Source organism: Flavobacterium cupriresistens (genome assembly GCF_020911925.1).
GTDB classification, from domain to species: Bacteria; Bacteroidota; Bacteroidia; order Flavobacteriales; family Flavobacteriaceae; genus Flavobacterium; species Flavobacterium cupriresistens.
The window spans coordinates 3,343,792-3,401,462 of record NZ_CP087134.1 but is presented as its reverse complement, the minus strand read 5'-3'; the positions used below and the strand labels follow the sequence as shown (position 1 = coordinate 3,401,462).

At 34.5% G+C, this 57,671-nt stretch carries 54 protein-coding genes (2 of these 54 only partly in view); 18 read left to right on the top strand and 36 right to left on the bottom strand.

The features are described from left to right. Positions 1–1,340, top strand: partial view of a choice-of-anchor I family protein gene (locus tag LNP23_RS14490; RefSeq protein WP_230001733.1) — the 3' portion only. 184 nt of this gene lie to the left of the window's left edge; the window shows 1,340 of its 1,524 coding nt (coding positions 185–1,524); the start codon falls outside the window, past its left edge; it ends in the stop codon at positions 1,338–1,340. A 72-nt stretch (positions 1,341–1,412) separates the two neighbouring features. On the opposite strand, the gene LNP23_RS14485 is transcribed toward LNP23_RS14490, so the two are convergent. The 4 genes from LNP23_RS14485 to clpB all read right to left on the bottom strand — a co-directional run bounded on the left by LNP23_RS14485 (position 1,413) and on the right by clpB (position 7,339). Continuing rightward, entirely contained in the window at positions 1,413–2,300 is an 888-nt protein-coding gene (locus tag LNP23_RS14485) for a carbon-nitrogen hydrolase (protein ID WP_230001732.1), read from the bottom strand. A gap of 529 nt (positions 2,301–2,829) precedes the next feature. Further along, a complete protein-coding gene (locus LNP23_RS14480; RefSeq protein ID WP_230001731.1) occupies positions 2,830–3,255 on the bottom strand; it encodes a glycosyltransferase family protein in 426 nt (141 codons plus the stop codon). 193 nt (positions 3,256–3,448) lie between these two features. Next, positions 3,449–4,324 (bottom strand): DUF808 domain-containing protein, encoded by an 876-nt coding sequence (locus LNP23_RS14475; protein ID WP_047776389.1) that lies wholly within the window; start codon positions 4,322–4,324, stop codon positions 3,449–3,451. A 411-nt stretch (positions 4,325–4,735) separates the two neighbouring features. Next, positions 4,736–7,339 (bottom strand): ATP-dependent chaperone ClpB, encoded by a 2,604-nt coding sequence (gene clpB / locus LNP23_RS14470; RefSeq protein WP_230001730.1) that lies wholly within the window; start codon positions 7,337–7,339, stop codon positions 4,736–4,738. A gap of 155 nt (positions 7,340–7,494) precedes the next feature. On the opposite strand from clpB, the gene ytxJ reads away from it, so the two are divergent. Next, the gene (gene ytxJ / locus LNP23_RS14465; RefSeq protein ID WP_047776578.1) at positions 7,495–7,884 is read left to right on the top strand and encodes a bacillithiol system redox-active protein YtxJ; all 390 of its coding nucleotides are present in this window, start codon (positions 7,495–7,497) and stop codon (positions 7,882–7,884) included. A gap of 274 nt (positions 7,885–8,158) precedes the next feature. Here the strand turns inward: ytxJ and LNP23_RS14460 are convergent, their stop codons facing one another. The 15 genes from LNP23_RS14460 to LNP23_RS14390 all read right to left on the bottom strand — a co-directional run bounded on the left by LNP23_RS14460 (position 8,159) and on the right by LNP23_RS14390 (position 25,996). Next, positions 8,159–9,328: a hypothetical protein gene (locus tag LNP23_RS14460; protein ID WP_230001729.1), complete on the bottom strand. Its 1,170-nt coding sequence runs from the start codon at positions 9,326–9,328 to the stop codon at positions 8,159–8,161. Then, complete coding sequence (locus tag LNP23_RS14455; protein ID WP_230001728.1) at positions 9,325–10,320, bottom strand: DUF2157 domain-containing protein; 996 nt, start codon at positions 10,318–10,320, stop codon at positions 9,325–9,327. Before LNP23_RS14455 ends, LNP23_RS14460 begins: the two co-directional genes overlap by 4 nt. 131 nt (positions 10,321–10,451) lie before the next feature. Beyond that, on the bottom strand, positions 10,452–11,021 hold the full coding sequence (locus tag LNP23_RS14450; protein WP_230001727.1) for a hypothetical protein: 570 nt from the start codon (positions 11,019–11,021) through the stop codon (positions 10,452–10,454). Positions 11,022–11,460: 439 nt separating this feature from the next. Next, positions 11,461–12,741 (bottom strand): argininosuccinate lyase, encoded by a 1,281-nt coding sequence (gene argH / locus LNP23_RS14445; RefSeq protein ID WP_230001726.1) that lies wholly within the window; start codon positions 12,739–12,741, stop codon positions 11,461–11,463. Between the two features lie 60 nt (positions 12,742–12,801). After that, positions 12,802–13,800, bottom strand: a complete 999-nt coding sequence (locus LNP23_RS14440; RefSeq protein ID WP_047776379.1) for a virulence RhuM family protein — start codon at positions 13,798–13,800, stop codon at positions 12,802–12,804. Between the two features lie 112 nt (positions 13,801–13,912). After that, positions 13,913–14,983 carry a M20 family metallo-hydrolase gene (locus tag LNP23_RS14435; protein WP_230001725.1) on the bottom strand — a complete coding sequence of 357 codons (1,071 nt, stop codon included), beginning with the start codon at positions 14,981–14,983 and terminating at the stop codon, positions 13,913–13,915. An 84-nt stretch (positions 14,984–15,067) separates the two neighbouring features. Continuing rightward, entirely contained in the window at positions 15,068–15,844 is a 777-nt protein-coding gene (gene argB, locus LNP23_RS14430) for an acetylglutamate kinase (RefSeq protein ID WP_230001724.1), read from the bottom strand. An 80-nt stretch (positions 15,845–15,924) separates the two neighbouring features. Further along, positions 15,925–16,872 carry an N-acetylornithine carbamoyltransferase gene (locus tag LNP23_RS14425; protein WP_230001723.1) on the bottom strand — a complete coding sequence of 316 codons (948 nt, stop codon included), beginning with the start codon at positions 16,870–16,872 and terminating at the stop codon, positions 15,925–15,927. Positions 16,873–17,018: 146 nt separating this feature from the next. Next, on the bottom strand, positions 17,019–17,780 hold the full coding sequence (gene proB, locus LNP23_RS14420; RefSeq protein WP_230001722.1) for a glutamate 5-kinase: 762 nt from the start codon (positions 17,778–17,780) through the stop codon (positions 17,019–17,021). Positions 17,781–17,948: 168 nt separating this feature from the next. Beyond that, a complete protein-coding gene (locus LNP23_RS14415; protein WP_230001721.1) occupies positions 17,949–19,145 on the bottom strand; it encodes a glutamate-5-semialdehyde dehydrogenase in 1,197 nt (398 codons plus the stop codon). A gap of 99 nt (positions 19,146–19,244) precedes the next feature. Beyond that, the gene (locus tag LNP23_RS14410; protein ID WP_230001720.1) at positions 19,245–20,384 is read right to left on the bottom strand and encodes an aspartate aminotransferase family protein; all 1,140 of its coding nucleotides are present in this window, start codon (positions 20,382–20,384) and stop codon (positions 19,245–19,247) included. A gap of 88 nt (positions 20,385–20,472) precedes the next feature. Beyond that, positions 20,473–21,450 carry an N-acetyl-gamma-glutamyl-phosphate reductase gene (gene argC, locus LNP23_RS14405; RefSeq protein ID WP_230001719.1) on the bottom strand — a complete coding sequence of 326 codons (978 nt, stop codon included), beginning with the start codon at positions 21,448–21,450 and terminating at the stop codon, positions 20,473–20,475. Further along, positions 21,443–22,636 carry an argininosuccinate synthase gene (locus tag LNP23_RS14400; RefSeq protein ID WP_047776362.1) on the bottom strand — a complete coding sequence of 398 codons (1,194 nt, stop codon included), beginning with the start codon at positions 22,634–22,636 and terminating at the stop codon, positions 21,443–21,445. The genes argC and LNP23_RS14400 overlap by 8 nt, the downstream gene beginning before the upstream one ends. A gap of 4 nt (positions 22,637–22,640) precedes the next feature. Next, positions 22,641–23,258, bottom strand: coding sequence for a GNAT family N-acetyltransferase (locus tag LNP23_RS14395; protein WP_230001718.1), 618 nt, complete (start codon positions 23,256–23,258; stop codon positions 22,641–22,643). 467 nt (positions 23,259–23,725) lie between these two features. After that, positions 23,726–25,996, bottom strand: coding sequence for a M1 family metallopeptidase (locus LNP23_RS14390; protein WP_230001717.1), 2,271 nt, complete (start codon positions 25,994–25,996; stop codon positions 23,726–23,728). Between the two features lie 185 nt (positions 25,997–26,181). On the opposite strand from LNP23_RS14390, the gene LNP23_RS14385 reads away from it, so the two are divergent. From LNP23_RS14385 to LNP23_RS14375, 3 genes are all read left to right on the top strand, one after another. After that, complete coding sequence (locus tag LNP23_RS14385) at positions 26,182–27,033, top strand: aldose 1-epimerase family protein (protein ID WP_230001716.1); 852 nt, start codon at positions 26,182–26,184, stop codon at positions 27,031–27,033. Positions 27,034–27,043: 10 nt separating this feature from the next. Further along, on the top strand, positions 27,044–27,592 hold the full coding sequence (locus LNP23_RS14380) for a GNAT family N-acetyltransferase (protein WP_047776354.1): 549 nt from the start codon (positions 27,044–27,046) through the stop codon (positions 27,590–27,592). Between the two features lie 135 nt (positions 27,593–27,727). Further along, positions 27,728–28,285 (top strand): DUF3575 domain-containing protein, encoded by a 558-nt coding sequence (locus LNP23_RS14375; RefSeq protein WP_047776352.1) that lies wholly within the window; start codon positions 27,728–27,730, stop codon positions 28,283–28,285. Here LNP23_RS14375 and LNP23_RS14370 read toward each other — a convergent pair. Then, a complete protein-coding gene (locus tag LNP23_RS14370) occupies positions 28,282–28,512 on the bottom strand; it encodes a VF530 family protein (RefSeq protein ID WP_230001715.1) in 231 nt (76 codons plus the stop codon). The two genes, LNP23_RS14375 and LNP23_RS14370, sit on opposite strands and share 4 nt — an antisense overlap. A gap of 762 nt (positions 28,513–29,274) precedes the next feature. Here LNP23_RS14370 and smpB point away from each other — a divergent pair. The 3 genes from smpB to LNP23_RS14355 all read left to right on the top strand — a co-directional run bounded on the left by smpB (position 29,275) and on the right by LNP23_RS14355 (position 31,555). Next, entirely contained in the window at positions 29,275–29,730 is a 456-nt protein-coding gene (gene smpB, locus LNP23_RS14365; protein WP_047776350.1) for an SsrA-binding protein SmpB, read from the top strand. A 78-nt stretch (positions 29,731–29,808) separates the two neighbouring features. After that, positions 29,809–30,447, top strand: coding sequence for a DUF4136 domain-containing protein (locus LNP23_RS14360; RefSeq protein ID WP_047776345.1), 639 nt, complete (start codon positions 29,809–29,811; stop codon positions 30,445–30,447). Between the two features lie 100 nt (positions 30,448–30,547). Further along, entirely contained in the window at positions 30,548–31,555 is a 1,008-nt protein-coding gene (locus LNP23_RS14355; protein ID WP_230001714.1) for a helix-turn-helix domain-containing protein, read from the top strand. 25 nt (positions 31,556–31,580) lie between these two features. On the opposite strand, the gene LNP23_RS14350 is transcribed toward LNP23_RS14355, so the two are convergent. Next, positions 31,581–32,222, bottom strand: a complete 642-nt coding sequence (locus LNP23_RS14350) for a protein-L-isoaspartate(D-aspartate) O-methyltransferase (RefSeq protein WP_047776342.1) — start codon at positions 32,220–32,222, stop codon at positions 31,581–31,583. A gap of 825 nt (positions 32,223–33,047) precedes the next feature. On the opposite strand from LNP23_RS14350, the gene LNP23_RS14345 reads away from it, so the two are divergent. From LNP23_RS14345 to LNP23_RS14315, 7 genes are all read left to right on the top strand, one after another. Beyond that, entirely contained in the window at positions 33,048–34,013 is a 966-nt protein-coding gene (locus LNP23_RS14345) for a Gfo/Idh/MocA family protein (RefSeq protein ID WP_047776338.1), read from the top strand. 93 nt (positions 34,014–34,106) lie between these two features. Beyond that, positions 34,107–34,994: a 3-hydroxyacyl-CoA dehydrogenase family protein gene (locus tag LNP23_RS14340; protein WP_047776336.1), complete on the top strand. Its 888-nt coding sequence runs from the start codon at positions 34,107–34,109 to the stop codon at positions 34,992–34,994. A gap of 31 nt (positions 34,995–35,025) precedes the next feature. Then, positions 35,026–35,733 carry a YggS family pyridoxal phosphate-dependent enzyme gene (locus LNP23_RS14335; RefSeq protein WP_230001713.1) on the top strand — a complete coding sequence of 236 codons (708 nt, stop codon included), beginning with the start codon at positions 35,026–35,028 and terminating at the stop codon, positions 35,731–35,733. Positions 35,734–35,776: 43 nt separating this feature from the next. Then, complete coding sequence (locus tag LNP23_RS14330) at positions 35,777–37,138, top strand: exonuclease domain-containing protein (RefSeq protein WP_230001712.1); 1,362 nt, start codon at positions 35,777–35,779, stop codon at positions 37,136–37,138. Positions 37,139–37,168: 30 nt separating this feature from the next. Continuing rightward, positions 37,169–38,008 carry an ion transporter gene (locus tag LNP23_RS14325; RefSeq protein WP_230001711.1) on the top strand — a complete coding sequence of 280 codons (840 nt, stop codon included), beginning with the start codon at positions 37,169–37,171 and terminating at the stop codon, positions 38,006–38,008. A 136-nt stretch (positions 38,009–38,144) separates the two neighbouring features. Continuing rightward, positions 38,145–39,062 carry a tRNA (adenosine(37)-N6)-dimethylallyltransferase MiaA gene (gene miaA, locus LNP23_RS14320; protein WP_230001710.1) on the top strand — a complete coding sequence of 306 codons (918 nt, stop codon included), beginning with the start codon at positions 38,145–38,147 and terminating at the stop codon, positions 39,060–39,062. A 23-nt stretch (positions 39,063–39,085) separates the two neighbouring features. After that, entirely contained in the window at positions 39,086–39,826 is a 741-nt protein-coding gene (locus tag LNP23_RS14315) for an acyl-[acyl-carrier-protein] thioesterase (RefSeq protein WP_230001709.1), read from the top strand. 420 nt (positions 39,827–40,246) lie between these two features. Here LNP23_RS14315 and LNP23_RS14310 read toward each other — a convergent pair whose 3' ends face one another. The 13 genes from LNP23_RS14310 to LNP23_RS14250 form a co-directional block, all read right to left on the bottom strand. Beyond that, positions 40,247–40,963, bottom strand: a complete 717-nt coding sequence (locus LNP23_RS14310; protein WP_047779290.1) for a response regulator transcription factor — start codon at positions 40,961–40,963, stop codon at positions 40,247–40,249. A gap of 3 nt (positions 40,964–40,966) precedes the next feature. Next, complete coding sequence (locus tag LNP23_RS14305; RefSeq protein ID WP_047779289.1) at positions 40,967–42,550, bottom strand: sensor histidine kinase; 1,584 nt, start codon at positions 42,548–42,550, stop codon at positions 40,967–40,969. A gap of 59 nt (positions 42,551–42,609) precedes the next feature. After that, on the bottom strand, positions 42,610–43,206 hold the full coding sequence (gene coaE, locus LNP23_RS14300) for a dephospho-CoA kinase (RefSeq protein ID WP_230001708.1): 597 nt from the start codon (positions 43,204–43,206) through the stop codon (positions 42,610–42,612). Between the two features lies 1 nt (position 43,207). Beyond that, the gene (locus LNP23_RS14295; RefSeq protein ID WP_230001707.1) at positions 43,208–44,206 is read right to left on the bottom strand and encodes a glycosyltransferase family 2 protein; all 999 of its coding nucleotides are present in this window, start codon (positions 44,204–44,206) and stop codon (positions 43,208–43,210) included. Between the two features lie 122 nt (positions 44,207–44,328). Further along, positions 44,329–45,519, bottom strand: coding sequence for an enoyl-ACP reductase FabV (gene fabV, locus LNP23_RS14290; protein WP_230001706.1), 1,191 nt, complete (start codon positions 45,517–45,519; stop codon positions 44,329–44,331). Between the two features lie 61 nt (positions 45,520–45,580). Then, complete coding sequence (locus tag LNP23_RS14285; RefSeq protein WP_047779285.1) at positions 45,581–46,279, bottom strand: hypothetical protein; 699 nt, start codon at positions 46,277–46,279, stop codon at positions 45,581–45,583. A 41-nt stretch (positions 46,280–46,320) separates the two neighbouring features. Continuing rightward, a complete protein-coding gene (gene recN, locus LNP23_RS14280; RefSeq protein ID WP_230001705.1) occupies positions 46,321–47,973 on the bottom strand; it encodes a DNA repair protein RecN in 1,653 nt (550 codons plus the stop codon). Positions 47,974–48,031: 58 nt separating this feature from the next. Next, positions 48,032–48,919, bottom strand: a complete 888-nt coding sequence (gene porD, locus LNP23_RS14275; RefSeq protein ID WP_047779283.1) for a type IX secretion system protein PorD — start codon at positions 48,917–48,919, stop codon at positions 48,032–48,034. Between the two features lie 81 nt (positions 48,920–49,000). Continuing rightward, entirely contained in the window at positions 49,001–50,209 is a 1,209-nt protein-coding gene (coaBC, locus tag LNP23_RS14270; protein WP_047779282.1) for a bifunctional phosphopantothenoylcysteine decarboxylase/phosphopantothenate--cysteine ligase CoaBC, read from the bottom strand. A gap of 7 nt (positions 50,210–50,216) precedes the next feature. Then, positions 50,217–50,534: a DNA-directed RNA polymerase subunit omega gene (locus LNP23_RS14265; RefSeq protein ID WP_047779281.1), complete on the bottom strand. Its 318-nt coding sequence runs from the start codon at positions 50,532–50,534 to the stop codon at positions 50,217–50,219. Between the two features lie 9 nt (positions 50,535–50,543). Beyond that, positions 50,544–51,338 carry an outer membrane protein assembly factor BamD gene (locus LNP23_RS14260; RefSeq protein WP_047779280.1) on the bottom strand — a complete coding sequence of 265 codons (795 nt, stop codon included), beginning with the start codon at positions 51,336–51,338 and terminating at the stop codon, positions 50,544–50,546. A 125-nt stretch (positions 51,339–51,463) separates the two neighbouring features. After that, complete coding sequence (gene dapA, locus LNP23_RS14255; protein WP_230001704.1) at positions 51,464–52,357, bottom strand: 4-hydroxy-tetrahydrodipicolinate synthase; 894 nt, start codon at positions 52,355–52,357, stop codon at positions 51,464–51,466. A 15-nt stretch (positions 52,358–52,372) separates the two neighbouring features. Further along, complete coding sequence (locus LNP23_RS14250; protein WP_230001703.1) at positions 52,373–52,885, bottom strand: DUF6913 domain-containing protein; 513 nt, start codon at positions 52,883–52,885, stop codon at positions 52,373–52,375. A gap of 47 nt (positions 52,886–52,932) precedes the next feature. On the opposite strand from LNP23_RS14250, the gene LNP23_RS14245 reads away from it, so the two are divergent. Genes LNP23_RS14245 through LNP23_RS14235 form a run of 3 tightly spaced genes read left to right on the top strand, consistent with a single transcriptional unit; the run spans position 52,933 to position 55,618 of the window. Further along, positions 52,933–53,709, top strand: coding sequence for a 5'-nucleotidase C-terminal domain-containing protein (locus LNP23_RS14245; protein WP_230001702.1), 777 nt, complete (start codon positions 52,933–52,935; stop codon positions 53,707–53,709). Between the two features lie 49 nt (positions 53,710–53,758). Further along, complete coding sequence (locus LNP23_RS14240) at positions 53,759–54,670, top strand: bifunctional metallophosphatase/5'-nucleotidase (RefSeq protein ID WP_047779276.1); 912 nt, start codon at positions 53,759–53,761, stop codon at positions 54,668–54,670. 39 nt (positions 54,671–54,709) lie between these two features. After that, positions 54,710–55,618 carry a hypothetical protein gene (locus LNP23_RS14235; protein WP_230001701.1) on the top strand — a complete coding sequence of 303 codons (909 nt, stop codon included), beginning with the start codon at positions 54,710–54,712 and terminating at the stop codon, positions 55,616–55,618. Between the two features lie 31 nt (positions 55,619–55,649). Here LNP23_RS14235 and LNP23_RS14230 read toward each other — a convergent pair whose 3' ends face one another. Both LNP23_RS14230 and ligA read right to left on the bottom strand, forming a co-directional pair. Next, entirely contained in the window at positions 55,650–56,336 is a 687-nt protein-coding gene (locus tag LNP23_RS14230) for a lysoplasmalogenase family protein (protein WP_047779274.1), read from the bottom strand. After that, positions 56,323–57,671, bottom strand: partial view of an NAD-dependent DNA ligase LigA gene (ligA, locus tag LNP23_RS14225; RefSeq protein ID WP_230001700.1) — the 3' portion only. 658 nt of this gene lie beyond the right edge of the window; the window shows 1,349 of its 2,007 coding nt (coding positions 659–2,007); its start codon lies beyond the right edge, outside the window — the gene reads right to left on this strand; the stop codon is at positions 56,323–56,325. Before ligA ends, LNP23_RS14230 begins: the two co-directional genes overlap by 14 nt.

The window sequence follows — 57,671 nt, the reverse complement described above, 5'->3', positions numbered from 1 at the left end:
AAACAAAAAGACTTTTTACAGTTAACAATAGCGGAACGAATCAAATTGATGTAATTGACATATCAGACCCTACAAAACCAACCAAAATTGGCAAAATTGACTTAACTCCTTATCAAGGTGCCTCCAACAGTGTTGCTGTTTTTGACGGAAAATTAGCTGTTGCTTTAGAATCTACAATCAACAAACAAGGAAATGGAAAAGTGGTTATCTTTAATACAGCCGACTACAGCCTGATTAAACAAATTACCGTTGGTGCTTTACCGGATATGATTACGTTTTCTCCTGATGGGAAATATATAATGACTGCTAATGAAGGGGAACCGAATACAGATTATTCTCAAGATCCAAACGGAACGATTTCGATTATCGAAGTAACAAACAATTATGCGGTTACTACTTTAGATTTCAGTTCGTTTAGCAGTCAGGCCGCAGCCTTGAAAAAAGACGGTTTCAGAATTTCAACCTTCGCTAAATCTTTTGCACAAGATATCGAACCTGAATATGTAACCATTTCTGATGATTCTAAAACGGCTTGGGTAACGCTTCAAGAAAACAACGGTGTTGCAAAAGTGGATTTAGTCTCTAAAACCATTACTGCTATTTATCCTTTAGGTTTGAAAAATTACAATACGGCCGAAAATGCAATTGACGTAAGTGATAAAGATGATAAAATTGCTTTTAACCCATGGAAAGTAAAGGGAATGTTTATGCCGGATGCTATTAGCCATTTCTCTTCAAACAATGTACCTTATTTTGTTACTGCTAATGAAGGTGATGCCAGAGAATATACTGCGTACAGCGATATCAAAAGAATGAAAGACATGAAACTGGACGCAACCGTTTTTCCAGATGCTGCTACTTTAAAACTGGAAACCAATTTAGGAAGACTAAATCTTGTAGCCGATATGGGCGATACGGACGGTGATGGTGACTTGGACGAAATGGTTAGTTTTGGTGCGCGTTCTTTCTCGATCTGGAACGGAAATACCGGAAAAATTGTTTACGACAGCAAAAATGATGTGGACAAAAAGACCAACGAACTAGGTACTTATGATGACAAACGTAGTGATGATAAAGGTTCTGAACCGGAAGCAGTGGTAGTGGCTAAAATAGGTACTCAAAACATACTTTTTGTAGGATTAGAAAGATCAGATGCTTTTATGACTTATGATGTAACAAATCCTGCTTCACCACAATATTTACAGACTGTAAAAACGGGTGATGCTCCTGAAGGAATTCTTTTTATTCCGGCGTCAAAAAGTCCGACAAAAAGAAGTTTAGTTGTAGTAAGCAGTGAAGGTGACGGAACTATTAAAATTTTCCAGCCAAGTTTGAAGTAAACACAATAATTCAATAAAAAAGAAAGCCGTTTCAAGTATTTGAAACGGCTTCTTTTTATCTAAAAAATTGAATTAATCAATTGCTCTTTTTGTAATATCTCCAAAAGCATCAATTCTTCTGTCTCTGAAAAATGGCCAGTTCTGACGTACATTTTCCTGTAAATCCAAATCAACTTCGGCGATAAGAATTTCTTCTTGATCGTGTGATGCCTGTGCCAAAATTTCTCCCTGAGGTCCCGCTATAAAAGAAGCTCCCCAAAATTGGATTCCGTCAGTACCATCGATATATTGTTCTAAACCAATTCTGTTTGCGGCAGCAACGAAAACGCCGTTTGCAACAGCATGACCTTTCATTACGTTCATCCACGCCCCATATTGATTCTCTCCGTATTGCTCTTTTTCTTTTGGATGCCAACCGATTGCTGTTGGGTAAAACAATACTTCTGCACCTTTCAAAGCTGTAATACGAGCTGCTTCCGGATACCATTGATCCCAACAAATCAGTGTTCCAACTTTTCCTTTTTTAGTTTGAATAGCTTGAAAACCTAAATCTCCCGGAGTAAAATAGAATTTCTCATAAAAATGAGGATCGTCCGGAATGTGCATTTTACGATACAAACCAGCTTCTGTTCCATCAGTATCAATAATATAAGCACTGTTATGATAGATTCCTGCCATTCTTTTTTCGAAGAAAGGAACAATAATAACAACTCCCAATTCTTTCGCTAATGCGCTAAAAGCAATAAATGAAGTGCTATAAAGCGGTTCTGCTAATGCAAAATTATCAACATCTTCGCTTTGGCAAAAATAATGACTGCTATATAATTCAGGCAGTAATATAACTTCAGCACCTTTAGTAGCTGCGTCTTTTACCCAGCTGATGCATTTTTTAAGATTATTCTCGGCAACATCGTTCAGGTTTAACTGAATAACGGCTATTTTATATTTTCTTTTCGGCATGACATAAAATTTAGAGTGCAAAAATAGTAATTTTTGAAGGAATGGCAAACAGATCTCAATTAGTAACTATTACAAAAAAAGAACTCTTATGAGTTCTTTTTACAATTGTTTACTTGGATTTTGTTTTGTTGAAAAAATTTTGACAATATAAACAATCCCCTCCACTTCTTTATAGAGAATCTTATAGTCGCGAACTATAATCCTCCTAAATTCAGGCTGAATTTCATCTGATTGAAATTGATCTGTAAAATGAAAATTTCGACGAAATAGAAATCTCTGTTTGTTGAGCTCGTTTTTACGGAGTTTCTTGCGGAGATTTCTCCTTCGTCGAAAGGACAAACGTGGCGTATATTTTTTTTTAACAGACTAAATTTTCGCATCTAATTTTCTACTATTCTACAAATTTTGGATTTGATTCTCTTTTACGTACCTCATTACTTCTAAAACAAAAAAAACACCAATCCTAAGATTGATGTTTAAATGAATGAAATTTAAGGGCAAGCTATTTTTACTAATTACCAAAAGCGTATTAATCAATTACCACTTCATGTACAATAAATTCAGTTTCTGATTTTTTGAATTTAATTTTAAAAGTTCCTTTTGTAGCAGATTTAAATTTATAGACTGCCTTCTTAGCATCCGGAACTATTTGTACACATACAGGAGATGCATATTTTACTTCAACCTGTAACCCTTTATCGGCACCAATTGTAGCTTCTGTAAATTTATTAAATTCTCCACAAGCAGTCTCTGGCATAAATGTTACATCATAGCTAAGTTCTGCATTCACTTTTCCAGTTGCCGGACCTTCCAATTTAGTTGCAAAAGCATTTTTAGTTACAACAACTACCGGATCTGGTGTTGCTTCTTTCTTATCATCATCACTACTACATGAAGACAATCCAATTAACAAGAACAAAGCTACTAAACCTGATTTAAATCTAAAATTTTTCATATAAAATATTTATTTGTTATTTTAATATGAAGAGGGCGAATAAATAATAAGGTTGCTTAGATTAAATGTTAAAATATTAAAACAAAACACCAAACACCTATAAACAAAGGGATTAACTTCAAAATAAAAACATAAAAAAAACACCAGCTTTGCAACTGATGTTCTATTTATTTGAAAAAATACAATGTTTCTATTAATGCGCTTTCTTTCCAAAAAGTTTTTTCAGAAGATTCACAATCGCTAAAACTATAAATCCAACTACAAGTCCTACGATAAACTCTTTCAAAATCGAAGGAAATTGAGGTAGTAAATGATGGAAAAACTCAATATTGTGAACGAATAAACCTCCAGCTACCAGAATCAAAGCAATTGTTCCGATCACAGTTAAAGCCTTAATCACTTTTGGAAGTGCCTGAACCAATAAATTACCGATCGTTTTTAATATACTTTTTTCTTTTTTACTGTGTTGGATCATTTTAAAACCTACTTCATCCATTCTGACAATTATAGCAACGATACCATAAACACCAATAGTCGCAATCAATGCAATTATTGAAACTACTGCAATCTGTGATGAAATCGGCTGACCAATTACAGTTCCCAATGCAATGATTACAATCTCTACCGAAAGAATAAAATCGGTTACAATAGCGGACTTTATTTTGTCTTTTTCAAGTGCTAAAATTTCCTCTTCTGTAAAGGTTTCTTCTGTGATTCCTTCCGAAGCGTGTTGGTGAGGAAAAAAGAACTCATATATTTTCTCAGCACCTTCATAAGCAAGGAAAAGTCCTCCAAGTACTAAAATCACAATAATGGCAATAGGAAAAAAGGCGCTCAACAAGAATGCGATTGGCAAAATAATAATTTTATTAAGTAGTGATCCTTTACTGATTGCCCATAAAACAGGAAGTTCTCTTGAAGAGGCAAACCCTGAAGCTTTTTCAGCATTAACTGCTAAATCATCCCCCAAAATACCTGCTGTTTTTTTTGCTGCAACCTTGCTCATTACTGCAACATCATCCATGATTGCTGCGATATCATCTAATAGTACGAAAAAACCTGATGCCATTTATTAATTTATTTATTTTAAGAATTACGTAATTCATTGGTTTACAAAACCTCATATAAGCTACGTTATTTGTTTTTTTACCTCTGCGAATCTACTACTTTTTTATCGAATCTTTTGCTAAAAAATTAACTGCACTGTCCCAAAAGCAACCATAGAATGATGAAAATAAATACCGTGCTAAAACACCCGCATCCTAATTTTTTAGCTCCATAACCCGCAATTAACCCTCTGAATATATTGTTCATGATCTTATTGTTTTATGTTCTTAGTAAATTTCAGAAATTAAACAATACATACTGTTATACTACCCTGCAATAAAGTTTCATTATTTACGGTTTCTCCAATTTATTTAAACAAAAAAACACCAGTCTTGCGACTGGTGTCTTCCCAATTAATAATTAACTAAAAGAATTAATCGACTTTATGCGTTTGATTTCTAAAAACCAATTTTCCATCGAAAGCATCAATCAAAATGATACTATCGGTTGTTATATTGTTTGCCAGAATTTCTTTCGACAATTGATTTAACACTTCTCTCTGAATAACTCGTTTTACCGGTCTTGCTCCAAATTGTGTATCATACCCTTTGTCTGACAGATAAGCAATCGCTTCCGGCGTAGCATCCATAGTGATACCTTGTAACGCCAGCATTTTGGTAACACTTTTAAGTTGCAAGCTTACAATTCTCGAAATATTTTCGATAGTTAAAGGCGTAAACAACACGATTTCATCAATACGATTTATAAATTCAGGACGAACGGTTTGTTTCAATAAAGCCAAAACTTCCACTTTTGCAGCTTCAGTTGCAGCTTCAATACCGCCTTTCAGATTATCAAATTTCTCCTGAATAATCTGACTTCCCATATTGGAGGTCATGATGATAATTGTATTTTTAAAATCAGCCAGACGACCTTTATTATCCGTCAAACGGCCTTCATCTAAAACCTGCAATAAAATATTAAACGTATCCGGATGGGCTTTTTCGATCTCATCCAGTAGAATTACAGAATAAGGTTTTCTTCGAACAGCTTCTGTTAATTGCCCTCCTTCATCGTAACCAACATAGCCAGGAGGCGCACCAACCAATCGACTCACGCTGTGACGTTCCTGATATTCACTCATATCAATACGGGTCATGGCATTTTCATCATCAAAAAGGTATTCTGCCAAAGCTTTTGCCAACTCCGTCTTACCAACACCCGTTGTCCCTAACAACAGGAATGTACCAACCGGTTTTTTCATATCCTGCAATCCTGCACGGCTTCTGCGAACAGCATCACTTACTGCTTCAATCGCTTCTTCCTGACCTACAACGCGTTTGTGCAATTCATCCTCCAAATGCAAAAGTTTTTCTCTTTCTGTCTGAAGCATTTTCATTACCGGAATTCCTGTCCATTTTGCTACAACTTCAGCAATATCTTCACGGGTAACCTCTTCTTTTATCAATGAATTACCGGATTGGTATTCCTGCAATTGTTTCAATAAAACATCCAGACGTTCCTGGGCTTCTTTGATTTTTCCGTAACGAATTTCAGCTACTTTTCCATAATCCCCTTCACGTTCTGCACGTTCCGCTTCATGTTTAAAATCTTCTATTTCTAATTTCACAGCCTGAACACCGTCAACGACATCTTTTTCAGACTTCCATTTGGTATAGATTTCATTTCGCTCTTCTTTTAGGTTCGCCAGATCCATTCCTAAAATTTTGAGCTTACTTTCTTCTTTTTCACGCTTAATGGCTTCGATTTCAATTTCCAGTTGCATGATTTTGCGATCCAAAACATCTAATTCTTCTGGTTTTGAATTGATTTCCATACGCAATTTCGACGCAGCCTCATCCATTAAATCAATGGCTTTGTCCGGTAAAAATCGATTTGTGATATAACGTTGTGATAGTTCTACCGCTGCAATAATAGCTTCATCTTTAATCTGAACTTTATGATGCGTTTCGTATTTTTCTTTAATTCCACGCAAAATCGAAATAGCACTTTCTGTATCCGGTTCGTCAATTAAGATCTTTTGAAAACGACGTTCCAATGCTTTATCTTTTTCAAAATATTTCTGATATTCATCTAAAGTTGTGGCTCCGATCGCTCTTAACTCTCCACGGGCCAAAGCCGGTTTTAAGATATTAGCCGCATCCATAGCCCCTTCACCTCCACCTGCGCCAACAAGTGTGTGAATTTCATCGATAAATAAAACGATATCACCTTCTGCCGCTGTCACTTCTTTTACTACCGATTTTAGTCTTTCCTCAAATTCACCTTTGTACTTGGCTCCGGCGATCAATGCTCCCATATCTAAAGAGAAAACAACTTTATCTTTTAGATTTTCAGGTACATCACCATCCACAATTCGGTGCGCTAAACCTTCAGCAATAGCCGTTTTACCAACACCCGGCTCTCCCACCAACATAGGGTTATTTTTAGTTCTGCGGGTTAAAATCTGTAACACACGTCGGATTTCTTCGTCACGCCCGATAACAGGGTCCAACTTTCCGGTACGCGCTAACTCATTCAGGTTTTTAGCGTATTTATTTAATGAATTATAGGTCTCTTCAGCAGAAGCCGAAGTTACTCTTTCTCCTTTTCTAAGCTCCGCTATTGTAGCTTTCAAAGCTTTTCCGGTAACACCCTGATCTTTTAAAATCTGTGCTACTTTGCTTTTTGAATCAAAAATTGCCAAAATTAAATGCTCGATTGAAACATACTCATCGTCCATTTTTTGTGCAATAATTTCTGCTTCATTCAATGCTTTATTTGCGTCTCGCGAAAGCATAATATCGCCTCCCGAAACTTTTGGAAAGCTTTGTAATGTTGAATCTAAAATTTGTAAAAACAAAGGCACATTTACATTGAGTTTTTTCAATATAAAAGGCGCCACATTTTCATCCACTTCAAAAATCGCCTTAAAGATGTGTTCGTTTTCTATTTGTTGTTGACCATATCTTTGAGCCAGCTGCTGCGACAACTGAATGGCTTCCTGAGATTTAGTCGTAAACTTATTTATGTTCATATTTGTATGATTTATGATTGATTTATATTTGTAATAAGTAACTTTGCAATTCAATATTCAAATTATATTCCACAATAAAAACACCGACAAAAAGTCATTAAAAATCAAGGTTTTACTTGAACTAAATGTCAAAAAGTCATAAAAACAGTCAAAACATGGGTTTTTTAAATTCTATCTTCGGAAATTCTGACCATTCGGATTCACAAAAAAGCAATATAAACTGGATTCCTCTTACAAATTTAACACAGTTGGATGATATTGCTAACATTTCAAATGTTAAGCCTATCGTAATTTTTAAGCACAGTACGAGATGCAGTATTAGTAGAATGGCTTTAAAACAATTTGAAAAAGAATACGATTTAAACGAAACGGTTGATGCCTTTTTCCTAGATTTAATCGAACATCGTGACGTATCTAACGAAATTGCCAACAAATTTAACGTACACCATGAATCTCCTCAATTGCTATTGATTAAAAACGGAAAAGCGGTTTACAATGTTTCTCACAGCGATATTGATGCTGAGGCTTTGAAAACGAAAGTATAAGGACCTCTTTTGTAAAATGTGAAATGTTTTCTTGTAAAATGTGAAACGCTAAAAAGATCTTATGAATTGTCATTTCGAGCGAAGTCGAGAAATCACATCCAATATTCCGCAAACTGTGCGTGAATTTCTAGTGTGATTTCTCATTCTTCGAAATGACAAAAACAAAACCCTGAATTCCTCTAATTCAGGGTTTTGTTTTTTATATCATCTATTGAAAAACATTTCATCTTTCATGTTTCATGTTTCATGTTTCACGTTTCATGTTTCACCCAAATCAAAAACTCCCCTCAGATCCCCCGCCACTAAAGCCACCTCCTCCAAATTCCATTGGAGAATCAGCTGGTTTTACTTCCGGTTTCATTCCGAATGTTGAAGCAATTATCAAGGCTTCTGCATTTAAAAAGTCGTTTGAGTTGGAGATTCTATCCGGTTTAAAAGTCAAACCTGTTTCTTTAGTTTTTAATTTCTTTATGGAGAAAAATGCTATTGCGAATAAAAGCAATCCTCCAAGTGTCAGCGCTACCTCTACTGGTAAAACCGAGTGATAAAATCGAAAGCTGTAAAAAGAAAAAGCAATGGCGATAAAACTGATCCACAGCATAATTCTGTCTTTATTCTTTAAAGCGAAAAACAAATAAAGGACAGGAACGGCGAATGTAAAAATCCAAAAGAAAAATGCTAACGGTATTTCGGGGCTTACATCATAATAAATTCCTGAGAGTGTTCCAGATAGCTCCCTTACCACCATATAATTTCCGGAAAGGTAAAAAAGAATCAAACTGATACTCTTTATTAAAACAATTCCTGAGTAATAAAAGGGTTCACTTAAATCTTTAAGCAATTTTCTACAAAAATAATACGTTCCTGCACCATACAATAGCATAAAAAAAGGTAAAATAGCCTGTCCGAATTCCAGAAATTCAAATATTGCATATCCCAATGTTACTGTTAATGCCAAGTAAAAAACCAATGCCGACAATAGATGTAAATAACGTAAATACAGTATAAATGAAACTACAGTAACAGCAATCATAATCGATAGTACATTTTCCCCTTCACTTAAAACCCCAATTGCGAGACCTGTATTTAAAAGAGTTCCTAAAATAAAGGCATCATCGAGTCCGTGATTATGATAGCCTTGTTTGGCTAAAAGTTCCGATCCTACAAAACCTATTGCAGCAAAAACAAACGGAAGAACTTTCCAATAGCTGTCTATACCAGAAAGTCCAAAAAGCGAAACTGCTCCGCATAACGACGCATATAAAAACGATCCCAATAAAAAGAAACCAATACGTACCAGAATATTTTTGTGACTGTTAAGTACAAGAAGTTCCTTTTTAATAAAATTGAACTGTTCTTTACCAATAAAACCTGCATTTTTTAATGCCTCTGCCTCTTCTGTTAAAGCCGAATTGTCTAATTTATTTTTGTCCAGTACAATCATAACGCAATTTCTTTATTGAAGTTTTTAATTAATTTAATGAACAAGACTATTGAACCAATGAAATAGGCCGGGATAGCTAAAACAAATATTTCCCAAATCTCCGAAAAATCAATATGTTCTAAAAAGCGGAACAATACTATATTGATTCCGATATAAGCATAGATAATCGTAAAAACAAACAATGAAATCGCTTTAACCTCATGACTTACTTTATAAAAATAAAAACAAGATGCGCCAAGTACAAAGGCAAATACGAACCAAATCCAATCAAAAACATCCAATAGATTACTGATTAAAGCGATACTAATCATATGCAAAGCAAAAGTTAGATAGATCAAATTAAAATGTGTTTTTAATTGAATTCTGGAGCTATAAATCGTCCATAAAATCAATAAACCTCCTAATACGATGGCAGAATAACTTAATCCTTGGTGGGAATAAAAATCGCTTGTAAGCAAATCCTGCGGCGTTACAGAAAACCCTACATAAGCTGCCAAACCTGTAATGGCAATAGTCAGAACACTTCTATTATCAAAATAATAAGCACAAAAGAAACTTACAATTGTGGGAACCAGGGTCGCCAAACCATAAGAGGTACCGAAAGGTTTGTATTGAAATTGTAAATAACCAATAAAAATACACGTCAGTATATTGGCTGCGAGCACCAAATATTCTAAAACAGGGTTTTCAAAACTTGTTTCGGATTTTTGGAATCCTTTTGAATTTTTAAAACAAAAATAGAAACAAACACCAATGGCAATCAACAATAGTGTCAAAATCGCAATATGGCCAATAGTATCAATATTTTTATAAATCAGGATTCCGATTCCAGATGTAAAAAGCAAAACTGATATGTATAAAAATACTTTTAATTCAGCATGTAACGAAAAAACACCCAAACTTCGGTACTCTTTTATCTGGTTGTGTTGTTCTTCCGTAATAAAGTTTTTCTCGAAAAGTTGCTGAGTTGCTTGTTCTTCTAATTGCGTCATACGTATAATTTAAAATAACTGATTACCAAATGTATGTATTTATGACGAACTTTCTGTCGCAGACAAAAGGTTTTACAAAAAAAGCGCTATTAAACCATAGTGCTTTTCTTCAATTTAGTTTTTACACTAAATTATTTTTGGATTTTAATATCCGTAACAATTCTAGGGTTAGAACCAACTCTGTGAACTGATTTCACATAGATAACTCCTTTTTTACCTGCTGCATTTTTAAATAAAACAACAAGAGGCAGTTTGCTGTCTGGAAATGAATTACCATCATTAGTAATAGTTAAACCATTTAAGTCTTCTCCTTTTTCTAATTTATTAAATTTATCAATTGTGAATTGATCTTTTATATCATTAATAAAATCAGTAGTAGTTCCTTTAGCAATACCATATTCTGCATCGTTAGGAGTTGTAAAGAAATTTAAAGAAAAACTTCCTCCGTAAAAAGCAATATCAATTTTCGGTAACGTAGCCGCATCAATCTGTGCTTTTTTGTATGATTTCCCTGTTTCAGTTGAAAAGAAACGTCCTGCATCAAAACCTTCTTCAGCATCTAAAGAAAAAGTTACATCCTTAAACGTTTTTAATGTAGCAGTATCAACAACTACATTTTCGTTTTCTTTCTCGTCACTTGAGCATCCGGTGAAAACAGCTCCGGAAATAAATAATAGTACAAAAGCAATCTTTTTGGTCATGTTTAACATTGTAATAATTTTTAAAATTTTGCACGAATATACAGGTAAAACAAGCCAATTATAAAGTTATTTTAACAAAATCTTTTTTACTTTTTTAACCATCAACTCAACTAGTAGAAAACGAGTATTTTACATTTATAAAATATAAAAAAATAAATTATTAACATTTCCTCTATAGAAATGATAGATTTATTTGTAAAAATAGCAATTTTAAATTCTAACACTTTATCTCATTTTCGTAAGATGTTTGCACAACGTGATTAAATTCAAAATTGCATAATCCAAACCTATATTTATCCTGTAAAACCTGTTTTTCTACATCATTATTTAATTAATTCATCTTCCATTATTTCATTAATCCAGACAAAACCAATAAAAAAAGGCTATCGAAATAAATCAATAGCCTTTCCTATTTTCTGAACAGTATCAAACCGGGACTTTAATAAGCGGCTTTCATTTTCGCTTTTATAGCGTCTAAGCACAAATTATTGATACTTCCTTCGTGTGTGTGTTTAGTCTCTTTTGGAGATTTGTAGGTTCCGGCCTCCAATTGTTCTGCAACAGCTTTGTAAGCATCTCTGAAAGGCATTCCGGCTACAACCATTTCGTTTAAAGTATCAACCGTAAACAAATAATCGTATTTTTTATCTTCTAAAATATGGTCTTTTACGGTAATATCTTTTATAGAGAAAATCGCAATATCCAGACAGGCTTTTAAGTTTTGAAGTGCAGGAAACAAACCTTCTTTTAGTAATTGTAAATCTCTGTGATAACCGCTTGGAAGATTGTTTGTGATCAAAGTAATTTCATAAGGTAACGCTTGAATCTTATTGCATTTCCCTCTTATTAATTCAAATACATCCGGATTTTTCTTGTGTGGCATAATACTCGAACCTGTTGTAAGATGGGACGGCAAACCAATAAAGTCAAAATTCTGACTCATGTACAAACAAACATCCATCGCAAATTTCGATAACGTTGCCGCTACACTGCTCATCGCAAAAGCTACTGTTTTCTCTGCTTTACCACGGCTCATTTGTGCTGCAACGGCATTGAATTTTAACGTTTCAAAACCCAATTCCTGTGTTGTAAAGGTTCGGTTAATTGGAAATGAACTTCCATAACCTGCCGCGGAGCCTAACGGGTTTTGGTCGACAATTTTTCCGGCCGCATTCAACATGGTTATGTCGTCGATCAAGCTTTCCGCGTAGGCGGAAAACCACATTCCAAAAGAAGAAGGCATTGCAATTTGCAAGTGTGTATAACCGGGCAATAATACATTTTGATGTTTCTCTGCAGATTCCATCAACAAATCAAAAAGTGTTTTTACCTGCTCTTTTAAGGCTTTTACTTCGTCCTTTAAATACAAATGCACATCAACTAAAACCTGATCGTTACGTGAACGTGCGGTGTGAATTTTTTTTCCTGCATCGCCTAATTTTACGGTTAGCAGGTATTCTATTTTGGAATGAACGTCTTCAAAACTATCTTCAATCACGAAGTTTCCTTTTGCGATATCAGTTATAATTTCATTTAAGGCATCCACCAAAGAAGTTGTTTCTTCTGAAGTTAATAATCCGATTTGCCCAAGCATTTTGGCATGTGCGATAGAACCTAATGCATCATATTTGGCAAGAACCAAATCCAGTTCTCTATCATTTCCAACCGTAAATTGCTCGATTTGTTTGTCGGTCGGTATTCCTTTTTCCCAAAGTTTCATAGACTATATATTTTTAAGAAAACCTAACCGATTTTAAAAACTTGTTAGGTTTATGTTTGCTTACTTATTTGACTTCTTTATTTTTAAAACTTCTCTGTCAAAATCAGAAATATAATCCCGATCTTGAATTATTCTAAATTTATCAAACTCAGATTCTGCTTTTATTTTTGCTTCCAATAATGAGATTTTACCATTGTCTAATAAAATCGGATAATTAGAAAGCTGAAGAAAATTATTTAAAAAAGTACTCCAATCTTCCATTTTCATCAACAACTGTCTTTTCGCATTATTTTCTGCTAAATCTAAATAAGCCGACACTATTCTGTTCAATTCCTGAATGTGATTTTCACTTAAATAATTTTTAGCAATTACAACATCTGCTTTTTGAATTTTCCCATCGGGAGCATCTTTCCACGTAGACAACCCCATATGCAATTTTGCTGCATCTGCTTCTGTATAAATAATCTCAGCAGCTGTTTTTCCTGAGATTGCCCAATGCAATTTATTCTGTACGGATGCGAAAAAAGCTCTGGTTTCTGATGCGCCTTTTTCATAATCCGCAGAAAGCGCATAAATGTCTGTTATCTTTTGATAAAATCTTCTTTCGGAAGATCTTATTTCTCTTATTTTCCCTAGTAATTCTTCAAAATAATCTTTGCCAAATGATGAACCGTTTTTCAACATTTCATCATTCAATACAAATCCTTTTATAATAAATTCTTTTAAAGTTTTGGTCGCCCAAATTCGGAACTGAGTTGCTTGTTTTGAATTGACACGGTAACCGACAGCGATTATAGCGTCTAGATTATAAAAATCAATCTCACGACTTACCTGACGATTTCCTTCTTTTTGAACAATCCGGATTTTCCGGTTAGTTGCGATTTTTTCTAACTCTTCCGAATTAAATATATTTTGAAGATGCTCATTAACAGTCCTAACGTCAACAGTAAATAATTCAGCAATAGCTTTTTGTGTCAACCAAAAATTCTCATCAATATAAGTCACTTCAACATTTATATTGGTGTCTGCTGTTTGATATAATAAAATAGGCTTTTGCATAATCGTTTTTGTTTATTAAAAATATTTTGATGACAGAACACTCAAATATTTTTGTATTGTTACTTCTAAGCTCAATAGAAATTATTCTTCGACTTCGCTCAGGATGAAAATATTACAATCTAAAAAAATCACTTAGTATTTTGATATACAAATCGACTCCTTCCTCAATTTCATTGATAAAGATAAATTCATCGGCTGAATGTGACCGTAGGGTTTCACCTGGTCCTAATTTTAACGATTGACAACTTAAAACCGACTGGTCTGAAAGGGTTGGCGAACCGTAAGTCGTTCTTCCTAAAGCGATTCCTGCCTGAACTAAACCATGTGTTACCGGAATAGACGAAGCATTTAAATGCATGGATCTTGGTGTAACTTCGGCGTTTACATTTGCTTTAACAACGTCAAGGATTTCGGTATTCGAATAACAGTCGGTTACACGAATATCTACCACCAAATCACATTCTGATGGCACCACATTATGCTGTTTTCCGGCACTAATCTGAGTTACAGTCATTTTTACAGGACCCAAAACCTCAGATATCTTGTCGAATTTATAGTTTTTAAACCACTCCATTACCGGAATTGATTTATAAATCGCATTATCATCATTCTGATGTGCAGCGTGACTTGCCGTACCTTTTACTTTAACATCCAGAACCAGTAAGCCTTTTTCAGCAACGGCCAACTGCATTAAAGTAGGTTCACCAACAATCGCACAGTCCAATTCCGGCAAATGTTTTAAGACGCTATTTAAGCCATTTTTACCGCTACTCTCTTCTTCTGCAGAAGCGACAATTACAATATTGTGTGATAAATTTTCGACAGCATAAAAATGCACAAAAGTCGCCAGTAAAGAAACCAGACAACCTCCGGCATCATTGCTTCCTAATCCGAATAATTTACCGTCTTTTTCAATCGCTTTAAACGGATCGTTGGTGTACGCTTGATTTGGTTTTACGGTATCGTGATGAGAGTTTAATAAAAGTGTTGGTTTATTTTTATCAAAATTTTTATTGAAAGCCCACACATTGTTGTTTTCTCTCTTAAAAGGGATTTCATTTTGATTGAACCAATTTTCAATTAAAAGAGCGGTTTGATCTTCTTCACTTGAAAAGGAAGGGGTTTCAATCAGGTTTTTCAATAAAACAATGGCTTCTTGGGTCAGCGTTTCTATATTTTTCATTTTTGTTTAGGTACTGAGGTACTATGGTTCTGAAGTTATAAGATGCAAAAATCTTAGTTTCTAAGAAACTTCGCAACTTTTTCTTTACAATATAATCGTGGTGTGCAGAACATCCGGGCTCTGCAACATCCTGTGATGTCCAATTTTAATTTTTTGAACACCTCTTGATAAACTATTAAAACAATTATCCAATTTAGGAATCATTCCGGAATGGATTACTTCTTCTGCTTTTAGCTTTGCATATAAAGCTTCATTTATTTCTGTAATTACAGACGTATCATCTTCAGAATCTAACAATACTCCTTGTTTTTCGAAACAATACGTAAGTGTTACATCGAAAACTTCAGCTAAGGCAATAGCTAATTCACTTGCAATTGTATCGGCATTTGTATTTAGTAATTGTCCCTTTTTATCGTGCGTAATGGCACAGAAAACCGGTACGATTCCACTTTGCAATAGTGTAGCCAACAATATTGTATTTACCTGTTTCACATCGCCCACAAAACCATAATCAATTGTTGGATGATTTCGTTTCTCCGACTGAATTAGATTTCCGTCAGCGCCTGAAAAACCGATTGCATTGTTGTCTTTTGCCTGTAATTGCGCTACAATATATTTATTAATCTGTCCGGCATAAATCATCACTGCAACATCGAGCATCGGAGCATCTGTAATGCGACGTCCTTCAATCATTTGAGGGACTAAACCAATACTTTGTGCCATTTTAGTAGCTGATTTTCCGCCTCCATGAACAACTACCTTGTATCCTTCAATTTTAGAAAAATCAGTCAAAAATTGTTCTAACTCGGTTGGGTTATCAATTATGTTTCCACCTATTTTTATTACGGTAACTTTTTTCATTTTTAGTTTCTAAGGAGCTAAGGTTCTGAGTCACTAAGCTCTTAGTATCTTAGACACTTAGAACCTTAGCAACTTTAAAATTACAATTTCTTCAAAATCTTCTGTAACACCAACTGTGCTGCGTACGTTCTGTTATTAGCTTGTTGAATTACGATTGAATTTTCACTATCTATAACTTCATCGCTTACAATTACATTACGACGTACCGGAAGACAATGCATGAATTTTCCGTTGTTGGTCAATGCCATTTTTTCAGTTGTAACAGTCCAGGATGGATCTATGTTGGTCACTTTTCCGTAATCGTTAAAATTACTCCAGTTTTTTACGTAGACAAAATCAGCATTTTCGAAAGCCTTATTTTGGTCGTATTCTATTTTGCAGTCTTTTGTAATTTCGGGGCTTAATTCATAACCTTCCGGATGTGTAATTACAAAATCCATTTCCTTTTGCAATTGCATCATTTCTACAAATGAATTGGCCACTGCTTGTGGCAGAGCTTTAGGGTGTGGTGCCCAAGATAGTACTACTTTAGGTTTATGCTCAGTTTTGTACTCTTCCATCGTAATGGCATCTGCTAAAGATTGCAAGGGATGACGAACAGCACTTTCCATATTTACTATTGGCACCGTTGCATGTTTTATAAAACCTGAAATAACGGTTTCCGAATAATCTTTTTCTTTGCTCTCCAATCCAGCAAAAGCACGAATAGCAATAATATCACAATATTGAGAAACAACTTCTGCTGCTTCTTTGATATGCTCGGAAGCACCTGAATTCATTACGGCTCCATCTTCAAATTCCAAAGTCCAGCCTTCGTTGGTAAAGTTCATTACCATCACATTCATTCCCAAATTTAGTGCTGCTTTTTGGGTGCTCAAACGCGTTCTTAAACTCGGATTAAAGAATAACATTCCTAACGTTTTATTCTTCCCTAAACTTTGATTTTTAAGTGGACTTTTTTTAATTTTTAAAGCACTTCTTACCCATTTTGATAATGAGCTACTATCTTGAATTGAAATATAATTCATAATTTTTTATTTAATCGGTTAATTGTTGAACTGTTTAACCGATTTCTCAATTAAACAAATTTAACATCTATACATTCTAAAAAACAGCATTGAATACTTCCGTTTTAATCCATTACCCAAATTAACGATTAAACCGTTAAACATTTCTAAACTATCTTAGTAAACGGAATTTCATTTTTTAAGGCTTTCAAAATAAAATTATCTTCTAATCCGTTAATGATCCAGGTTTCAATATTGGCCGCCTTTGCAATTCCGGCTGCTTCAATTTTAGATTGCATCCCTCCCGTTCCATGTGAAGACTTAGATTCTCCAATTTCTTTTTCTAAAAGCTTTAAATCTTCTACTAATTTTATGGTTTCCGGAATTTTATTATGAATAGAATCCTTCGTATAAATTCCGCTTGTATTGGTTGCAATAATCAGAATATCAACATTTAGAAGTACTGCTGTCAAAGCGGCCAATTTATCATTATCCCCAAACTGAATCTCATCTGTCGCAACAGTATCATTTTCATTGATAATCGGAATATAATTGTTCTCGACCAAAACATTTATTGTATTGACAATATTGACTTTGGACTGTTCCTTCTCAAAATCAGAATACGAAAGCAGACATTGCGAAGTCAACAAACCCAAATCGCTGAAATTCTCATGAAAAATCCGCATTAAATGGGGCTGCCCAATCGAAGCCAGAGCTTGTTTTACAATAATTTCTTTGCCTTTACTTTCGAGTTTTACAAACTGTTTCGCTGCTGCAATAGCTCCGGAGCTTACAATTACAAACTCATACTCTTTGTTTAAAGCCGCAATCTGCATTCCGATATCTTCAATTTTTCCTCTCGAAATATGATTGGTTTCTTTTGTCAGCGTATTGCTTCCAATTTTCAATAAAATTCTTTTTTTCTTCATTTTTTTAAAGTCTCTAAGATGCTGAGTTGCTAAGATGTTGAGTTTTGAAAAATCAAAAATCTTTTAATCATAAAGGGCACAAAATTTTAAAATAAAATTCCAAATTTTTAAATTCCAAATTCCAATTCTAACGTCGGCAATTCAAAATCAACAATCTAAAATCTAAAATCACCTAACCTGTCCTTCACCATAAATATACCACTTATTGGTTACAAGATGCTGTAAGCCAATTGGTCCTCTTTGATGCAATTTATCTGTGCTTATGGCTAATTCCCCACCTAAACCTAGCTGTCCACCGTCTGTAAAACGTGTTGAGGCATTTTGATAAACGGCGGCTGCATCTACATTCTCCATGAATTCCTGAGCAACAGCGGTATTTCTGGTTATAATTGAAGCGGAATGTCCACCGCAATATTTATTTATTTTTTCGATGGCATGGTCTTCCGAATCGATGGTTCCAATTACAATTTTATAATCTAAAAACTCTTCGTACCAAATATTCTCCTCTTTTAGAAGGGTTGTATTTTTAAACGTAGCTAACGTTTTATCTGCAATAATTTCCACATTAGATTCTATCAAATCCTCGATTAACAAAGCAACAAAACCTTCAAAATTCGGCAATCTGGAATCTATCAGTACCTTATCGAGCGCATTACAAGCCGAAATTTTAGACGTTTTGGCATTCATAATTACCTTCAGCGCCATATCGGTATCCGCTTCTTTATGAACGTAAACGAAGTTGTTTCCACGTCCGCTTACAATTACAGGGCAAGTCGCATGTGCTTTTACAAACTCAATTAACTTTTCTCCACCACGAGGGACAATTAAGTCTACTTTCTGTGTTGGTTTTTCTAAAAAAGCTTGTGTTTCAGTTCTATTAAAATTCAAGTATTCCACCCAATCTTTCGAAACTTGATTTTCCTCTAAAGCCTGATGCCATAAGCTCACAATTTTCAAATTAGACTGCAATGCTTCTTTTCCACCTTTTAATAAAATTTTATTTCCGGATTTGAAAGCGATTCCACCCGCTTCGATGGTTACGTCCGGACGAGATTCGTAAATAATTAATATTGTACCAAATGCTGCTGTTTTATTAATCACCTTGATTCCGTTATCATGCTCAAAATGAAATCGTTCTACTCCAACCGGGTCATCTTGTGCGGCTAATTGGCTCAACGATAAAATCATTTCATCAATCTTTTTATCATCTACTTTTAGGCGCTCTTCCATGGCAAGATCGGAACCGTCGTACGCCAGTAAATCAGCCTGATTGGTTAGAATAATTTGGTTTCTTTCCTGCTCAACAAGCTTTGCCATTGACAGTAAAACCAAATTCCGCTTTTCGATTGCTAATTGATGGTTCATAATTTTATAGTTGGTTGGTTTTTGTTTCGTTAAATAGGAACTTATTTAAACCTGACGGGTTTTGGAAACCCGTCAGGTTTGTTTTATATATTAAAAAAATTAATTTTTAAGTTCTTCTAAACTTTCTTTTAAAGCTACAATAAAAGTATCTATATCTGCTTTTTTAACGGTTAACGGAGGTAGAATTCTCAACAAATTCTTATTGTTTGCGCTTCCGGTAAAAATATGTTTCTCGATAATTAATTTCTTTCTTAATGCGGCAACGTCAAAATCAAATTCAATTCCAAGCATTAATCCTTTTCCTTTAATTTGTTTGATACCCGGAACTTGTTTGATTTGTTCTGAAAAATAAGCCGAAACTTCGTTTACATTCTTCTGTAAATCCAATTTTTCAATTACATCCAGAACGGCAATTCCAGCGGCACAAGACAAGTGGCTTCCGCCGAAAGTAGTTCCTAACAGACCAAAACTTGCTTCAAATTTTGGCGAAATTAAAATAGCTCCAACCGGAAAACCATTCCCCATTCCTTTTGCTACCGAGATAATATCCGCATTAATTCCGTGATGTTGAAAGGCAAAAAACTTTCCGCTTCTTCCATATCCGGATTGTACTTCGTCTAAAATCAAAACAACATCGTGTTTTTTACATGCTTTTTCTAAAGCCTGAAAAAAGGCTGTTGTTCCTTCGTCTAAACCTCCAACCCCTTGAATTCCTTCAATAATTACACTCGAAACATCTCCTTTTTGAAGTTCTGCTTCTACTAATTCAATTTGATTTAAAGGAAGAAAAGTAACTTCCTGCTGCGCATTTATTGGCGCTACAATTTTTTTATTGTCTGTAACCGCAACAGCTGCAGAAGTTCTTCCGTGGAATGAATTATGAAAAGCTACAACTCTGGATTTTCCATTGTGGAACGAAGCTAATTTCAAAGCATTTTCATTCGCCTCGGCTCCCGAACTGCATAAAAATAACTCATAATCTTCTAATCCTGAAAGTTTTCCGAGTTTTTGAGCCAGTTCAACTTGCAAAGGATTCTGAATGGCATTGGAGTAAAACCCCAAATGATCCAATTGATTTTTCAATTTAGCAACATAATCAGGTTGTGTGTGTCCAATAGAAATCACACCGTGACCACTGTATAAATCTAAGTATTCTATACCGTTTTCATCTGTAATGGTACAATCTATTGCTTTTACAGGAGTAATATTATATAGGGGGTAAACGTTAAATAAGTTCATCTCTTTTTTGTTTAACGTTTCAGGTTTCAGGTTTCAAGTTACGTGCTGGACGTGAAACTTGAAACTTAAAACCTGAAACAAATTTTTTCTAAAATCCGCTTGGTTTCAAATGTAAACCTGTGGTTTCTTCTAGTCCAAACATCAAATTCATGTTTTGAATCGCTTGTCCGGAAGCACCTTTGGTTAAGTTATCAATAATAGAGGTGATTAAAACCCGATTTCCTTTTTTCAATATACTAATGATGCATTTATTGGTTTGTACTACCTGTTTCATATTGATATTGGTTGTTGTTACCGTTACAAATGGCTCATTTTTATAGAAATCTTCATATTTAGCAACCAAATCTTCTAAACTTTCTTCTGAACTTGTATATAAAGTAGCAAAAATTCCTCTTGTAAAATCCCCTCTGTTCGGAACAAAAATCAACTCGTCTGAAAAATCAGATTGCAATTGCGCCACACTTTGATTGATTTCTCCCAAATGCTGATGTTCAAAAGCTTTATAATGTGACATATTATTGTTTCTCCAACTAAAATGCGAAGTATCTGCTAATCCAACTCCGGCACCAGTACTTCCGGTTGTGGCATTAATATGAACGTCTTCTTTTAATAAATTATTTTTCGCTAAAGGCAATAAGGCTAACTGAATAGCAGTTGCAAAACAACCCGGGTTTGCAATATAATTTGCCTTTTTTATGGCTGCTTTATTCAATTCAGGCAATCCGTACACGAATTGTTTTCCTTCAAAATCAGCCTCTTTGGTTAATCTAAAATCATTTCCTAAATCGATGATTTTAGTGTGACTTGCGAATTTATTTTCTTTCAAAAACGAAATAGATTTCCCGTGTCCAAGGCATAAAAAAACAACGTTTACATCCGGATTAATTTGATCTGTAAAATTCATTTCGATATCCCCCATCAAATCGTGGTGTGCCACAGAAAGCGGTTTCCCAGCATTGGTTGTACTGTAAACAAAATCCAAGTTTACGTTGGGATGATACATTGCTATTCTAATGAGTTCGCCGGCTGTGTAGCCCGAACCACCAATTATTCCAACATTAATCATGATCTAAATGGTTTACAGATGAAAATATGTTTTGAGCGTTTCCTAAAATCTTAATAAATCCTTTTGCATCATCAGACGTCCAGGCATTATTCATTTCGCCATACTGACCAAAACCAGTGTTCATTAGATCATTTTCAGATTCAATTCCGTCAAGCGAAAAATGATACGGTTTTAAAGAAACGGTTACTACTCCGTTGACCGTCTTTTGGGTGTCTTGCAAAAAAGTTTCGATATTTCTCATCACGGGATCCAGAAATTGGCCTTCGTGAAACAACATTCCGTACCAGTTTCCTAGTTGTTCCTTCCAGTATTGCTGCCATTTCCCCAGCGTATGTTTCTCTAATAAATGGTGTGCTTTGATAATAATTAACGGTGCAGCTGCTTCAAAACCTACTCTTCCTTTAATTCCGATAATGGTATCACCTACGTGAATGTCTCTTCCGATGGCATAGGCATTTGCCAGTTTTTCCAGCGCAACAATATTATTTGACGGTTTGTCTGTTTTACCATTAACCGCTACTAATTCGCCTTGTTCAAAATGTAACGTTACTTTTTCTTCACCTTCTTTTTGCAATTGTGAAGGATAGGCATCACCAGGCAATGGCTGACTTGAAGTTAGTGTCTCTTTTCCTCCAACACTTGTTCCCCAAAGTCCTTTATTAATCGAATATTGGGCTTTTTCCCAAGAATAATGAACGCCATTTTTGGACAAATAATCGACTTCTTCTTGTCTCGAAAGTTTTAAATCTCTAATTGGAGTTATAATTTCAATTTCCGGAGCGATGGTCTGGAAAATCAAATCAAAACGAATTTGATCATTTCCTGCACCTGTACTTCCATGTGCGATGGCACTTGCTCCTACTTTTTTAGCATATTTTATAGCTTCAATAGCCTGAAAAACACGCTCTGCACTCACTGATAGTGGATAGGTATTGTTTTTTAATACGTTTCCAAAAATCAAATATTTTATAGCTTTATCATAATATTTATCTACAATGGTTAGGTTGGCGTGTTGTGCACTTCCTAATTCGTAGGCTCTTTTTTCAATAGCTGACAATTCTTCTGCATCAAATCCTCCTGTATCTACAAGCACGGTATGAACTTCGTATCCTTTTTCGTTTTTTAAATATTTCAAACAATACGAGGTATCTAATCCTCCGCTATAAGCTAATACAACTTTTTTCATAATGTTACTTTTTTAAAAATAAGGCTTGTTTAATGGTTCTCAGTCTATTAAGAACTTTTTCGTTAAAAGGGTGTCTTGGTGGTGTTTTTTGTTTCTCTTTTGGATCGTACAACATACCGGTACAAAGACACATTTTGTTATCTTTACTTTGCAAAATTTCGTAATTCGTACAGGTTTTACAACCCGCCCAAAAACTTGGATCTGTTGTAAGTTCCGAGAAAGGAACCGGTTTATAACCCAAATCTGAGTTGATTTTCATTACAGCCAATCCTGTGGTAATACCAAAGATTTTAGCGTCCGGATATCTTTCCAGCGAGTAATCAAAAACTTTTGATTTTATCTTTTTGGCTAAACCTAAACTTCTGTAATCGGGGTGCACAATTAAACCGGAATGTGCCACGAATTTCCCGTGTTGCCAGCTTTCGATATAACAAAAACCTGCAAACTTTCCATCCGCCAGAGCAATCATTGCATCTGCATTTGACATTTTTTTCTGAATGTACTCAGGAGTTCTTTTAGCAATCCCTGTACCTCTTAACAAGGCTGATGATTCTATCGTATCGCAAATTTCCTGCGCATACTTAAAATGTTCTTCCTGAGTTACAACAATAGAGATCTTCATTTCAATAATTGAAGTTAGAGTTAAAAATTAAAACGTATTGTTTAGTTTGAAATCCAGAAATCAATCCAATAAAAGTAAGCAAAATAAAGATAACCCCTTCTAAATCAAAAAGTTGATTATGAGGCAATTTTAAACAATAGGTGCTTTTAGGATAGGTTTGTCCAATGGACAAAGTATGTGATTTCAAAATGAAAAATGAATAGAAATAAATACGCGACGAAAAACTCAGTGGCTACTATACAGATAGTGTCCGCACTTCGGGAGAAGTACTAGGTGAGTTTGTCCGTGACAAAGAAGTTGTATTTAAACTTATTTTATTCATCGATGCAAAAGTACACTATTTTTTTATTCACAAAACAAAAAATTTAAATTCTAACATTTTTTTAATGCTTTGTTATTTTTGGACATAAAAAAACCCGATAGTATTTAATAACTATCGGGTAATAAACATTTTACTGTTTTCTATTCTATTTCTTAGTAAACGGTATTACTTGTCCATTTCCTAAAACAGTCATATCTAATCCGGTTTTAGCTTCGTTAAATTTGAATTTTAATCCTGCTCTTTTTGATTCAAATGTATCTTTTTCATCAGCTACAGCTTTAACAGAAAACTTAGGAAAGTTTGTAATTTCAGCGCTTAAAGTACCGTTTTTCTCTGTAAAATCAATTGTTAACGGAGCGTTTTTAGTGGTATAAGTTCCTAAATATCCGTCTAACACAATGTCTTTCTCTATTACACCTTTTCCGGCTGTCCAAACATTATTACTTTCTGTATGATCAGGAAAAACGTGATCCGGATCTAATGTAATGCTTTCAATTTCTTCAGTAGAATTGTGTTTGAATGACCAATCCTTATTACGTTGCCAAATTTCAACCGGCAATTTAACTCTTGTTACTTTTCCGCTTTTTGTTTTCACATCTAAAACAATTGGCATCGGCATTTTATCAAAATTCTCTACTGAAATAATCACTCCTTTTGCAGGATTGTTTTTCACATATTTAATACTGTTGATACCTTGGTCAAAACGCCAGTTATTTACGAACCAGCTTCTCCAGAACCAACTTAAATCTTCTCCTGCAACATTTTCAATTGTTCTGAAAAAGTCATCCGGAGTCGGGTGTTTAAAAGCCCAACGCTCTACATAAGTACGCAATGCTTTGTCAAAACGCTCTTCACCTAAAACTTGCTCTCTCAAAATTGACAGACCTGCAGCTGGTTTAAAGTAACATAATGTACCAATATTACCCTCCTTCATATTGTCAGGAGAACTCATAATAGTTTCTAAATCAGGACTGGTTAAATCTTCTGCACCTTCGTGCATGTCAATCGCTTTTTGCTTGTATTCTCCGTTATTAAAATCAAAAGAACTAACCGAGTTTATAAAAGTATTAAAACCTTCATCCATCCAGGCAAATAAACGCTCATTAGAACCTACAATCATAGGAAACCAAATGTGTCCGAATTCGTGATCTGTAACTCCCCATAAATCATCTCCTTTAGATTTCCATCCGCAGAAAACAATACCCGGATATTCCATTCCGCCCTCATTTCCTGCAACATTTGTTGCTGCCGGATAAGGATATTCAAACCATCTTTTAGAATAATTTTCTATCGATGCTTTTACGTATTCGGTAGAACGTCCCCAAGCATCATTCCCGTTACTTTCAACCGGATAAGCAGATAGAGCCAATGATTTTTTACCACTTGGCAAGTTTATTTTTGCACCGTCTAAGATAAAAGCCGCTGAAGATGCCCATGAAAAATCACGTGAATTTTTGATTTGATAATGCCAGGTTTTTTCTCCTGTTGCATTTGTGTTTGCTGTTGCAGCCACTTCTTCTGCTGAACGAATCATAACCGTTTTATCACTTTGAGAAGCCTCTTTATAACGTTTAAATTGTGCTGCAGGAAGTACTTCAGCACCATTTAACAACTCACCCGAACCAACAACATAATGGTTGGCAGGAGCTGTAATTTTCACATCAAAATTACCATACTCTAAATAAAACTCTGAAGCTCCTAAATAAGGCGCCGTATTCCAACCTCTTACGTCATCATACACACACATACGTGGGTACCATTGTGCGATGGTAAAAATTTTACCGTTTTTAGTTTCTAAAACCCCCATTCTGTCAGATCCTTCAAAAGGAGCAATAAACGAGAAGTCAATTTTAATCTTTATAGAACCTCCCTTTGAAGCCAATGCTTCCGGAAGAAAAATTTGCATTCTGGTGTCTGTTACAATATATTTTGCAACCGTTTCCGTTTTATTCTTTCCTCCTGAAATAATTTTTACTGATTTAATTTTATTTCCACCATCAAAAACCTGTCCCTGAGCACCATTACGACTTCCTGTTAAAGGCACTACAGCATTTCCTCTTGAACTTTCGTTGAATAAATTCTGATCCAGATTCAACCAAACAAATGACAACTTATCCGGACTATTATTCGTATATGTAATTTCATCTGTCCCAACAAGTTCATTTGTTGTTCCGTTTAATTTTACCGTTAACTGATAATCTGCCCTGTTTTGCCAGTATTCAACCCCTGGCTGACCACTTGCAGAGCGGGTTGGTGTACCATTTTTAGTGTAGAAATGCGGTGCAAACGCATCATGGTAGTTATAATTATTAACTGGATTTGCTGCTGTTGCAGGTGGCGTTGTTTGCGCCCAAGCAGAAGAAATCCCAACAAACAAAGCCGCGGTTAACAAGGCTTTTGAGGAATGCTTTTTCATATTTTTTAGCTGTTTATCTAGCAAATTAATGAAAAAAAAAGCTATTTAAAGAGAAAAAATAAGGCTATGATTCATTTTTAGCAAAATTTTAGCAAAAAAATATTTTAAGTCTATAATCCGAAAAAATAAAATTTATAAAATATATTTACATTCTATTAAAACTAACTTATTTCAATTATTAGATTTTGACTACAACAATCTCAAATTCCTACTTAAAAGCTTCTATCAAACATGCCGGAGCTGAATTATTCTCTATCCAAGACCATCAAAATAAAGAATATATCTGGGAAGCTAATCCTTCGTTTTGGGGCAAGCACTCACCGGTTCTTTTTCCTATTGTAGGAACTTTAAAGAACAACACTTACACGATTGATGGAAAAGAATACCACTTATCGAGACATGGTTTTGCTCGTGATATGGAATTTCAGTTAGTTGATCACACAGAAGACAGTGCTACTTTTTCATTAAGTTCAAATGCAGAAACGTTGCAAAAGTTTCCTTTTAATTTTGAATTACAACTTATTTATACCCTAAAACAAAAAGAACTAACACTATCCTATAAAGTAATTAATACCGAAGCTACCCGAATTCCTTTTTCAATAGGCGCCCATCCGGCCATTGCATTACCGAATGATTTTGAAACGTATTCTTTTGAATTTGAAAAAGAAGAGGTTTTAAAATACAATTTACTTGAAAATGATTTGATTTCGAATACAACCAAAACATTGGAAACTACTTCTAATTTAGTTCCTTTAAGTTACAAACTATTCGAAAACGATGCTTTGGTTTTTAAAACCCTCGAATCTAATTCTCTGACCATTCTTGAAAATTCTAAGCCTTATGTCAAAGTTAATTTCGAAGATTTCCCCAGTTTAGGTATCTGGACAAAAGAAAAAGCTCCGTTTATTTGCATTGAACCTTGGTTTGGTTACTCTGACACCGTAGAAAACTCCGGAGACTTATTCGAAAAAGAAGGCATTTTAATCTTAGATGCCCACCAAACATTCCAGTCGAAATTTAGTATTCAAATATTATAACAACAACACTATGTTAGAATTTAATTTTACACCGTTCCCAGTCATAGAAACGGAACGTTTGCTTTTAAGAAGAATCAACAATGATGATGCAAACGAAGTTTTTGAACTACGTTCGAATCCCGAAACAATGAAGTTTATTCCAAGACCACTGGTAAAAGATACCGAAGATGCGCTTGAACATATCGCTATGATGGAAGACAAAATTGTAACAAATGTTGGCATAAACTGGGGGATTACCTTAAAAGATAGTTCAAAATTGCTTGGCATTATTGGTTACTACAGATTACAACCTGAGAATTACCGTGCTGAAATCGGTTATATGCTGGCTCCGGAATATCATGGAAAAGGGATTATTCCCGAAGCAGTAAACAGACTCATTAGATATGGTTTTGATGATTTAAAGCTACATTCTATTGAAGCGATTATTGATCCTGAAAATTTTGCTTCAGAAAAAGTATTGCACAAATGTGGTTTTGTTAAAGAGGCTCATTTAAAAGAAGCCGAGTTTTATGACGGCCGTTTTTTAGATAAAGTAATCTACTCACTACTAGATAATTAAATTTTTATCCCGTTTTATAATACAAAATAAAACTTGTTAAAAGTATTTTTCACACAACACCAGGCGTAATGTTGCGTTATATTTGCATTCAAAATAAGTAATTGGAGCTTATTTTATACCGCGAAAAACTATTTTATGAAAAACATTTTAATTCTCTTTGTTCTTTTCTTTTCTGTACAATTACAAAGTCAGACTTATCTAAAATTTAACGGTGCAACAGCACTTATTGGGGTTCCAAATGTTGGAATAGAGACCAGCATAGGCGAAAAAGTCACTTTTAGTGTCGATGTGATGGCTTCTTTTTGGGAATCTTTCAACGGACACCATCCGATGAAATTTGTAACTTTAACACCGGAAGTTCGTTATCATTTTAAAGAAAAATACAATGGTTTCTATGTAGGTGGCCATATCGGACCGGATATGTACGAAATTCAAAAATGGAATTATTGGGATACCAATAAATACGAAAAAGGATTTGGCTATCGCATGGGGGTTACCGTAGGATACAATATCAAAATAAACGACAAATTCTTGCTGGATGTTTTTGCCGGAGCTGGTTGGCACCAAGGATTTTATCACGGTTATTACAATGACGGAAGACCTGGCAGATACGAAAAAGCTAAAAACTGGAACAAAAGTGGAGAATGGCTTCCGTATCGTGGAGGTGTTATGCTTTCTTATAAACTAAATTAATTCTCAGGAAATTTAGAGAGTGATTTAATATACAACTCTTCTACCTTTTTTCGGGCCCAATCTGTTTTTCTCAAAAAAGTAAGGCTAGATTTTATACTGGGATTGGAAGTAAAACTTTTAATGGGAATCAACTCTCCTAAAGTATCAAAACCGTAATAGTCAACCAATTTTTCGACTATTGCTTTAAGTGTAATTCCGTGTAAAGGGTCTTTAGATTGATTTTGCATTTGGTAGTTTTAAAGAATAATTTTCTCAATAATCAATATTCGATTATTTCGACAAAAATAAATAATTAAAAACCGTTACAATATGTTTTGTAACGGTTTTTAATTTTATTTTAGTTTCCAGAAAATCTGTCTCTAATTCTGCAAGCCATTTTTTTAATACCAGATTCGATACATAAGCTTTCATGAATCAGCTGCAAAAGTTAGGGATTAGAAAAAAATGCAAAAAATAGAAACACTCCCCTTAATCGATCCATAATACTTTTCAATATAAAAAATCCGTTTTTATCAGCGTTTTTGCCATTACAAATCCGCATAATCCGCGTCCATTTCTGCATAATATAAAGATGTTGCCACCTAATTTCATACACGGATAAAACAGATTCATTATCAAGAAGACACCGGTTTAAAAGGATTTAAAATTCTTTCTATAAAAATTTAAACAGGGACTTAGCTAAGTTTTTATTTCCCCACAACTTTTTGAACTTGATCCTTATTTCAGCAAGTAACGCAAAGCAACCCTAAAATGAACTTACATCACTTATATGGTTTAAATACACCTTTACTTAATCCCAACTCTTGCACTCGATCAGCTTTTATTGTCGAACCAATCAGCACAATACCAGACAATGCTGCCTTTTTTTTCAGAATTTAAGCTTATAACAGAATTTCTCTTTAAAAAATACCAAAATCACCAATCAAAAAAACACATTAATTATCTTTAATTTTATTAAAGTATTTCATTTTTATTTACATTTGCAACCTATGTTAAAATCAGTCAATATACTTAATAAAAGAGCTCGGTTTGATTACGAAATAATCGACACTTACACTGCCGGAATTGTTTTATCGGGCACTGAGATCAAATCTATTCGTTTAGGAAAAGCCAATATTACCGAAAGTTTTTGCGAATTCAGTGGTATAGAGCTTTTTGCGATTAATACTTACATTGAAGAATATACGTTTGGAAATCAATTCAATCATAAATCAAGAAGCGAGAGAAAATTACTTTTAAATAAAAAAGAGTTAAAAACACTTCATAAAAATGTACAGGCAAAAGGTCTGACGATTGTTCCTTTAAAATTATTCACTAACGAAAAAGGACTTGCCAAACTACAAATCGGTCTTTGTAAAGGAAAGAAAAACTACGACAAGCGAGAGTCTCTTAAAGAACAAGACACGAAACGCGATCTGGACCGAATTAAAAAAGCTTACAACTAAAAATAACTTCTTCATAAAGAATTGTTTTTTAATATTTTATACTTAGATTTACGATAACACTAACTTTAATTATAAAATATGAGAAAATACTTATCATTATTAGTTATTTTATTTCTTGCAAGTTGCAGCAGTAATACTGTAATTGTGAGCAGTTGGAGAGACCCTAAAATTACCGTTGCTCAGGAGCACTTTAAAAAAGTTCTGGTTGTTGCTTTAGTAAAAGATGAGGCTTCGAGAAGAACTACAGAAAACAGAATTGCAGCCAGCAATCCCGTCTTTAAAACTTCGTACCAATACATGAATGGTACCAACTTACATTTAACCAAAGAACAGCAACTAAAAATTTTACAAGACGAAAATTTTGATGGTGTTATCACAATGCGTTTAGTAAGCAAAGAAAAAGAAACCAGTTATGTTCCGGGAACTTATACCGGAATGTATTACGGAGGTTTTGACGGTATGTACACCGGCATGTACGGGTATGGTTTTGGAAACTGGTACGGTATGTACTCTCCAAATTTCTACGATCCGGGTTACTATCAGGAAACTACTTCTTATATGGTTGAAACCAATATTTTCTCCCTAAAAGACAACAAACTGATCTGGACCGGAACTACAAAATCGGAGTATGTTACCGACTTAGGACAAACTGTAGACGCAATCATGCAGGCTGCTGTAAAAGAAATGAGAAAAGACGGCTCTCTGCCTCCAAAATAAAAGTCACAAAACAATACTTAAAAAGGCAATATTTCTGATATTGCCTTTTTTGCTTTTAAACGAATGACTAAATTTGTCAAGACACTTACCAACCTTGCTAATGAAAACACTTCTTAAAAATGCCCGAGAACAAAAAGGACTAAAAACACGTGAAGTAGCTCAAATTCTAAGCATTGATCAGGCTTTGATAAGCAAATTTGAAAGTGGAACACGAAGACCAACCAAAGAACAAGTTTCTAAACTATCCCAACTACTAGAGATTGATTACGAAACCATAATGGTGGCATGGTTAAAAGAAAAAATACTTTACGAAATTGAGAACGAAGAATTCGCCCTCAAAGCTTTATTACTTGCCGAGCAGGAAATTCAGAACAACAGAAAAGAAATTAACTCTGTTATTTTATCTTCCCTTCAAGTCTCTTTAGATGAAATTGAAATCCTGAAAAATCAAATTCAATCCTTTAATCCTTTCGAAACACGACAAATTTCGAGGGCCCTGGAGTTGGATTTTATTTTTAAAAGCATTCGTTTTAACGGAAACTCACTAACATTAGAAGAAACAAAGTCTATCATTAACGAAGGATTGACAATTGCCGGTAAAAGCATGCAGGAACAACTTGAAGCCATTAATTTACAGGAAACCATATCCTACATTAAAGCTTTAATTCAGAAAAAAACTCCTTTAAACGAAAAGGAATTTCTTGCGATACACAGCCTACTCTTCAAAGGAATCAAACCCGAAAATTCCGGAAAATATAAAAACGATGCAATTACGGCACGTGAAATAAATTTACTTTTTAATTGGCTTGATACTCATAAAAACACGTTGCATCCACTGGTTCTGGCTGCCGAAACTCATTTAAAAATAACGAGCATCAGTCCTTTTGAACACGGAAACCTGCAAATGGCCAGCTTAACACTCAATTGGATCTTATTGCAGCACCATTACGTTTATGCCGGTACTGATAGTAATGAAGAAAGCATTGCTGAATATGTATCCGTTTTAGAGCACAGTCAACAGACAAAAGACACTTCAATTTTCACTAATTATATCCTCCGAATTGAAAAAGAAAACCTTGTTCGCGCTATTGAATTGGTTTCAAAATAAAAGCCCGCTTAAACGGGCTTCAATTTTAATTTTTATCTTCTAATAAAGGTACAAATCTAAATTCTCCAAACTCATGTTTTTCAAATTGTGTTTCATTTTTACGAATCAATAAAGTCATAATCTGAACATCTTCTCCCAACGGAATAACCAATCTCCCTCCTATTTTTAACTGTGCCATAAGTGGTTGCGGAATAAACGGAGCACCTGCCGTTACAATAATGCTATCAAACGGAGCAAAATTTGGCAATCCTTTATAACCATCTCCAAAAGATAAATGTTTAGGGCGAATGTTCAATTTTGGAAATAAATTTGAAGTCGTTTTAAACAACTCATTTTGTCTTTCTACACTAAAAACTTTGGCTCCCAACATACACAAAACAGCGGTTTGATATCCTGATCCTGTACCGATTTCCAGAATTTTATGTTCCTTTTTAACTTCTAATAACTGTGATTGAAAAGCAACAGTATAAGGCTGTGAAATAGTTTGCCCTGCCCCTATAGGAAATGCTTTGTCCTGATAAGCATAATCTTCAAAACTGGAATTAAGAAAAAGGTGTCTTGGAATTTTTTTAATCGCTTCCAAAACTGCTTTATCGGTTATTCCTTTCTGTTCTAAAGTGCTTACTAACTGATTACGAAGTCCTTGATGTTTGGCAGTATCTTTCAAAATGGGTCTGTTTATTTTTGGCAAAAATAAGAAAACAAATCATCAATTATCAACTACTTTTCAACCAATTAATCTCTATTTTTGATTAAAGACCTAATCCTTATGAATACTAATATTTTATAAAAAAAATTATACTCGCTCTTTCTCTGTTTTTGTCTGTGTTAGGTATAATTGGTTCCTTTATTTTTGTGTTTCTTGATTTTGAAAGCCTTTCTGCAATTATGGACCTACTGCTCTTTTCTGTTCGTCCCTATACATTCTCGGGATTGAGTATTTACATTCCCAGACACCAAATTGCAGGAAAGCTAGAATACAGCACCATCTCTCTCGGGCTTGTCAATTTATTTTTTTACCTCTCCTTTCTAACAGGCGCTGTTATTTATTATTTTTCGAATTTGAATCCATCTACAAAACTACACCGGCAAAATTCTTAACCGATTGTTATGTAACTGACAACGAAGGAAACTCCCCTACTTTCCCGGTGCTTTTAAAACGAAGTTTATATCGATTAATTCCTCTTGAAAGTCTTTCTTTCTTAGTCGGCAAAAATCTGCATGATACCTATTCAGCCACCTGCGTCCTCAATAAAAAAAGAAATCCTAAAGTAGAAAAACGTTACTTACAATTTTTAGGAACTGCCTTCCTACTCGTTTTAGTAATCTATTTCTTTAGCGAACACTAAAGACTTTACTGTTAACCATTTAAAACTTATAAAAGTGTAGAAAAAACTAAAATGTACATTTAATGAATAAATCGCTAAATCTTTAATACATTAACTTTTACTTTTAACGAAATAAATTATATTTTTGTTTAAAATACATTATCATGTTAAAAGTGGGAGTTTTAGGTGCTGGTCATCTGGGTAAAATACATTTACGTTTATTACAACAATCTGACAAGTACGAATTAGTTGGATTTTACGACGAAAATCAAGAGAATGCCGAACGAATTTCAAAAGAATTTGGCTACACTAACTTCAGTACTATTGCAAAATTAATCCATGCTGTTGATGTAATCGATATTGTAACCCCAACATTATCGCATTACAAATGTGCCAAAGTCGCTATCAAATCAGGAAAACATATCTTTATAGAAAAACCTATTGCCAATACAGTTGAAGAAGCGGAAGAAATTATCGCTTTGGCAAAAGAATACAATGTAAAAGGGCAAGTAGGTCACGTTGAACGCTTTAATCCGGCGTTTATTGCAACCAAAAATATGATCGAAAATCCGATGTTTATAGAAACACATCGTTTAGCCGAATTTAATCCGCGTGGTACAGATGTTCCGGTGGTTCTGGATTTGATGATTCACGATATTGATGCTATTTTAAGCGTTGTAAATTCAAAAGTAAAAAACATCAATGCAAGCGGCGTTTCTGTAATTAGCGAAACTCCGGATATTGCAAATGCCCGAATTGAATTTGAAAACGGTTGTGTTGCCAACTTAACAGCAAGCCGAATTTCAATGAAAAACATGCGTAAAACACGTTTTTTTCAAAGAGATGCCTACATTTCAGTTGATTTCTTGGAGAAAAAATGTGAAGTAGTCCGCATGAAAGACGCTCCAGAAGTTCCGGGAGATTTTGATATGATTCTGCAAAATGCCGAAGGTGTAAAAAAGCAAATTTATTTCACCAATCCTGATGTCGAGCAAAACAACGCCATTTTAGACGAACTGGAATCTTTCGCCAATGCGATCAGTACAGATACCACGCCCGTAGTAACACTGGAACAAGCTACCGATGCATTACGTGTAGCCTATCAGATTATTGAATGCTTTGACAAATAGTACAAAATATAACTAACCTAATCATTTAAGGTTTAAAGTTGGAAAAAAGGCCGCTTTAAACCTTAACTTTTTAAAATTTAAATACGAAATTAAATGAAAACTATAGCTGTAATTGGTGCAGGAACAATGGGCAACGGAATTGCTCATACTTTTGCACAAAGTGGTTTTGTTGTAAAACTAATTGATGTTTCAGAAAAATCATTAGACAAAGGAATGGCAACTATTGCTGCCAATCTTGATAGAATGCAAGCAAAAGGGACTATTACTCCTGAAGAGGTTGCTAAAACGATTACCAATATTATTACCTATACAGACATCAAAGACGGTGTTGTCGGCGTTGATTTAGTAGTGGAAGCTGCTACCGAAAATGTTGAATTAAAATTGAATATTTTCAAACAATTAAACGAAGCCTGTTCACACAACACCATCTTAGCCACCAATACTTCGTCTATTTCAATTACACAAATCGGAGCTGTGGTAGCACATCCGGAACGTGTTATCGGAATGCACTTTATGAATCCGGTGCCCATCATGAAATTGGTAGAAATCATTCGCGGATACAATACCAGCGATGAAGTAACAAAAACCATCATGGATTTATCTGAGAAATTAGGTAAAACGCCTGTTGAAGTAAACGATTACCCGGGTTTTGTGGCAAATAGAATTTTAATGCCTATGCTAAACGAAGCCATCGAAACCTTATACAACAAAGTTGCCGGAGTTTATGAAATTGACACGGTAATGAAATTAGGAATGGGACACCCAATGGGACCTCTTCAACTAGCTGATTTTATTGGTCTTGATGTTTGTCTTGCCATTTTAAATGTAATGTACGAAGGTTTCAAAAATCCAAAATACGCTCCTTGTCCGCTATTAGTAAATATGGTACGTGCCGGAAAATTGGGTGTGAAATCCGGTGAAGGTTTTTATGATTATAGTGAAAGTAAAAAAGCAGAGAAAATTTCGAAGCAATTTTTGTAAAATTCAATCTTCTAAAAAATTAAACTAATAAATGTCAATAGCATCAAACTTAAATTCGATAAAAGCTACATTGCCGGAAAACGTAACACTAGTTGCTGTTTCTAAAACTAAGCCCGTTTCAGACTTAATGGAAGCTTACGAAGCCGGTCAGCGCATTTTTGGAGAAAATAAAATCCAGGAAATGGCAGACAAATGGAAACAAATGCCAAAAGACATCCAATGGCATATGATCGGACATGTGCAGACGAATAAAGTTAAATTTATGGCGCCGTTTGTAAGTTTGATTCATGGAGTTGACAGCTTAAAACTATTACAGGAAATCAACAAACAGGCAGCAAAGAACAACAGAGTCATTGATTGCCTGTTACAAATGCATATTGCCGAAGAAGAAACCAAATTTGGTCTTGATGAAAACGAATTAAATGCACTCCTCTCTTCAACCGAATTCAAAGAGATGCAGCACATTAGAATTCTTGGATTAATGGGAATGGCAACTTTTACAGAAAATCAAAACCAAATAAGAAAAGAATTTATATATTTAAAATATATTTTTGATTCGTTACGCAATAGAGATGCACAGCAACATGGAGGTAGAGATACACATAGTAGAGATGCACAGCAGTGCATCTCTACCTCCATTTCAACCATTTCAATGGGAATGTCGGGCGATTATCAACTTGCTATCGAATGCGGCAGTACAATGGTCCGTATTGGCAGCAGCATTTTTGGAGGGCGTTAATAACCCGATTTGAAAACTGAATACTGACACTGAAAACTAAAATTTGTACGCAATACTAGACATAGAAACAACTGGAGGCCAGTTTAACGAAGAAGGAATTACCGAAATCGCCATTTATAAATTTGATGGCCATGAGGTAATTGACCAATTCATTAGCCTCGTTAATCCTGAAATTCCGATTCAGCCTTTTGTGGTTAAATTAACCGGAATTAACAATGCTATGTTGCGTTCAGCACCCAAATTTTTTGAAATCGCCAAAAGAATCATCGAAATCACTTCTGACTGTATCATTGTAGCCCACAACGCTTCTTTTGATTACCGAATACTGCGAACAGAATTCCGTCGCTTAGGATATGATTTCGAAGCCAGAACACTTTGTACCGTTGAGCTTTCCAAAAAACTAATACCGGAACAAACTTCTTATAGTCTAGGAAAGTTAGTTCGGGCACTTGGAATACCAATGGCAGACAGACATCGCGCGAGCGGAGACGCCATGGCAACTGTAAAGTTGTTCAAAATGCTCTTGGAAAAAGATTTAGAGAAAACAATTGTCAAAGATTTCATAAAACTTGAAGTCGAAAAAGGAATTGCGCCAAAATTATTGGATCTTCTAAGACAAATGCCAAGCAAAACCGGTGTGTATTACATTCATAACGAAAGTGGTACCCTGATTTATATTGGTAAAAGTCAAAATATAAAAAAACGAATCAACCAACATTTTACCGGAATTACGACCAAAAGTAAAAAAATACAAGCGGAAGCTTTTACCATAACTTACGACGAGACCGGAAGTGAATTAATCGCACTTTTAAAAGAAAGCGAAGAAATAAAAATAAACCGACCAAGATACAACCGCTCACAACGAAAAACGCTTTTTCAGTACGCTTTATATGCCGAAAAAGATGCAAACGGTTATATCAATCTCAGACTTGAAAAAGCGGACGGCCGCAAAAAAGAAATCACCTCCTTTGCCTCTTTGCAAGAAGGTAAAAATGCTCTTTTCAGATTTACGACAAAATACCACTTATGTCAAAAACTGACCGGATTGTATCAAAGTAAAAAAGAGTGCTTTCAATACAAAATAAAAGAATGCGATGGCGCTTGCCTTGGTGAAGTAACTCCCGAAGTATACAATGCCAGAGTGCAACAATTTATATCTGAAAACAGCTTCGAAAACAAAAGCATGATCTTGATTGACAAAGGCCGAAACGTAAACGAACGAAGCGCTGTCCTGATCGAAAACGGAGTGTACAAGGGATATGCCTATTATGATCTGAATTATCAAATTACAAACATCGAAATCCTGAAGAATATTCTTATTCCGATGCAAAATAACCGTGATGTGAAAAATATAATTCAAAACGACATTCGTAGAAGCAAAACGTTAAAAATCCTATATTTCTAATACTTACAAACTTTACGTATCTTCGTAGAAATGACAACACCTAAATCAAAATACGAGGTTTTTAGAGAGCAAACAAAAATCATTCTCTACGGAACAAACACCTTTTGGGGACGCATGTTTGATTTGGTACTGCTCGGTTTGATTCTTCTAAGTGTTATTTTGGTTATGCTGGATACCGTAGAAGGAATCAATAATAAATACCACTCACAACTGCTTATCTGCGAATGGATTATCACCGTGTTCTTTTCCATTGAATACATTTTACGCATCATAGCCATTCAAAAACCATTGCGATATGTTTTTAGTTTTTATGGCATAATCGACTTACTCGCTATTTTACCCATGTACATGTCGATTTTTTTTCCTGCTACCAATATACTGACGATCGTAAGAATATTGAGGTTTCTCCGATTATTCAAAATTCTGCATATACCCCAAATTTCACATCAGTCTTTTCAGTTAAAAGAAGCTTTGCAGGCGAGTAAAGAAAAAATCCTTGTTTTTATCTATTTTGTCATCATTAGCGCTGTAATTATCGGTGCTTTAATGTATGTCGTAGAAGGACGTGAAAGCGGCTTTACAAGTATTCCTGTAGGTATCTATTGGGCAATAGTAACTTTGACTACGGTTGGATATGGCGACATATCACCGGCAACACCCTTAGGGCAGTTTTTAGCGTCTCTGGTTATGATCATGGGTTACGGAATTATTGCTGTTCCCACAGGAATTGTTACTGCTGAATTTGCAAAAAGCAGCCTGAGAAGCAACGCAGTCAGTACAAAAAACACCTGTAAAAAATGCAATGCACAAGTACACTTTGACAGTGCAAAATATTGTCATGAATGCGGAACCGAATTACAAAAGACTTAATCAATACCACTTTCCAACACAACAGTTAACGACTCTATTAGTATCTTTGCCGAAGAAAAAGAAGATCTCAACTGCTGTTCTTTTATACTAAATAAATTATAACTCCGGATTTTGATTCTCCACCGGACCAAAAAATATGAAATATTTAATTACCATCGTCGGACCAACTGCTATAGGAAAAACTGCCTTAAGCATTGCTTTGGCGCAACATTTCAAATGTGAGATCCTTTCTTGCGACAGTCGTCAGTTTTTTAAAGAAATGACTATTGGTACTGCGGTACCGAACGAAGAAGAACTACAAGCTGCAACACACCATTTCATTCAAAATAAATCTATTTTTGAAAACTACACGGTTGGCGATTACGAAAAAGAAGCACTGATTAAACTGGAACAATTGTTTCAGGAAAATGATTTCGCCATTCTAATTGGTGGTTCAGGATTATATGTCGATGCCGTTTTAAAAGGTTTTGATGAATTTCCGGAAATTGATCCCGAAATCAGATCCGAAGTAAATTCAAATTATGAAAAGCTCGGAATTAACTACCTGCAAGAACAGCTAAAAAAGTTAGACCCTGATTATTATCAAAAAATAAACCTCGAAAACCCGCAAACACTACAAAACCCACAGCGAATGATGCGTTTTACAGAGGTTTGTCTGGGAACCGGAAAACCCTATTCTTCTTTCCTGAATCAGAAAAAAGGCAACCGAAACTTCACACCAATTTTAATTGGTTTAGAAGCCGACAGAGCTGTTATTTACGATCGTATCAATCAACGTGTTAATATAATGATACAGGAAGGTTTACTTACAGAAGCCGAAAGACTTTATCCTAATAAAGCGTTAAATGCACTTCAAACGGTCGGTTACAGAGAATTATTTAGTTATTTTGACAAAGAATTCACGCTTGCCTTTGCGATTGAAGAAATCAAGAAAAACACGCGTCGTTTTGCCAAACGTCAATTGACCTGGTTCAAACGAAATGAAAGTACGAAATGGTTTGATTTTGCTACTCCAAAAAGCGAAATCATCAAGTACATTCAATCTAAAATCTAAAGTCATAAATTTAAAATTAAAAAATGCCTATATCTCCAAATTTCACTTCCGTTTTAAGCAAAGAATGGGAAATTAATTTTACACAATGTACCCCAAACGGTTATTTAAAATATACTGATTTGTGCAACCTTCTGCAACTAACCGCTGCGGCACACTCAGAAGTTGGAGGCATTAGTTTTGCTGATATGCAGGAATTTGATCAAGCCTGGGTATTAAGCCGAATGCGTGTTGAAGTAACCGCTTTACCGAAATGGCAGGATATCGTAACGGTAAAAACATGGATAAACAGTCTTGAGAATTCACGTTCTGTTCGTGCACTGGAAATGTATGTTAATGGTAAAAAGATTGTTGGAAGTGAAACATTCTGGGCGGTATTCAACACCAAAGCCCGTCGTCCCGAAGCCTTAGCGCTACCCTACCAGCATTTTGAATTATTCCCTGAAAACAGAGCAACTGTAGAAGGTTTCTCTAAAATAAATGTCAATCCGGAAAAAGAATCTGTATTTGAAAAAACCGTTTACTTATCTGATTTAGATATTGTAAATCACGCCAACAATGTAAAATACCTGGAATGGTGTTTAGACCACGTTGATCCAAACAAAATTTTAAAGCAGGAAATCGCCAGTTTTGAAATGAATTTCATGAAAGAGTTATCGCTAAATGATGCTGTTGTTATTCATGAAAGCGAAACAGAAATCGATTCTACCTTTAGCATTATCAAAAAAGATAAAATCTGTTTTGCCTTACAAGTTAACTGGAAATAAAATACAACTAAATCACGAATCTGAAATCAAATTCTTTTAATCTATTTAATCTGTGTACGTTTTTTTTGCCGCAGATTTCAAGAAAGTAGGCTTACGAAAACCCACTTAATTTAAAATAACACGCCCCATTTGTCCTTTCGACGAAGGAGAAATCTCCGCAAGAAACTCCATAAATACGAGCTTGCAAACAAAGGCCTCTCTTTCGTCGAAAAAACACAAAACGGGAACAGTAGCAGCATTTGCTGATTTAATTGACTTAAGTCTGTGCGCGGAACACCCTCGCCAGCACCGAACAGATCAAAAGTTCTTTCTCTAACTTGTAAGACAAGCCCCGGATCCCTCCACAGGTTTTACCGATACATCATAAAAAAAGCTCTGATTTCTCAGAGCTTCCATTTATTTTCGATAAGGTGAATCTAATTATTCAGCAATTTTGCTTTTAACAACTAATCTGAAACCTTCTCCGTGAATGTTTAAGATCTCAACATCTTCATCTGCTTTTAGATATTTTCTAAGTTTAGCGATATAAACGTCCATACTTCTTGAAGTAAAATAGTTATCGTCTCTCCAGATTTTAGTTAACGCTAATTCTCTTGGCATCAAATCATTTTCATGAAGAATAAGCATCTTAAGCAATTCGTTCTCTTTTGGAGATAATTTAATTGCTTCATCATTTTCAAAAGTTAAGAATCTAAGTTTAGAGTTTAAGTGGAATTTACCAATATTAAACTCAAACTGCACTTGTTCTGCTTTTGTATCCGCAGATTTTCTCTGGATAATGGCTTTGATTTTCATCAATAAAACTTCTGAATCAAAAGGTTTATTTAAGTAATCATCAGCACCTGCTTTGTAACCTTTTAACACATCCTCTTTCATAGATTTTGCTGTTAAGAAGATAATTGGCACTTCGCTGTTTTTCTCTCTAATTTCTTTTGCTAAGGTATAACCATCTTTATACGGCATCATTACATCAAGAATACATAAATCATATACATCTTTCTTGAATTTTTCGAAACCTTCCATACCGTTTTTAGCTAAAGTAACTTCAAAGTCATTTAACATTAGATAATCTTTAAGAACTGCCCCAAAATTAAGGTCATCTTCTACTAAAAGTATTCTTTTGTTATTATTTTCCATATTTTAATTTATTAATGGTATTTTTATTATAAAGGTGCTACCTTTTCCTTTTTCGCTTTCAACATATACTTGACCATTGTGATCCTCTACTATTCTTTTTACATAAGCAAGGCCTAAACCATGTCCCTTTACATTATGTAAGTCTCCGGTATGTTCTCTGTAAAATTTCTCAAAAACTCTTTTCTGAGCTATCTTACTCATACCTAAACCATTATCTTTTACTTTTATCAGAATCATGTCTTTGACATTTTCTGTAAAAATTTCAATTTCAGGTATATCTGGCGAATATTTTATTGCGTTTTCTAAAATATTTACCAAAACGTTTGTAAAATGAACTTCATTGATGAGACAGGTTGTTCTTGCAGCATTCAAATGCTTCACAACAGTTCCTTGTCTGTCTTCTAAAATTAAATTTACGTGCTCAATTGCATCATCAATAATATCGTGAACGGCAGTTGGCTCTTTTGAAATATCCAATTCTCTTTTTTCTAATTTAGAGATTCTAAGAACATTCTCTACTTGTGCGTGCATCCTCTTGTTTTCATCTCTAATCATCTGAAGATATCGGAAAACCTTTTCTTTATCTTCAATAATTTTCGGATTCCGAATGGCGTCAAGCGCTAAATTTATTGTTGCAATCGGAGTTTTAAACTCATGCGTCATATTATTTATAAAATCGGTTTTGATTTCAGAAATATGCTTTTGTCGTATTAATTGATTTAACGCACTTGTATAGGCAACTATTATAATTAATGTAAAAATTATTGATAGTATCGTAATACTTAATAACTCAGATAATAAAAACTTCTTTTTATGCGGGAAGGTGATAAACAATTCATATTTACTGTTTCCTTCATTGTCCGTATATATAGGTACATGATAACTTGCGTCTTTGTCATAATGAAAACCTTCTGATTTCACTTTTGTTGCCAGGCCACTATTTAAAACACCATATTCAAATTTGGTTTTAACACCATATTCTTCTAATTCCTTTTTTAATAGTTTTTGAAGCTTATCTCCGGTAATTCTTCCTTCTATTGGGGTTAAAGAAGCAATATCTTTGTACTGAATTTGTTGTTGTACTTTATTTAAAATGTCTAAACTACCTGATTTCTCTATTTTAAGATCCGGTATAACGGTTTGATTCAACGAATTATTGTCAATACCATTATTATTGTAAACTTCTGTAACGCGTTTTGCACTGAAATTTTTAAATCGCTCGCTGCTAAATTTTTTATTAAAAAGCGAACCATTTATATCATAATCCTCAGAGGTCAGCGTGTTAGAATAAATAATGGTCTTATTTGTTTTTGTATTTCTTTGAACGTAATAAACCTGAAGCAAATCTTCTTTTTTCGGAGTTTTACCGGTACTGTCTTTTATTCTGTTGTATTTGTCATAAAAACTGTACTCTTCCTGCTGCTCAAGCTTGTCTGCAACATTTCCAATTACCTGAGTAACATGATACTTAAACTGTTCGTCATTGTTCTTAAACGAAGAGTTAAACCAATATACTTGAACCAGAATTATCCCAATTAAGGACAAGCTCATCAGTAAAACAAGTATTCTAAAAAATAATTTATTCATCGAAACAAAATTAATATTTTAACAATATACTAAATAATACATTAACCAAATATTAACATTTAAGACTGATTTTGTTTTATATTTAAAATTTTAAGAATTTTAACAACTTCTTCTCTAGCTTTTTTAAGATTCTCGTTATTAATTACAAAATTGCTTCCAGAAATGCGTTTTTCATCATTCCATTGCATTTTCATGCGGCTTAAAACATGCTCTCTTGTGGTATTGTCACGTTCTAAAACCCGTTTAATTCTTATTTCTTCCGGGGCAGTAACTGTTATTATAAAATCACATTCTTTATAACGACCGCTTTCAAATAAAATTGCGGCTTCGTAAATTATATATTCGTACTTTTCATGTTGCAATAACCATGCCTCGAAATCCGCTTTAACGGCAGGATGCACAATTGCATTTAACTGGTCTAACTTCTCCTTATCTTTAAATACGATCTCAGCCAGTTTGGGTCTGCTTAAAACATTATTCTCGAAAATAGCATTTCCGAAAATCGTTTTTATCTGTTCTAGAATGACTTCAGACTGCATTATTTTTCTGGCTCCGTCATCTGCGATATAAACCGGAACCCCCAACTCCTTAAAATAGTTAGCGATTGTTGTTTTACCACTTCCAATGCCGCCTGTCAAACCAATAACTTTTGTCATACTACAATTTAAAAAACATACGAGGAAACGCCTCTTGCGGTTTTTTCTTTAATAGAATAATCTTAACAAATGATTTCAAGAACCCGGTTCCATAACCGTAGAACTGTTTCCAAACTGCTATTACTGACAAATACCCTATTTTAATGCTTTTATTCTGAATGCTGGCAGTAAGAAAAATAATAACGAAATATACAAAATATATTTGTAAGAAAAGGTCAATATTGAAAATTAACAATAAAAAAGCTACTAACAAGCCGATTATAAAAGCTGTCGGAAAGAAAAAAGTAATTTTATTGTGCTCCGGATACCAACTGTTCAAAATTGGTCTCGCGATTCCAAACTTGTGTACTTGAATCGAGAACTTTTCCCAGTCTATTCTACGTTTGTGATACACAAATGCATCAGGAAACAATCTGGTTTCAAAACCTAAATTCCACAAACGAATCGATAGATCCGGATCTTCTCCGGGATGAATATTTCCAAAACCGTTTGAAACTTCAAAAGCTTTCTTCGAAATTCCCATATTAAAACTTCTTGGCTGAAATTTGGTGATTTTCTCAGATCCCCCACGAATTCCTCCTGTAGTAAGAAAAGAAGTCATCGCAAAGTTGATAGCCTTCTGAATATCAGAAAAGCTATCCAGGGCCTTATCAGGTCCTCCAAAACAGTCTACATAATTAGCATTAAGTTCTTTTCGCACTTCGGTCAGATAGTGAGGCGGAATAATACAATCAGAATCAAAAATGATAAAGTAATCCCCTCTCGCCTTTTGCATCCCAAAGTTCCTTGAATCTCCCGGTCCTGAATTCTCTTTGAAATAATAGGAAATATTAAGTTTTCCCTGATACGTCATCACCACTTCTTTACATGGTATTGAAGAACCATCTTCAACAAGAACAATTTCAAAAGCTTCATTATAATCAGATTTAGATAAACTTTCTAAAAGTTCATCAACTTCGTCTGGTCGATTATACACGGGTATAATTAAAGAAAAAATCATAATGGAATAGGGGGTATTAGAGTAGTAACTGTTTTAAGCTTAAAAATTTCAACAAAGATATGGTATATTCACAAAAAAACCATCAACTTTTGGTTGATGGTTTTATATATCATAAGCGGTACTTATTTAATACTTTCAATATTTACAACTTCATTTGCATCTGCTTTGTAATCAACTCCTGCAAATTCAAATCCAAATAAATTTAAGAAGTCATTTTTGTATCCTGCTAAATCTCCAATTCCAGGTAAAGATTCTGTAGTTGCCTCTAACCAAAGTTTAGCCACTTTTGCCTGAACATCTTCACGCATTTCCCAATCGTCGATTCTGATTCTTCCTTTATCATCGGTAGGAACTGCTGATCCGGAATACAATCTGTCCTGAAACAAACGTTGAATTTGCTCGATACAACCTTCGTGAATTCCTTCTTCTTTCATGATTTTATACAACAAAGAAATATACAATGGAATAACCGGAATTGCAGAACTTGCCTGAGTAACCAAAGCTTTATTTACTGATACATACGCTTTCCCTCCTACTGATTTCAAACTTTCAGTGATCGAAAATGCTGTAGCTTCTAAATGATCTTTTGCACGACCGATTGTTCCTTTACGGTAAACTGCCTCTGTTAATGATGGCCCGATATATGAATAAGCAACTGTTGTAGCTCCTTCAGCTAATAAATTTTCTTCTTTTAAAGCATCCATCCACATGGTCCAGTCTTCACCACCCATTACAGCAACGGTATTTTCGATATCATCGTCATTAGCCGGTGCAATCGAAACTTCTGTTACATTTCCGGTATGAAAATCAACTGTTTTGTTTGTGAATGTTTGTCCGATTGGCTTTAAAACTGAACGGTGTAAAACTCCTGTTACAGGGTGTAAACGTACTGGCGAAGCCAAACTGTAAATTACAAGATCTACTTGTCCTAAATCAGCTTTTATTAAATCTAAAGTTTGTCTTTTAATTTCATTTGAAAAAGCATCACCGTTGATACTTTTTGCATATAAACCTGCATTATGCGCTTCAGTTTCAAAAGCCGCAGAATTGTACCAGCCCGGAGAAGCTGTTTTTCCTTCAACTGGTGGTTTTTCAAAAAACACTCCAATTGTAGCCGCATCAGATCCGAAAGCACTTGTAATTCTGGAAGCTAATCCAAAACCTGTTGACGCACCAATAACCAATACTTTTTTAGCTCCGGCAATTGGTCCTTTTGATTTGATATATTCTATTTGATTCTTAACATTTTGCTCGCATCCTTTTGGGTGTGATGTCAAACAAATAAATCCTCTCATTCTAGGCTCTATAATCATATTTTTTTTATTTCAATTTTAGCTTTATTCTTTTTATACCGAAATACTATTGAATACAGTATTACTTAATAATTTTATCGATATTCTCACGGACAACCAAAATACCTACCTCTTTATCACTACACTCTATCTTGGTTCCTTTATATTCTTCAATAAGAAGATTCAAACCTTCACAATCTCTTATGAAATTAAACTCTTTTTTTTCAACGTTAAATACAATTCCTTTCAATTTGTTCAAATTAGAACCAACAACCATTCCAACCGCTCCTCCTGTTCCATACGCAAAGGCTTTAGACCACATGTTTGCATAAGGTCCTTCAAAATACCAGAACTTACCATCACTTATAACTCTATGATAAGAATTCAAATCATTACCTTCTTGATTCTTATCTTTTTTAGAGGCAAGCTTTTTAATTAATCTTTGTTGAATATACAAACTACCGTTATAAGATATTGCAGCATAATTACTTACTCTAACACTGTCTCTTTTAAAATAAAAGTAAACCTGATCAGCAACAACATCTTTAGCAAGAGAATTTTTTTGATAACCAACAATAGGTCTTCTTTCTATAGCGTCCCCCATATTTATCCCCTTCTTTTGAAGAAGATCATCGAATGTAGGATAAACACCTTGCGGATAATCTTTTACTAAATAAGAAGTTCCACTTGTATTTAATTCAGAACTTACAACATTCTGATTACCATCCTGAGCATTGAGCTGGATAATAAAAAAGAAAAAAATAGTTATTTTTTTTAACATCGATTATATATAAATTTGTTGAGCAAATATAAATTAAATATTTAATTTAATAATTCTTTTGCATGATTTAACGCCGAATCTGAAATGTTGGCACCGGAAAGCATCTGAGCAATTTCCGTAACTCTTTCTTCCTGAGACAATAACTTTAATTCTGACTGCGTATCTTCATCAACTGTAGATTTGAAGACTTTAAAATGAGAATCTCCTTTTGCCGCAATCTGTGGCAAATGGGTAATGGCAAATATCTGCATTGTAGCACTCATTTCTTTCATAATCTCCCCCATTCTGATGGCAATTTCTCCCGAAACTCCGGTGTCGATTTCATCAAAAATTAAAGTAGGTAATTTAGAATACTTTGCCAAAATTGCTTTAACAGCTAACATAATACGGGACATTTCTCCTCCGGAAGCCACTTTTTTAAGCAATCCGAAATCGGTTCCTTTATTGGCAGAGAACAAAAATTGCAATTCGTCTTTTCCGTTTTGAAAATAGGTCTCAGACGGCAAAAGTTCCATATTAAAACGAACATTTGGCATTCCTAAAGTTTCAAGAATCGTAATTAATTGATTCGATAAAACCGGAATGGCATTCTCTCTATTTTGGTGAATTATCACTGAGAAAGCATCTAATTCCAATGTTTTCTGCTCTAGTGACTGTGATAAAACCGCAATCTCTTCCTCGATATTCCCTAATTCAATAACCGCACTTTCCAAATTAGCCTGAATCTGAAGTAATTCGTCAACGGTAGTGACCTGATGTTTCTTTTGAAGATTGTAAATCAATTGCAATTTCTGATTGGTTAGTTCTAACTTCTCAGGGTCATTTATTAATTTTTCGGAAGCATTTTGCAATTCTCTCGAAACATCATCAAATTCAATTGCAACACTAGTAATTCTTTCAAACAAACTCTGATATTCCGCAGAAAAAAGAGCTATTTTTTGCAAAGAAGTTTTGATTTCGTTCAGATTATGAAAAACTCCAAATTGTTCTTCATTAGAAATCGACAACGATTTATCGATTGATTCTTTTATAATTTCAACGTTATTCAGTTTTTCAAACTCAGCTTCCAGTTCTTCCTGTTCCCCTGATTTTAATTTAGCCGAAACCAATTCATTCAATAAAAAAGTATTGTATTCCTGCTCTTTCCCTGAATCACTTTGCTTTTTCAGCAACGCATTTAGTTTTGACTTATCAGATTTATAAGTCTTAAGCAATTTTTGATAAGAACTTATTACCTCTGTATTATTGGCAATTGCGTCAATTATTTTAAACTGAACACTTTCATCAGAAAGCTCCTGAGTTTGCTGCTGCGAATGAATATCAATCAAAAACAAACTCAAATCCTGTAATTCCTGAAGATTTACCGGACTGTCATTAATAAAAGCACGCGATTTTCCTGAAGGCAGAATTTCACGTCTAATAATTGTTTCTTCTTCATAATCGAGATCATTTGCTTCAAAAAACTCTTTCAGATTGTATTTTGAGATTTCAAATTGTGCTTCGATAACACATTTCTCTTCTTTATTTTTTAGCGAAGTTAAATCGGCTCTTTTTCCAAGAACCAAACCTATTGCTCCCAGAATAATCGATTTTCCGGCACCTGTTTCTCCTGTAATTATCGAAAATCCTTTTGAAAAATCAATAGCGAGTTTTTCAATCAGAGCATAGTTTTTAATTGACAGTGAAGTAATCATAAGAAAAATTGATAAGTATAAAAAATAGTAATGAGGGAACTAAAATAACAGCAAGCAATTAAAATTTTATTTGCGACCATTTCGTAGCATTCAATGGCGAAACCCTGCTTAAAACATCCGTTAAATCGGTGATCGGAATACTGGGACCGCCCGAAAAGATTGAAACAATCTCATCTGATTTGGCATCAAAAAATATCCGGGTTAAAAAAGCATTCGGTTTAACCGAATTTACTTTTGCAATAAGCAGTATAGAAGACTTTATCTTCTCTTTTGCTGCTTTTAAATCCTGGTTCATGGTATCCAGACCTGAGTGGTATAAAGCCCACGTTTGTCTTAAATCACTGTAAGTAGGAGAAAGCATGTCGTTTATTAAAAAATAACGGTTTTGCACACCGTCTGACTGACTCCATCCTTTATAACCGCCTTGTTGCGCAACGTTTGCAATATTCTGAGCTGTTTCCAGATAAGAACTTCCTGCACCCATCTGAAACGTATCGGCATCTATTCCTAAAATCATATAACTGTAAAAGGAAACTAAAGAAACTAAATTAGATTCAAAATTAGTCGGATTAAATAACAAAGGCTCGTATTCGGTATAACTGAAACTAAAATCTTTATCGTTATAATTAAAAATCGGAGAGGAATAAGTCGAATTATAGACCATTCTTGAAGCCTGTATCTGGATTGTTCCTGAATACTGATTGGAATTATACGATGACAAAGTAATATACATCGAACAATTGATGCGTTCGTTTTGCTTCAAAACAGATCCGGCCCAATCGGTTTTATTTACGAATTCAGACAAAGCGGTCTCCAGCGTTTTGAAAACCTGTTGATTTGGAGTTGCAAGTCTTTCCGTATTTATAGTTACAGTACAATTTAACTGCTGCGCCTGCGAAAAGCCAAAAATCAAAAATACCAGAATAGTAACTATTTTTTTACACATACGAACATAATATTTGCTTTTAGCGAAATAGACTAGCGCTAATTTTTAATTCCGTTTTCGATTTAAAATCAATAGTGCTGTTTATGAAAAATGTGAAATCACTTTATTCAAAATATCAGCAGCCACTAATTCTTTTGATTTTAATTCCATAGGTTCAATTTTAAAATTTTTATCAATAAAAGTAATTTTATTGGTTTCTTTCTTAAAACCGGCACCTTCGTCTTGTAAGGAATTTAAAACAATCAAATCTAAGTTTTTTTTCTGAATTTTCAACTTAGCATTCTCAATTTCATTTTCAGTTTCTAAGGCAAATCCAATCAAATATTGATTTTTCTTAGTATTGCCAAGTGATAATAAAATATCTTTTGTTTTCTCGAGTTCAATCGAAAATTCATCCGCTGCTTTTTTTATTTTCTGTGAGGCTACTACTTTTGGCTTGTAATCGGCAACTGCTGCTGCTGCAACAGCCACATCAACATCGTCAAAATACAGATGACAGGCATCGTACATTTCTTGCGCAGATACGACACTTACAACTTTGATCGAAGTGTTTTTTGCTTTAAAATGGGTTGGTCCCGAAACTAAAACAACACTGGCTCCTAAATCTGCCGCTGCATTTGCAATATCAAACCCCATTTTTCCTGAAGAATGATTTCCTATAAAACGCACAGGATCTATTGCTTCGTATGTTGGTCCTGCAGTAATTAGTATTTTTTTCCCTTTTAAAGGCAATTTGCTCTCTAAATCTGCTTCAAGAAATGCGATTATGTTCTCAGGTTCAGCCATTCTTCCTTCACCGGAAAGACCACTGGCCAATTCTCCGTTTTCTGCAGGAATCATAGTATTGCCAAATTGCTTTAAAGCAGTAAAACTCGCAATTGTAGAAGGGTGTTTGTACATGTCCAAATCCATTGCCGGAGCAAAGTAAACAGGACATTTAGCCGATAAGTAAGCTGCAATCAAAAGATTATCACAGTTACCGGTTGTCATTTTAGATAATGTATTGGCGGTTGCCGGAGCAATAAGCATTAAATCAGCCCAAAGTGCTAATTCGACATGATTGTTCCAAACAGCATCTTCATCATCCTGATTAAAAAAATTGGAATGTACCGGATTTTTGGATAGTGTAGATAACGTAAGTGGCGTTACAAAATCCTTAGAAGCAGGTGTCATTATCACTTGGACATGTGCACCTGCTTTTATAAAAAGTCGTACTAATGATGCTGTTTTATACGCTGCAATTCCACCGGAAACTCCCAGTAAAATTTTCTTTCCGTTTAAAACTGACATTATACTATTATTTGTTTGTACCTCTGTGGTATGTTTTACCGTCTAACCATTCTTGAACAGCTAAAGCGTGTGGTTTAGGTAATTTTTCGTAAAATTTAGATACTTCAATTTGCTCTTTATTTTCAAAAACTTCCTCAAGACTGTCATTGTAAGTAGCAAACTCTTCTAACTTCTCAGTTAATTCTTTTTTGATTTCAGAATTAATCTGATTTGCTCTTTTAGCCATAATGGTAATTGCCTCATACACATTTCCTGTTGGCTCTTCAATAACTGTTTTATTGTAAGTTATTGTATTTACAGGAGCATTCGTCTTTTTTAAATCCATGACTTTATTTTATTTAGTAAATTTTTGTAAATCTGTTTCAACTCTGGCATTCATTTCTTCAGCCTTCACTTTGTATTTGGTATCGCTCTTAAACTTAATTAAGTTACCATACGCCACCTTTGCCACATTTAAACGTTCCTGCATTTTTGCCGGAATACTGTTTATTGCCAATTTGTATGCAGAATCATATTTATAGAACAATGCATCTTCTTTAAAAGGTGTTCCCGGAAAATCAGCGATAAAATTATCAAAAGCGATTAAGGCTGATTTATAATCTGAAATCAAATTATATCCTTTGGCATTTTCGTATGCTTTTTTCTCTAATTTCCCATTCAAGACTTTAACAGCATCATTGGCCTGACCAATGTATTCTGAATTCGGGTAATTATCAATAAAAGCTTGTAATTTCTCTAATCCTTTTGCTGTATCAGTCTGATCTAAACTGTAAACAGGTGATAATTTTGAATAACTGTAAGCCCCAAGAAAAGCAGCTTCCTGCACTTTCTCGCTTCGTGGGTAACCCGAAACAAAACTTTCAAACTGGTAACCTGCCAAATAATATTGTTTGGTCTTATAATACGACTGAGAAAACATGTAAAACAGTTTTTCAGCCTGAGGTTTACCTCTATACGTAGGTGCCAATTGTTCAAAAAGACGAATTGCCTTTGAATATTTGCCAGCATCATACATTTTTGTTGCTACTTCAAACTTTGCTGCAACATCTTCATTTTTTAATGCTTTTTGGTAATCACTACAAGAACAAAAAAGGGCAACAACAATTAATAGAGATACTATTTTTTTCATTTTATTACTTTTATTATGATTACTCAGACAATTGTGCCAAAGCAAAATCACACCGAAGTTCCGGTGGCAAATTTAGTTATTAATTTAGCTACTACAAAATATTTTTTTGGTATAATAAAATACCGTTAATCCTGCTCTACTTTAATGCTTTTTTTTACAAATTCATTCAACCTGTTTGCCAGTTCAACGTCTACCGTTACCAATGGCAAACGCACTGTGTTCTCAGCAATACCAAGGGCTTTGAATACTTGTTTGATTCCGGCAGGATTTCCCTGTTCGAAAATCATATCAATACAATCGGATAAAAAGTACTGCGTCTTAAAAGCTTCATTTACTTTTTTATTCAATCCTAAACGGATCATTTCTGAAAATTCTTTTGGAAAACCTTGCCCAATTACAGAAATTACTCCTGCTCCACCGGCCAAAACGATTGGCAAAGCAATCATATCATCTCCTGAAATTACAAGAAAATCTTTCGGTGCATTTTTTATCAGCTGCATGGCTTGCACTACATCTCCTGCTGCCTCTTTTATGGCTACTATATTCTCAAAATCATTTGCCAGACGCACTACTGTACCCGGCAACATATTACTTGATGTTCTCCCCGGTACATTATACAATATCACAGGTATAGGAGAAGCTTCGGCTATTGCTTTAAAATGCTGATAAATACCTTCTTGTGTCGGTTTATTATAATAAGGAGAAACAGAAAGAATAGCTTCAAATGCAGAAAAATCTCTGGTCTTTAATTCCTCAACCAGTTGCATGGTATTATTACCTCCAACACCCAGTACAAGAGGCAATCTTCCTTTATTATATTCTACAACTGCATCTATAACCAATTCTTTTTCTGCTTGCGTCAAGGTAGCATTTTCTGCTGTGGTCCCCATAACAACAAGATACTCAACTCCTCCATCGATCGAAAAATTTACGATTCGTTGTAATGCTTCAAAATCAATTGAAAAGTCTTTTTTAAATGGAGTTACCAGAGCAACACCGGTTCCTATTAATGATTGCATATTCTACTTTATAATTTATTTAATGTTCTTTAAATACCTAAACAATTCGAAAACGAAAAGTTTATAATTTTCCAGGGTGGTATCTATCATCCATCGGTTTAATTCTTTATCGACGGATGTAAAACCAACTTTAAATTTTGCTTTTGACTTCGCCGTTATCAACATCAAAATCGTTTTTTCGATGTCGTAATAACTAATCAAAAGATCAAATTCTGTATCGATAAATTCAGTTAAAAAATCTGTTTCAATCTCCCCTTTCCAATTGATGTGTTTTCTACCAAATGTGGGTCTTGAGTACGTTTTTTTCTCCTTAAATTTATCTCTATACGCAACAACTTTTATGTTATCGGGGTTGATTCCATTCAAAACAAGCTCTTTTATCAGCTCTTTTGAATGTTTAAACTTAGTCTCATCAACCAGTAAACCAATTGTTTGTATAGCACTTGTAAAGACTTCATTTTTTACGCTACGCAAGTTATTTTTTAACGATTTTTTTATAAAAAATTCCTTTATGTAATTTAAAAACATAGTACATTTACGAGATTACAAAATTAATTATTTAAGTCGCATTTAAGATGGTAAAACTAAAAAAGTATAACGGGTTTTTAAAACTTTTTGTTATATTCTTAACACTTTTTTTTATAACTTCTTGTAGCAAGAACTACAATTTAACGAAGATAGAAGGGAAACAACTTCCTATAACCGAGAAAGCTCCACAAACTCCGGAAATCGAAACTTTTATTACTCCCTATCGCAATAATATCAATAAAGATTTGGACAGCATTTTAGCTTATTGCCCTGAAACACTGGAAAAAAGTACCGGAAAATGGCAAACCAGCATTGGTAATCTAATTGCTGATGTTTGCTTAAAAAGAGGAAATACCGTTTTTAATGCTCGTGAGAAAAAAGATATCGATTTGTGTTTTTTAAATCATGGTGGAATCCGTGCTATATTACCAAAAGGGAATGTTACCAAAAGAACGGCTTTTGAAATTATGCCTTTTGAAAACAATCTGGTGGTTCTGGCCCTAAAAGGAGAACAACTCGTAGCAATGACCACTTATATTATTAAGGAGAAAAAACCGCATCCTTTGGCAGGAATGACTTTTACAATCTCTAAAGACAATACACCAAAAAATATACTTGTTCAGGGAAAACCGCTAGATACCAACAAAACGTATTATGTTGCTACCAATGATTATCTGGCAAATGGCGGAGACAACATGAACTTTTTCCTAAAAACTACTCAGAAATTTGATTTGAATTACAAACTTCGAAATGTACTGATTGATTACTTTAAGGAAGTAGACACGATTCCGGTGGCGAAAGACATTAGAATAACAGAAGAATAACTCCATTTAAATTACAATTACACTCAGCGTCCAGCTAAAAAATATACCAATGAAAAGAAGAGAATTTATCGAAAAAACGGCTGCCAGTACTGCTTTATTAAGCTTAGGTTTATCATTAAGCAGTTTTGAATCCAACGATATTAAACACTTAACTGTTTTACACACCAACGACGTTCACAGCCACATCGACCCTTTTCCGGCTGATGATCCGCGTAATGCAAATAAAGGTGGTGTATCTCGCAGAGCGGCTCTTATAGAAACCATTCGCAAAGAAAATCCAAATGTGCTTTTATTGGATGCCGGTGATATTTTTCAGGGAACCCCGTATTTTAATTACTATGGAGGTGAACTTGAATTTAAGCTGATGAGTATGATGAAATATGATGCCTCAACGATCGGAAATCATGATTTCGACAACGGACTTGATGGTTTACATGCTCAAATGCCTCATGCCAGTTTTGATTTTATTTGTTCTAATTACGATTTTAAAAACACCGTTATGAACGGACTTATAAAACCGTATAAAATTTTTCACAAAAACGGAATCAAAGTGGGCGTTTTTGGTGTTGGAATTGAGCTTGCCGGCTTAGTTGACAAACAAATGTACCAAGAAACGATCTACAACAATCCTGTTGAAATTGCTCAGGATATGACCCAATTATTAAAAAAAGAAGAGAAATGTGATTTAGTCATCTGCCTTTCTCATTTGGGTTACGAATATAAAAATGATCCTTCAAGAATCTGCGATTTAAAGCTGGCGCAATTAACTCAGGATATTGATTTAATTATTGGCGGACATACGCATACTTTTCTGGACAAACCGACTGTTGTAAAAAACAAAATCGGAACAGAAGTATTGGTAAATCAAGTTGGTTGTTACGGAATTAACTTAGGCCGAATTGATTTTTACTTTGACAAAGACAAAGCGCACAGCAATCAAGGAAGGTCTATTATTGTGTAATTACCTTTTATTTGATTCCTAAAATACAAAGACTAAGACATGATCGTAAACAGGCATTCTAAAATTGGATTGTTTGGAAATAGAAAACCAAATAATACAAAAGGACTTTTTTTATTTGATTTTAATACTCAGGAAAAAAAATACTTAGCTGATTTTCCGGAATGGGAGCCCCAAAACATCTCAATTGACGGAAAAAGGATTGCCATTACCAGAACTTCGTCAAACACCAGAGCTTACAGAACGGATTTAGTAATTACAGATCATGAAAATGAAACTGTATTACTAAATACCGACAATTATTGTATTTATGACGTTGAGTTTAATGCTAAAGGAAATAAAATTATAATCGTCGCAAGCAAAAAGAAACCCTTTTGTTATGATTTGTCACTCCAGCAAATCACCGCCGAATTACCCAAACAAATAAGAACCTATAAAGGAGATCTAGATCCTGAAAATGATACTTTTCTTGCACCTTGTGAGAATACTAAAGATACTTGTTATTTATTCAATTTTGCTACCGGTAAGACTGAATCGATTAAATTTGGTACCAAAGCAATGATAAGCCGAATAAAATTTTCGGTCGATTTCACTTTTATCTATCTGGTCACCGAAACAAATGTTTTGTATTGCTTTGATCGCGATTACAAAATAAAGTGGTATAAAGATTTTAACTACTTAGGAAAAGATGGAGGAAGAATAAACTCTTCTGATATATTTCAAACAGAAAATGGACAACTTTTAGCCCTTTACGCTTCTTCTACTGAATCCAATAGTTGGGGAGCAGAATATGTGGTGGATGCTACCAATGGAGAAATTGTAAACCAAATTGAAGCGTATCAATTTCGTGGCGGGTTCTCAAGTGATTTTTTCGAAAATAAGGTGTTGCTTTACACCCACAACACAATTGATTTAATTACCGGTAAAGTATCTGAAAATCCTGTGATCTAAAGTTAAACGAAATTTTGTCTACCTAAAAACTTTATCTGATTTTCTTTTGAATTTTAATCTTTTCCAGAAAATATTCTACCATAAAGTAGTACGCCATAATTTGCGTGGCATCCCGGATTATCACTAAAACAATGGAATGCGAAAAACTTTGATTGAATACGTAAAACACATCGGAGAACATAAAACTAATCGTCATTAATGACATTAGCAAGGCGATATGGGTTCCTTTTGTGATATAACTTGCAAACGAAAAATAGCTCACAAACCCCAAAACAACGCCATAAATAGTATACAGAATAATAAACTTCTTCATGTTATAAAACTGCAGGTTTAGTATAGAAACCAACAGATAAACCAGAAATATAACAATTATACCGATTGGCAAAACATCTTTTCTGGTTAGTTTCAATTTTTCGTGTTCCCGTACAAAAATCATCAAAAGCAAGATATAAACAATCAAAAAGCTCAATACACCACCAATTTCAGAAGCTTCAATCGCCATGATTTCGAAGACCTGGCCTATAAAACAGAATAGAAAAATTAAACTTTCTATCTTACCGATTCTAAAATCGCTACTAATCAGAAAATAAATAAAAATAGCCGGCAGAACGATTGATTTCGTATAGATTACCAAGAAATCCTGTTCCATACAATCAAAAATGATCGTAAAGAGTAAGGCTAGAAAAAACAAAATCAAAGACGGTTTATTCGCTTTCATTTAATTTGTTTATAAAATCTTCTTCGGACAATATTGGAATATTTAACTTATTCGCTTTTTCTAATTTGGCTGGTCCCATATTATCTCCTGCCACCACAAAATCTGTTTTGGCAGAGATCGAACTTCCTACTTTTCCTCCGTTATCCTCGATCGCTTTCTTTAATTCATCGCGCGAAAATTGAGTAAAAACACCTGATACCACAAATGTTTTTCCTGCAAATTTATCAGTAGCATTCGGATTTACTTTTTCAACAATTTCAAATTGAACGCCTTGATTTTTCAAACGATCAATTATACTTTGGTTTTCCTCATTCTCAAAAAACTCAATAACACTTTTTGCAATTCTTTCGCCAATTTCATCCACCAAAATCAAATCCATTAAAGAAGCTTGAGCTAATGCATCAATATTCTTGTAATGTTTGGCTAATTTTTTTGCTACTGTCTCTCCAACAAAACGAATACCTAAAGCAAACAAGACACTCTCGAACGGAATCTCTTTTGATTTTTGAACTCCATTTACCAGATTTTCAGCCGATTTTTGTGCCATTCTTTCCAAAGGCAAAATTTGCGCTACGGTCAATTCATACAAATCGGCATAATTATGTACCAATCCGTTATTAAAAAGCAAAGCAACCGTTTCACCTCCAAGACCTTCAATATCCATCGCTTTTCTTGAAATATAATGCTGAATACGTCCGATAATCTGCGGCGGACATCCATAAAAATTAGGGCAATAGTGATTGGCTTCTCCTTCGTTTCTGACCAACTCAGTCTGACATTCCGGACAGTGTGTTATATAGTGTGTTATTTCCGAATTCTCAGGACGTTTTTCTAAATCTACAGCAATGATTTTAGGAATAATTTCTCCTCCTTTTTCAACAAAAACGGTATCGTTAATTCTAATATCTAATTTCTCAATCTGATCTGCATTATGCAAAGAAGCTCTTTTTACAACGGTTCCTGCCAATTGAACAGGTTCTAAGTTTGCCACGGGTGTAATTGCTCCTGTGCGCCCTACCTGATAGGAGATTGAATTTAATTTCGTTGAAACTTGTTCAGATTTGAACTTATAGGCAATAGCCCAGCGCGGTGATTTTGCTGTATAACCTAATTCTTCCTGATGCTGAATGCTGTTTACTTTTATTACTACACCATCTGTTTCATAAGGCAGTTCGTGACGATGAACGTCCCAATAATCAATAAAATCAAAAACTTCTTGCAGGTTATGAACTAATTTGGCTTCGTTTGGTACTTTAAAGCCCCATTTTCGAGCTGATTCCAATCCATCATACTGAGAGGAAAAAGGCAGATTATTACCGGTTACAAAATACAATA

Excerpts from the sequence above, each read along its gene's own strand:
- LNP23_RS14485 (WP_230001732.1), bottom strand. The coding sequence starts at position 2,300 with ATGCCGAAAAGAAAATATAAAATAGCCGTTATTCAGTTAAACCTGAAC.
- LNP23_RS14480 (WP_230001731.1), bottom strand. The coding sequence starts at position 3,255 with ATGAAAAATTTTAGATTTAAATCAGGTTTAGTAGCTTTGTTCTTGTTA.
- LNP23_RS14475 (WP_047776389.1), bottom strand. The coding sequence starts at position 4,324 with ATGGCATCAGGTTTTTTCGTACTATTAGATGATATCGCAGCAATCATG.
- clpB (WP_230001730.1), bottom strand. The coding sequence starts at position 7,339 with ATGAACATAAATAAGTTTACGACTAAATCTCAGGAAGCCATTCAGTTG.
- ytxJ (WP_047776578.1), top strand. The coding sequence starts at position 7,495 with ATGGGTTTTTTAAATTCTATCTTCGGAAATTCTGACCATTCGGATTCA.
- LNP23_RS14460 (WP_230001729.1), bottom strand. The coding sequence starts at position 9,328 with ATGATTGTACTGGACAAAAATAAATTAGACAATTCGGCTTTAACAGAA.
- LNP23_RS14455 (WP_230001728.1), bottom strand. The coding sequence starts at position 10,320 with ATGACGCAATTAGAAGAACAAGCAACTCAGCAACTTTTCGAGAAAAAC.
- LNP23_RS14450 (WP_230001727.1), bottom strand. The coding sequence starts at position 11,021 with ATGACCAAAAAGATTGCTTTTGTACTATTATTTATTTCCGGAGCTGTT.
- argH (WP_230001726.1), bottom strand. The coding sequence starts at position 12,741 with ATGAAACTTTGGGAAAAAGGAATACCGACCGACAAACAAATCGAGCAA.
- LNP23_RS14440 (WP_047776379.1), bottom strand. The coding sequence starts at position 13,800 with ATGCAAAAGCCTATTTTATTATATCAAACAGCAGACACCAATATAAAT.
- LNP23_RS14435 (WP_230001725.1), bottom strand. The coding sequence starts at position 14,983 with ATGAAAAATATAGAAACGCTGACCCAAGAAGCCATTGTTTTATTGAAA.
- argB (WP_230001724.1), bottom strand. The coding sequence starts at position 15,844 with ATGAAAAAAGTTACCGTAATAAAAATAGGTGGAAACATAATTGATAAC.
- LNP23_RS14425 (WP_230001723.1), bottom strand. The coding sequence starts at position 16,872 with ATGAATTATATTTCAATTCAAGATAGTAGCTCATTATCAAAATGGGTA.
- proB (WP_230001722.1), bottom strand. The coding sequence starts at position 17,780 with ATGAAGAAAAAAAGAATTTTATTGAAAATTGGAAGCAATACGCTGACA.
- LNP23_RS14415 (WP_230001721.1), bottom strand. The coding sequence starts at position 19,145 with ATGAACCATCAATTAGCAATCGAAAAGCGGAATTTGGTTTTACTGTCA.
- LNP23_RS14410 (WP_230001720.1), bottom strand. The coding sequence starts at position 20,384 with ATGAACTTATTTAACGTTTACCCCCTATATAATATTACTCCTGTAAAA.
- argC (WP_230001719.1), bottom strand. The coding sequence starts at position 21,450 with ATGATTAATGTTGGAATAATTGGTGGTTCGGGCTACACAGCCGGCGAA.
- LNP23_RS14400 (WP_047776362.1), bottom strand. The coding sequence starts at position 22,636 with ATGAAAAAAGTTGTATTAGCTTATAGCGGAGGATTAGATACCTCGTAT.
- LNP23_RS14395 (WP_230001718.1), bottom strand. The coding sequence starts at position 23,258 with ATGAAGATCTCTATTGTTGTAACTCAGGAAGAACATTTTAAGTATGCG.
- LNP23_RS14390 (WP_230001717.1), bottom strand. The coding sequence starts at position 25,996 with ATGAAAAAGCATTCCTCAAAAGCCTTGTTAACCGCGGCTTTGTTTGTT.
- LNP23_RS14380 (WP_047776354.1), top strand. The coding sequence starts at position 27,044 with ATGTTAGAATTTAATTTTACACCGTTCCCAGTCATAGAAACGGAACGT.
- LNP23_RS14375 (WP_047776352.1), top strand. The coding sequence starts at position 27,728 with ATGAAAAACATTTTAATTCTCTTTGTTCTTTTCTTTTCTGTACAATTA.
- LNP23_RS14370 (WP_230001715.1), bottom strand. The coding sequence starts at position 28,512 with ATGCAAAATCAATCTAAAGACCCTTTACACGGAATTACACTTAAAGCA.
- smpB (WP_047776350.1), top strand. The coding sequence starts at position 29,275 with ATGTTAAAATCAGTCAATATACTTAATAAAAGAGCTCGGTTTGATTAC.
- LNP23_RS14360 (WP_047776345.1), top strand. The coding sequence starts at position 29,809 with ATGAGAAAATACTTATCATTATTAGTTATTTTATTTCTTGCAAGTTGC.
- LNP23_RS14355 (WP_230001714.1), top strand. The coding sequence starts at position 30,548 with ATGAAAACACTTCTTAAAAATGCCCGAGAACAAAAAGGACTAAAAACA.
- LNP23_RS14345 (WP_047776338.1), top strand. The coding sequence starts at position 33,048 with ATGTTAAAAGTGGGAGTTTTAGGTGCTGGTCATCTGGGTAAAATACAT.
- LNP23_RS14340 (WP_047776336.1), top strand. The coding sequence starts at position 34,107 with ATGAAAACTATAGCTGTAATTGGTGCAGGAACAATGGGCAACGGAATT.
- LNP23_RS14335 (WP_230001713.1), top strand. The coding sequence starts at position 35,026 with ATGTCAATAGCATCAAACTTAAATTCGATAAAAGCTACATTGCCGGAA.
- LNP23_RS14325 (WP_230001711.1), top strand. The coding sequence starts at position 37,169 with ATGACAACACCTAAATCAAAATACGAGGTTTTTAGAGAGCAAACAAAA.
- miaA (WP_230001710.1), top strand. The coding sequence starts at position 38,145 with ATGAAATATTTAATTACCATCGTCGGACCAACTGCTATAGGAAAAACT.
- LNP23_RS14315 (WP_230001709.1), top strand. The coding sequence starts at position 39,086 with ATGCCTATATCTCCAAATTTCACTTCCGTTTTAAGCAAAGAATGGGAA.
- LNP23_RS14310 (WP_047779290.1), bottom strand. The coding sequence starts at position 40,963 with ATGGAAAATAATAACAAAAGAATACTTTTAGTAGAAGATGACCTTAAT.
- LNP23_RS14305 (WP_047779289.1), bottom strand. The coding sequence starts at position 42,550 with ATGAATAAATTATTTTTTAGAATACTTGTTTTACTGATGAGCTTGTCC.
- coaE (WP_230001708.1), bottom strand. The coding sequence starts at position 43,206 with ATGACAAAAGTTATTGGTTTGACAGGCGGCATTGGAAGTGGTAAAACA.
- LNP23_RS14295 (WP_230001707.1), bottom strand. The coding sequence starts at position 44,206 with ATGATTTTTTCTTTAATTATACCCGTGTATAATCGACCAGACGAAGTT.
- fabV (WP_230001706.1), bottom strand. The coding sequence starts at position 45,519 with ATGATTATAGAGCCTAGAATGAGAGGATTTATTTGTTTGACATCACAC.
- LNP23_RS14285 (WP_047779285.1), bottom strand. The coding sequence starts at position 46,279 with ATGTTAAAAAAAATAACTATTTTTTTCTTTTTTATTATCCAGCTCAAT.
- recN (WP_230001705.1), bottom strand. The coding sequence starts at position 47,973 with ATGATTACTTCACTGTCAATTAAAAACTATGCTCTGATTGAAAAACTC.
- porD (WP_047779283.1), bottom strand. The coding sequence starts at position 48,919 with ATGTGTAAAAAAATAGTTACTATTCTGGTATTTTTGATTTTTGGCTTT.
- coaBC (WP_047779282.1), bottom strand. The coding sequence starts at position 50,209 with ATGTCAGTTTTAAACGGAAAGAAAATTTTACTGGGAGTTTCCGGTGGA.
- LNP23_RS14265 (WP_047779281.1), bottom strand. The coding sequence starts at position 50,534 with ATGGATTTAAAAAAGACGAATGCTCCTGTAAATACAATAACTTACAAT.
- LNP23_RS14260 (WP_047779280.1), bottom strand. The coding sequence starts at position 51,338 with ATGAAAAAAATAGTATCTCTATTAATTGTTGTTGCCCTTTTTTGTTCT.
- dapA (WP_230001704.1), bottom strand. The coding sequence starts at position 52,357 with ATGCAATCATTAATAGGAACCGGTGTTGCTCTGGTAACTCCATTTAAA.
- LNP23_RS14250 (WP_230001703.1), bottom strand. The coding sequence starts at position 52,885 with ATGTTTTTAAATTACATAAAGGAATTTTTTATAAAAAAATCGTTAAAA.
- LNP23_RS14245 (WP_230001702.1), top strand. The coding sequence starts at position 52,933 with ATGGTAAAACTAAAAAAGTATAACGGGTTTTTAAAACTTTTTGTTATA.
- LNP23_RS14240 (WP_047779276.1), top strand. The coding sequence starts at position 53,759 with ATGAAAAGAAGAGAATTTATCGAAAAAACGGCTGCCAGTACTGCTTTA.
- LNP23_RS14235 (WP_230001701.1), top strand. The coding sequence starts at position 54,710 with ATGATCGTAAACAGGCATTCTAAAATTGGATTGTTTGGAAATAGAAAA.
- LNP23_RS14230 (WP_047779274.1), bottom strand. The coding sequence starts at position 56,336 with ATGAAAGCGAATAAACCGTCTTTGATTTTGTTTTTTCTAGCCTTACTC.